The sequence below is a fragment of the Enterobacter sp. BWH52 genome (assembly GCF_001037565.1).
GTDB classification, from domain to species: Bacteria; Pseudomonadota; Gammaproteobacteria; order Enterobacterales; family Enterobacteriaceae; genus Enterobacter; species Enterobacter hormaechei_C.
This window is the reverse complement of record NZ_KQ089856.1, coordinates 57672-105032: the sequence shown is the minus strand read 5'-3', so window position 1 is coordinate 105032 and position 47361 is coordinate 57672. Positions and strand designations below refer to the sequence as shown.

General features: G+C 57.3%; 46 protein-coding genes and 1 rRNA gene (1 of these 47 cut by a window edge). 32 read left to right on the top strand and 15 right to left on the bottom strand.

All coding sequences use genetic code 11. The features are described 5' to 3' along the window. Positions 1–454: ribosomal RNA gene (locus SK47_RS21825) — 16S ribosomal RNA — on the bottom strand; the annotation flags it as partial. Between the two features lie 485 nt (positions 455–939). Between SK47_RS21825 and SK47_RS21820 the strand changes: the two genes are divergently transcribed. Then, positions 940–1893 (top strand): nickel/cobalt transporter, encoded by a 954-nt coding sequence (locus SK47_RS21820; protein WP_032608267.1) that lies wholly within the window; start codon positions 940–942, stop codon positions 1891–1893. Between the two features lie 33 nt (positions 1894–1926). Here the strand turns inward: SK47_RS21820 and proP are convergent, their stop codons facing one another. Further along, complete coding sequence (proP, locus tag SK47_RS21815; protein ID WP_003860199.1) at positions 1927–3429, bottom strand: glycine betaine/L-proline transporter ProP; 1503 nt, start codon at positions 3427–3429, stop codon at positions 1927–1929. A 645-nt stretch (positions 3430–4074) separates the two neighbouring features. Here proP and kdgT point away from each other — a divergent pair. Continuing rightward, on the top strand, positions 4075–5067 hold the full coding sequence (gene kdgT, locus SK47_RS21810; RefSeq protein WP_003860201.1) for a 2-keto-3-deoxygluconate transporter: 993 nt from the start codon (positions 4075–4077) through the stop codon (positions 5065–5067). 36 nt (positions 5068–5103) lie between these two features. Here kdgT and SK47_RS21805 read toward each other — a convergent pair whose 3' ends face one another. Next, on the bottom strand, positions 5104–5982 hold the full coding sequence (locus SK47_RS21805) for a diguanylate cyclase regulator RdcB family protein (RefSeq protein ID WP_003860203.1): 879 nt from the start codon (positions 5980–5982) through the stop codon (positions 5104–5106). Next, the gene (gene crfC, locus SK47_RS21800; protein ID WP_023324027.1) at positions 5979–8333 is read right to left on the bottom strand and encodes a clamp-binding protein CrfC; all 2355 of its coding nucleotides are present in this window, start codon (positions 8331–8333) and stop codon (positions 5979–5981) included. The genes SK47_RS21805 and crfC overlap by 4 nt, the downstream gene beginning before the upstream one ends. Before the next feature lie 591 nt (positions 8334–8924). Between crfC and SK47_RS21795 the strand changes: the two genes are divergently transcribed. The 16 genes from SK47_RS21795 to phnP all read left to right on the top strand — a co-directional run bounded on the left by SK47_RS21795 (position 8925) and on the right by phnP (position 20606). Next, positions 8925–9260 (top strand): zinc ribbon domain-containing protein YjdM, encoded by a 336-nt coding sequence (locus SK47_RS21795; protein ID WP_003860206.1) that lies wholly within the window; start codon positions 8925–8927, stop codon positions 9258–9260. 80 nt (positions 9261–9340) lie between these two features. After that, positions 9341–9772 (top strand): VOC family metalloprotein YjdN, encoded by a 432-nt coding sequence (gene yjdN, locus SK47_RS21790; RefSeq protein WP_023315239.1) that lies wholly within the window; start codon positions 9341–9343, stop codon positions 9770–9772. A 173-nt stretch (positions 9773–9945) separates the two neighbouring features. Then, positions 9946–10734, top strand: coding sequence for a phosphonate ABC transporter ATP-binding protein (phnC, locus tag SK47_RS21785; RefSeq protein ID WP_003860210.1), 789 nt, complete (start codon positions 9946–9948; stop codon positions 10732–10734). Positions 10735–10756: 22 nt separating this feature from the next. Then, positions 10757–11773, top strand: a complete 1017-nt coding sequence (gene phnD, locus SK47_RS21780) for a phosphonate ABC transporter substrate-binding protein (protein WP_003860211.1) — start codon at positions 10757–10759, stop codon at positions 11771–11773. Positions 11774–11826: 53 nt separating this feature from the next. Further along, positions 11827–12606 carry a phosphonate ABC transporter, permease protein PhnE gene (gene phnE, locus SK47_RS21775; RefSeq protein WP_023302942.1) on the top strand — a complete coding sequence of 260 codons (780 nt, stop codon included), beginning with the start codon at positions 11827–11829 and terminating at the stop codon, positions 12604–12606. 20 nt (positions 12607–12626) lie between these two features. Further along, positions 12627–13352 (top strand): phosphonate metabolism transcriptional regulator PhnF, encoded by a 726-nt coding sequence (phnF, locus tag SK47_RS21770; RefSeq protein ID WP_003860215.1) that lies wholly within the window; start codon positions 12627–12629, stop codon positions 13350–13352. Continuing rightward, positions 13353–13805, top strand: a complete 453-nt coding sequence (gene phnG, locus SK47_RS21765) for a phosphonate C-P lyase system protein PhnG (RefSeq protein WP_048245142.1) — start codon at positions 13353–13355, stop codon at positions 13803–13805. It begins immediately after the preceding gene. Then, positions 13802–14386, top strand: a complete 585-nt coding sequence (gene phnH, locus SK47_RS21760) for a phosphonate C-P lyase system protein PhnH (protein WP_003860219.1) — start codon at positions 13802–13804, stop codon at positions 14384–14386. The genes phnG and phnH overlap by 4 nt, the downstream gene beginning before the upstream one ends. Further along, a complete protein-coding gene (locus tag SK47_RS21755; RefSeq protein WP_023315237.1) occupies positions 14386–15450 on the top strand; it encodes a carbon-phosphorus lyase complex subunit in 1065 nt (354 codons plus the stop codon). Before phnH ends, SK47_RS21755 begins: the two co-directional genes overlap by 1 nt. Next, positions 15443–16288, top strand: coding sequence for an alpha-D-ribose 1-methylphosphonate 5-phosphate C-P-lyase PhnJ (gene phnJ, locus SK47_RS21750; RefSeq protein WP_006810438.1), 846 nt, complete (start codon positions 15443–15445; stop codon positions 16286–16288). Before SK47_RS21755 ends, phnJ begins: the two co-directional genes overlap by 8 nt. Further along, positions 16285–17040, top strand: a complete 756-nt coding sequence (phnK, locus tag SK47_RS21745) for a phosphonate C-P lyase system protein PhnK (RefSeq protein WP_003860225.1) — start codon at positions 16285–16287, stop codon at positions 17038–17040. The genes phnJ and phnK overlap by 4 nt, the downstream gene beginning before the upstream one ends. Positions 17041–17049: 9 nt before the next feature. Next, entirely contained in the window at positions 17050–17730 is a 681-nt protein-coding gene (phnL, locus tag SK47_RS21740; protein WP_003860227.1) for a phosphonate C-P lyase system protein PhnL, read from the top strand. Beyond that, positions 17727–18863, top strand: coding sequence for an alpha-D-ribose 1-methylphosphonate 5-triphosphate diphosphatase (gene phnM / locus SK47_RS21735; RefSeq protein ID WP_003860229.1), 1137 nt, complete (start codon positions 17727–17729; stop codon positions 18861–18863). The genes phnL and phnM overlap by 4 nt, the downstream gene beginning before the upstream one ends. After that, complete coding sequence (gene phnN / locus SK47_RS21730) at positions 18860–19411, top strand: ribose 1,5-bisphosphokinase (RefSeq protein WP_086531977.1); 552 nt, start codon at positions 18860–18862, stop codon at positions 19409–19411. Before phnM ends, phnN begins: the two co-directional genes overlap by 4 nt. After that, a complete protein-coding gene (gene phnO / locus SK47_RS21725) occupies positions 19404–19838 on the top strand; it encodes an aminoalkylphosphonate N-acetyltransferase (protein WP_045331392.1) in 435 nt (144 codons plus the stop codon). Before phnN ends, phnO begins: the two co-directional genes overlap by 8 nt. A gap of 9 nt (positions 19839–19847) precedes the next feature. Continuing rightward, positions 19848–20606 (top strand): phosphonate metabolism protein PhnP, encoded by a 759-nt coding sequence (phnP, locus tag SK47_RS21720; RefSeq protein WP_045350753.1) that lies wholly within the window; start codon positions 19848–19850, stop codon positions 20604–20606. Positions 20607–20658: 52 nt separating this feature from the next. On the opposite strand, the gene yjdP is transcribed toward phnP, so the two are convergent. Together yjdP and SK47_RS21710 are read right to left on the bottom strand one after the other, a co-directional pair. Next, the gene (yjdP, locus tag SK47_RS21715) at positions 20659–20982 is read right to left on the bottom strand and encodes a DDRRRQL repeat protein YjdP (RefSeq protein WP_003860236.1); all 324 of its coding nucleotides are present in this window, start codon (positions 20980–20982) and stop codon (positions 20659–20661) included. A gap of 69 nt (positions 20983–21051) precedes the next feature. Continuing rightward, positions 21052–23331, bottom strand: a complete 2280-nt coding sequence (locus SK47_RS21710) for a hybrid sensor histidine kinase/response regulator (RefSeq protein WP_048245140.1) — start codon at positions 23329–23331, stop codon at positions 21052–21054. Between the two features lie 182 nt (positions 23332–23513). Here SK47_RS21710 and SK47_RS21705 point away from each other — a divergent pair, with 182 nt between their 5' ends. The 6 genes from SK47_RS21705 to SK47_RS21680 are packed head-to-tail and all read left to right on the top strand — an operon-like array spanning position 23514 to position 29622. Beyond that, entirely contained in the window at positions 23514–25028 is a 1515-nt protein-coding gene (locus tag SK47_RS21705; RefSeq protein ID WP_003860238.1) for a sugar ABC transporter ATP-binding protein, read from the top strand. A 2-nt stretch (positions 25029–25030) separates the two neighbouring features. Continuing rightward, the gene (locus tag SK47_RS21700; protein WP_003860239.1) at positions 25031–26026 is read left to right on the top strand and encodes an ABC transporter permease subunit; all 996 of its coding nucleotides are present in this window, start codon (positions 25031–25033) and stop codon (positions 26024–26026) included. Between the two features lie 28 nt (positions 26027–26054). Continuing rightward, on the top strand, positions 26055–26996 hold the full coding sequence (locus SK47_RS21695) for an ABC transporter substrate-binding protein (RefSeq protein WP_003860240.1): 942 nt from the start codon (positions 26055–26057) through the stop codon (positions 26994–26996). A 49-nt stretch (positions 26997–27045) separates the two neighbouring features. Then, positions 27046–27732, top strand: coding sequence for a D-lyxose/D-mannose isomerase (locus SK47_RS21690; protein WP_023315234.1), 687 nt, complete (start codon positions 27046–27048; stop codon positions 27730–27732). A 10-nt stretch (positions 27733–27742) separates the two neighbouring features. After that, entirely contained in the window at positions 27743–28603 is an 861-nt protein-coding gene (locus SK47_RS21685) for a ketose 1,6-bisphosphate aldolase (RefSeq protein WP_003860242.1), read from the top strand. Continuing rightward, the gene (locus SK47_RS21680) at positions 28603–29622 is read left to right on the top strand and encodes a carbohydrate kinase family protein (RefSeq protein ID WP_003860244.1); all 1020 of its coding nucleotides are present in this window, start codon (positions 28603–28605) and stop codon (positions 29620–29622) included. Before SK47_RS21685 ends, SK47_RS21680 begins: the two co-directional genes overlap by 1 nt. Here the strand turns inward: SK47_RS21680 and SK47_RS21675 are convergent. Continuing rightward, positions 29604–30335: a response regulator gene (locus tag SK47_RS21675; protein WP_048209962.1), complete on the bottom strand. Its 732-nt coding sequence runs from the start codon at positions 30333–30335 to the stop codon at positions 29604–29606. The two genes, SK47_RS21680 and SK47_RS21675, sit on opposite strands and share 19 nt — an antisense overlap. A 256-nt stretch (positions 30336–30591) precedes the next feature. Here SK47_RS21675 and fdhF point away from each other — a divergent pair, with 256 nt between their 5' ends. The 3 genes from fdhF to SK47_RS21655 all read left to right on the top strand — a co-directional run bounded on the left by fdhF (position 30592) and on the right by SK47_RS21655 (position 34009). Next, complete coding sequence (gene fdhF / locus SK47_RS21665) at positions 30592–32739, top strand: formate dehydrogenase subunit alpha (RefSeq protein ID WP_080472743.1); 2148 nt, start codon at positions 30592–30594, stop codon at positions 32737–32739. A gap of 321 nt (positions 32740–33060) precedes the next feature. Beyond that, positions 33061–33213 (top strand): Hok/Gef family protein, encoded by a 153-nt coding sequence (locus SK47_RS21660; RefSeq protein WP_003860252.1) that lies wholly within the window; start codon positions 33061–33063, stop codon positions 33211–33213. A gap of 121 nt (positions 33214–33334) precedes the next feature. Further along, positions 33335–34009 (top strand): tetratricopeptide repeat protein, encoded by a 675-nt coding sequence (locus SK47_RS21655; protein ID WP_003860254.1) that lies wholly within the window; start codon positions 33335–33337, stop codon positions 34007–34009. An 83-nt stretch (positions 34010–34092) separates the two neighbouring features. On the opposite strand, the gene gltP is transcribed toward SK47_RS21655, so the two are convergent. Then, positions 34093–35406, bottom strand: a complete 1314-nt coding sequence (gltP, locus tag SK47_RS21650) for a glutamate/aspartate:proton symporter GltP (protein WP_003860256.1) — start codon at positions 35404–35406, stop codon at positions 34093–34095. Between the two features lie 423 nt (positions 35407–35829). Here gltP and acs point away from each other — a divergent pair, with 423 nt between their 5' ends. The 3 genes from acs (at position 35830) to actP (ending at position 39844) form a co-directional block, all read left to right on the top strand. Further along, positions 35830–37788, top strand: coding sequence for an acetate--CoA ligase (gene acs / locus SK47_RS21645; protein ID WP_022650235.1), 1959 nt, complete (start codon positions 35830–35832; stop codon positions 37786–37788). 95 nt (positions 37789–37883) lie between these two features. Then, positions 37884–38198 carry a DUF485 domain-containing protein gene (locus SK47_RS21640; protein ID WP_032608251.1) on the top strand — a complete coding sequence of 105 codons (315 nt, stop codon included), beginning with the start codon at positions 37884–37886 and terminating at the stop codon, positions 38196–38198. Next, entirely contained in the window at positions 38195–39844 is a 1650-nt protein-coding gene (gene actP / locus SK47_RS21635) for a cation/acetate symporter ActP (RefSeq protein WP_023324016.1), read from the top strand. The genes SK47_RS21640 and actP overlap by 4 nt, the downstream gene beginning before the upstream one ends. 32 nt (positions 39845–39876) lie before the next feature. Here the strand turns inward: actP and SK47_RS21630 are convergent, their stop codons facing one another. Together SK47_RS21630 and SK47_RS21625 are read right to left on the bottom strand one after the other, a co-directional pair. After that, positions 39877–40566 (bottom strand): LrgB family protein, encoded by a 690-nt coding sequence (locus SK47_RS21630; RefSeq protein ID WP_022650232.1) that lies wholly within the window; start codon positions 40564–40566, stop codon positions 39877–39879. Beyond that, positions 40559–40969, bottom strand: coding sequence for a CidA/LrgA family protein (locus SK47_RS21625; protein ID WP_048245138.1), 411 nt, complete (start codon positions 40967–40969; stop codon positions 40559–40561). The genes SK47_RS21630 and SK47_RS21625 overlap by 8 nt, the downstream gene beginning before the upstream one ends. Before the next feature lie 102 nt (positions 40970–41071). Here SK47_RS21625 and SK47_RS21620 point away from each other — a divergent pair, with 102 nt between their 5' ends. Continuing rightward, positions 41072–41953 carry a LysR family transcriptional regulator gene (locus SK47_RS21620; protein WP_003860268.1) on the top strand — a complete coding sequence of 294 codons (882 nt, stop codon included), beginning with the start codon at positions 41072–41074 and terminating at the stop codon, positions 41951–41953. Between the two features lie 59 nt (positions 41954–42012). Here the strand turns inward: SK47_RS21620 and SK47_RS21615 are convergent, their stop codons facing one another. The 4 genes from SK47_RS21615 to soxR form a co-directional block, all read right to left on the bottom strand. Beyond that, a complete protein-coding gene (locus tag SK47_RS21615; protein WP_003860270.1) occupies positions 42013–43659 on the bottom strand; it encodes a Na+/H+ antiporter in 1647 nt (548 codons plus the stop codon). A gap of 152 nt (positions 43660–43811) precedes the next feature. Then, positions 43812–45161: a guanine/hypoxanthine transporter GhxP gene (ghxP, locus tag SK47_RS21610; RefSeq protein WP_003860271.1), complete on the bottom strand. Its 1350-nt coding sequence runs from the start codon at positions 45159–45161 to the stop codon at positions 43812–43814. Positions 45162–45455: 294 nt separating this feature from the next. Next, positions 45456–46127 carry a glutathione S-transferase family protein gene (locus SK47_RS21605; RefSeq protein WP_023324014.1) on the bottom strand — a complete coding sequence of 224 codons (672 nt, stop codon included), beginning with the start codon at positions 46125–46127 and terminating at the stop codon, positions 45456–45458. A gap of 310 nt (positions 46128–46437) precedes the next feature. Further along, complete coding sequence (gene soxR, locus SK47_RS21600) at positions 46438–46896, bottom strand: redox-sensitive transcriptional activator SoxR (protein WP_003860275.1); 459 nt, start codon at positions 46894–46896, stop codon at positions 46438–46440. A 98-nt stretch (positions 46897–46994) separates the two neighbouring features. Between soxR and soxS the strand changes: the two genes are divergently transcribed. Next, positions 46995–47321 carry a superoxide response transcriptional regulator SoxS gene (gene soxS, locus SK47_RS21595; protein ID WP_003860277.1) on the top strand — a complete coding sequence of 109 codons (327 nt, stop codon included), beginning with the start codon at positions 46995–46997 and terminating at the stop codon, positions 47319–47321. Positions 47322–47327: 6 nt separating this feature from the next. On the opposite strand, the gene SK47_RS21590 is transcribed toward soxS, so the two are convergent. Further along, on the bottom strand, positions 47328–47361 hold the 3' end of the coding sequence (locus SK47_RS21590) for an EAL domain-containing protein (RefSeq protein WP_045337027.1). 1532 nt of this gene lie beyond the right edge of the window; the window shows 34 of its 1566 coding nt (coding positions 1533–1566); its start codon lies beyond the right edge, outside the window; the stop codon is at positions 47328–47330.

The following is a 47361-nucleotide window of genomic DNA, read 5'->3' as shown; positions in this document are numbered from 1 at the left end:
CCTTCCTCCCCGCTGAAAGTACTTTACAACCCGAAGGCCTTCTTCATACACGCGGCATGGCTGCATCAGGCTTGCGCCCATTGTGCAATATTCCCCACTGCTGCCTCCCGTAGGAGTCTGGACCGTGTCTCAGTTCCAGTGTGGCTGGTCATCCTCTCAGACCAGCTAGGGATCGTCGCCTAGGTGAGCCGTTACCCCACCTACTAGCTAATCCCATCTGGGCACATCCGATGGCAAGAGGCCCGAAGGTCCCCCTCTTTGGTCTTGCGACGTTATGCGGTATTAGCTACCGTTTCCAGTAGTTATCCCCCTCCATCAGGCAGTTTCCCAGACATTACTCACCCGTCCGCCACTCGTCAGCAAAGCAGCAAGCTGCTTCCTGTTACCGTTCGACTTGCATGTGTTAGGCCTGCCGCCAGCGTTCAATCTGAGCCATGATCAAACTCTTCAATTTAAAAGTTTGATGCTCAATGAATTAAACTTCGTAATGAATTACGTGTTCACTCGTTGAGACTTGGTATTCATTTTTCGTCCGAGGACGTTAAGAATCCATGTCACTTTGAGTGCCCACACAGATTGTCTGATAAATTGTTAAAGAGCAGTGCAACGCGGCTTTCGCTCACCGTTGCGAGGTGGCGTATATTACGCTTTCCTCTTTCAGAGTCAACCCGTTATTTCAGGATTTTTTCTCTTCAACCGACCGGGCTGTTTGTGAAGTGATTCACATCCGCCGTGTCGATGGAGGCGCATTATAGGGAGTTCCCGAGCGACCGCAACAGAAAAGTTGCAAAAAAATGACTGACTGCTGTATTCCCCAGCAAAACCCCGCCTTATACCTTTTTACGCACAGACTTATCCACAATCCATTGACGATCCCGGTGTGATTCAGCGATTTGAACACTATACTAGCGGCAAATATTTCTCTCGCGGGTCAACCTCATGACGACACAACGACTTCAACGTGACTGGCGTCTCCCAACTGCCGGGCTCGCCGTGCTGGTGTTACTTATGGCAGGTTTTGCGCTGCATGAGCACTGGAATGCTTTTATTCAGTGGTGCCTCGCCACCCAGATCACCCTGCACCGTTATCTGGTGATGTATTTGCTGCAACTTAATAATCATCAGTACAGCGGTGGGCTGTGGTTGTTAACCGGTGCGTTTCTTTATGGTGTACTCCATGCCGTTGGACCGGGACACGGCAAATTCATCGTCACCACGTATCTCACCACCAATAAAGAGAGCCAGCTCGCGGCGCGCGTCGTACCGTTTATCGGTAGCCTGATGCAGGGCGTCAGCGCAATCGCCTTTGTCTTTATCCTGGCGGTTGGATTGAACCTCGCGTCAGGGGATATCAGCACCAGCCGTTGGTACGTCGAGAAAATCAGCGCCCTACTGATTGCCGCCTTCGGTGCATTTATCATTTATCAGGCGCTCAGCAGCCTGCGTCCGCGCAAAATGGCGATTAGCGCCATCAAGCCGCTTCACCAGCATAATGAACATTGTGGCTGCGGCCATCACGGCGTAGGGGTGGATCTGGCTAAAAGCGACTGGAAAACCCGTCTGGGCGTGGTGCTGGCCATAGGCGCACGCCCGTGCAGCGGGGCAATTATGATCCTGATGTTCTCGAATGCGCTCGGCATTATTAGCTGGGGGATTGCTGCTGTGATGACAATGTCGCTGGGCACGGCGCTGTCGATTATGGGGCTGTCGCTGGCAGTACGTTACGCACGTGAACGCACAGTAGCCTGGTTTGGTGGCGGCACGTCCCTGAACTGGATAATGCCGATGGTCAAAATTGCCGGAGGGGTTGTTCTGATACTGTTCGCGACGGTCCTGTTCCTGACGGTGATCCCCGTCAGCGCTGGCGGCGACTACATCGCCGCAGGATGCTAATAAAAGAAAACCCGCCAGCGGCGGGTTTTTTTATCACTCGTTAATTCTCGGATGCTGGTCAACCAGGCGAGAACGTTTTTTCTGGAGCGCCTCGATCTCTGCGTCAATATCTTCAATCTTCTGCTCTACATTATCGTAGTGCTCACGCAGGATCTCTTTCGCTTCCTGAATATCAGACGCCGCAGGCGTTGCCCCTTTCAGGGGACGATTCGCCGTCTCCTTCATGGTAATACCGGTAATCAGGCCGACCACCGCAATGACCATCAGATAGTAAGCAGGCATCATCAGGTTCTGCGTGCTCTCCACCAGTGAAGCAGCAAGTGTCGGCGTCAGGCCCGCAATCAGAACGGAGATATTAAAGGCTGCCGCCAGCGCACTGTAGCGAATATGCGTCGGGAACATTGCCGGCAGCGTAGAAGCCATCACCCCGATGAAGCAGTTAAGGATCACTGCCAGCATCAGCAGACCGGCGAAAATCAGCCCCAGCACATTGCTGTTAATCAGAATAAAGGCCGGAATTGCCAGTGCGAACAAGGCGACGCTGCCGAGAATAATGAATGGCTTACGGCCAAAGCGGTCGCTCAACAGACCCATAATCGGCTGCACAAACAGCATACCTACCATGATGGCGATAATAATCAGCACACCGTGGTCTTCCGAGTAGTGCAGGTTATGCGACAGGTAGCTCGGCATGTAGGTCAGCAGCATGTAATAGGTGACGTTGGTGGAAATCACCAGACCAATACAGGTCAGCAGGCTGCGCCAGTGTTTGGTCGCAATCTCCTTGAACGACACTTTCGGGCCATCCTGTAACCCTTCACGGTCACCCTGCTCCAGCTTTTCAACGTGCTGCTGGAACGCAGGCGTCTCTTCCAGGGCGTGACGCAGGTAAAGCCCAATGATGCCCAGCGGCAGCGCCAGGAAGAACGGAATACGCCAGCCCCAGTCAAGGAAGTTCTCTTCACCCACTACGGTTGAGATCAGAACGACAACCCCCGCGCCCATGACGAATCCGGCAATCGAACCAAAGTCCAGCCAGCTGCCCATAAAGCCGCGTTTACGGTCCGGAGAATATTCGGCGACAAAAATCGATGCACCGGTATATTCGCCGCCAACGGAGAAGCCCTGCGCCATCTTACAGATCAACAGCAGAATCGGCGCCCATATACCAATAGTCGCATACGACGGAATAAGGCCGATACAGAATGTACTTATCGACATGATGACAATGGTAATAGCCAGGATTTTCTGGCGACCATATTTATCACCCAGCATGCCGAAGAAAAGACCACCAAGAGGGCGAATCAGGAAGGGAACGGAGAACGTACCCAGCGCGGCAATCATCTGCAAGCTGGGATCGGCACCGGGGAAGAACACTTTACCAAGTGCATAGGCCACAAAGCCGTAAACACCAAAATCGAACCACTCCATCGCATTACCGAGCGAGGCCGCTGTAATCGCTTTGCGCAGTTTCGCGTCATCAATAATGGTGACATCGCGCAGCGTGATGGGTTTTACTTTTTTCCTTCTAAGCATAGCTTTCCTCGTAGACTCAGCCCCGTCCGTTTCACAGCGCATTTTGCAAGCTGTGAACCAGAGATCCGCTCCATGCGAATCTCCTTATTCAAGCGTAGCAGGTTTACTTACATTGACGTTTTACCTCAATACAACCGAACCTGTTGACGCCTGTCTGGGCAGTTAAAGACCTTTTTACCCTACCAGCGTTTATATATGTGATCAACTTCACATATATTTTTCCTGTTCGTAAGATGCCTTCAGCTTTTGTCAATTCACGATAAGTAAGGTCATTCTCAACCCCCTTATCAAACAGATCTTAACGCCCGTTATTATTCATTCCCAAACAAAATACAATCACATTTCTTCACAGCGAATTTACACAAAATTTAATTATTAATCGTGGGCAATCCTGTTTCCATTCAATATGTGACGGAGATAACTAAAACAGTGTTTCGTTTTGATTGAATCGCAATTCCAAAGATCGCATGATAAATCCGAACACGATATCTCAGCGGCTTTCAAATGAAGGAATACTGAACGCCTTAATTTCACTTTACAGCATAAGTAACGAATCGATTGGCTTCCAAAAAGGCAATCATTTGAATTTGTTGATCTATTTTTGAGATTTCCGCCAGCCACGCGGGCGAGATGTGAGGGTTAATGATGAAGATTAAAGCAACTATAGAACGCATCCCGGGCGGGATGATGCTGGTCCCGCTGGTACTTGGCGCGATATTAAATACGCTGGCCCCGAATACCGGTGCTTATTTTGGCGGTTTTACAAAAGGTATGATCACCGGAACGGTACCGATTCTGGCAGTCTGGTTCTTTTGCATCGGCGCATCTATTAACTTGCGTGCAACAGGTACGGTATTACGTAAATCAGGGACGTTGGTCATTACTAAAATTGCGGTCGCCTGGGTTGTTGCCATGATCTGTGCGATGTTCATTCCGGAGAATGGAATTCAGACTGGCTTCTTCGCCGGATTATCCGTTCTGGCCATTGTCTCAGCAATGGATATGACCAACGGCGGTCTCTATGCCAGCCTGATGAATCAATATGGCACCAAAGAAGAATCGGGCGCGTTCGTGCTGATGTCCCTGGAGTCGGGTCCACTGATGACGATGTTGATTCTGGGTTCTGCTGGCCTTGCCTCCTTTGAACTACACCATTTTGTCGGGGCGATCCTGCCGTTCCTGATTGGTTTTGCGCTGGGTAACCTCGATCACGATCTGCGCGATTTCTTCAGCAAAGCCACCCCGGTACTGATCCCGTTCTTCGGCTTCGCGTTGGGCAATACCATCAACCTGAACGTAATTCTGGAAACCGGCCTGCTGGGTATTGTGCTGGGTGTTGCCGTCATCGTCATCACGGGTATTCCGCTGATTATTGCAGACCGCGTCATCGGGGGCGGCAACGGAACCGCGGGTGTGGCCGCCTCTTCGGCCGCAGGCGCTGCGGTAGCCAACCCGGTGATTATCGCCCAGATTAACCCGGCCTTTGAACCCGTAGCCGCTTCCGCCACGGCTCTGGTTGCCGCCAGCGTGATTGTGACGGCAATTCTGGTCCCTATCATCACGGCACTGTACGCCAGACGCTTTGGGCATGTGCCTGAGTCCCGGACAGAACATGAAGCGGTAGAAATGCACCACTAACCCTTTCGCCCCCCTCTTTAAAAAGAGGGGGGGCAATCACGTACCAAATATCTCTTCCACCATGCCATCCACAAGCCGTTTTGCCGAACAGAGTCTTGGCATCCCCAGCGCGACCGTTTGCCAGCTCTGCGTCACTGACCAGCTCACCGGATGTTTTTCCGCCTGACACCAGTCCCCCAGCCAGCCCAGCATATCTTTATAATCAATCAGACCGGGAGAAGCGGGCGTCGTCAGCCACTGATGGTAAAAATGCCGGGTGGTGGGAGAAGCATTAATCTCCTGTGCCAGATAATTTGCGGCCATGCTGCGCAGGTTATCTTTCAGCATGGCCGCCACATCACTATTCGCCAGACGACAGGCATCGCCAAACGCCCCCCAGCGCAACTCTTCCAGCACGATAAAGCAGCGGCCAGCCAGCGACCAGCCGTCATACTGCCCGGCTCGCCAGCGGGTAAAAATTTGCTCGCTGTGCTCACCCGCCTGAACCGTAAGACCGCGCTGCGCGAGCGCTTTCTCTTTATAGGCGGCACGCTGGTTGAAATGTGCGGAGAGCTCCTCGTACTGTTGCAACAATCCGGGAGGTTGAGGGAGGCGTGGATTCACCTGCTGGCGCAGGGCTACCAGCCTGTCGGACATACGGGTCAGCGCAAGGTGTCCGGGGTCGAGCATACCGGCAAGTTTCTCCGCCAGACCCAGCCGCAGTGCTGCATTTTCGTTGAGCATTCCCGCCATTGCCCACGGCCGCAGCCGGGTCTGCGTAATGATCTCCTGCGTCAAACGCTCACGAAATTGTAGTTGCTGTGGCCCCAGGAGGGCGTGACGTGCAGCATCCGCCCCCTGGACCAAATCGACCATAAATTTTGGATGAATACACTCCAGCGTCCGCCCGGGACCGTCCAGTAGCTGTGTTGTCATGGTTGCTCTGCCGCGAATAAGGTTTGAATATCATCGCGTAACAGTCGGGTATCTTCCTGAATCCACGCCGCAGTGGTCATACTTTGCTTCAACAACTGGCTAAGCGCCCGGGTTGAATGCTCATTCTGCTGCCGAACGGCAAGGCTATCACGCAAGCTTTCCTGTAACCCGGTCAGGCACAACGAAAACTCTGCAAAGAACGTTGCCATACCTGCCGTAACAGAGACATCGACCTGCGCGGCCAAAGCTTTACGAATTTGATCGCAAAACTGATCGGTATGTTGCGTAAATTTGCCATGAAGCTGAGCGATGTCGATGACATAGCGTGTGCGCGTCACGACATACTCCTCCCAGCCCCAGCCGGGATTATTGAGCCAGCGCGAGACGGTATTACGTACGCTGCCTGCCCCTGCTGGCTGACTGGCGGGAGGGGTGTCCTGCACAATGGCATCATTAAATAACCCGCGCGTATTGAAATTAAGCTGGTTTGCCTGAAACGCCGGGAAGCTAATCCGCGCCCGAAATCCGGCATGACTGAGCTGTTCCTTAATTCGCGTCTCGATGGGTCGCATCGCCTCATTCAACGATCGGGCGAGCGTAGACTCCAGCTGATCGAAGCGTAACGCCAGCTCCCGGCCAATTCTGCTCTGCGCATTCAGCATAATCTGCTCGCATGACGATCGGATCTTGCTCAGGACAATCTGCGCCTGCCCTTCATCGTCAAGCACCAGCTGCTGGATCGCATCCGCGTCGTCTTCACGCAAACTGGATGGCTCGCGGCCTGCTAAGTCAAGAATAGACGGGCGGCTAAAAATGTCGCCCAGCGCCTGGTGAAGTTCATCTTTCTGGCGAAGCAGAAAAGCATCCGTTGCGTTGAGCGCCTCTTCAACTTCATGCTGGACCTCATCGCTCACCACGCTCTGCCGCTGACGCAGCATCGTCATATCCTCTTCCAGGCGCGCAATATTCAGCTCCAGCTCATCAAAAGCGACCGTCAGTCCCTGATGGCGAAAGTCCAGGTATTCTCTGGCATTTTGCGCATAGTTCAGCAGCTTATGCGATGCCGACCGTAAAGCGAACAGTGAGGCGTTGGCGTAAGCCGCGTAAATCAGTTTGCGGATGGGCTGTTCGAACAGCGAATCCTCCCACAGCAGATCCGCCGCATGGCGAATATGGCCAATATCGTCCAGGTCGGCCGTTCGCCAGCGGCGGCCCAGCGCGGCCTCGGCAAAATCCTGTACCCAACGCTGATCCTGATGATCGGGAAGGCGCCCATGGACGTTCATCTCATAGCGGGCGCGGTTTGCCAGATAGGCCCACATGGAAGAGACCGGATAAATTTGCCCCGGAGAAATATTCCCTTTCATCAGCGTGCCGGAAATCATCGCCCGCACCTGCTCTTCATCGTCGCTATTACGATCTTTCTGATCGAATTTGTTGACCAGGGCGTAAAGCGGCACGGATTTCCCGGCAGCCGAAATTGCCTGACGAACCTCAGCATCAGAAATGGATTTAAGCTGGGTGTAGTCCATCACCGCCAGAACGGCGGAGGCGCGCGCCAACTGCTCATTGAGCATTTTTTGCAGGTGCGGCTGACCGGCCTCGTTCGGCCCCGGCGTGTCGAGCAGCGTCAGTTGCCCCAGGTGCGCATCCAGACCGGCGAGATGCACAAACTCCACCTCAATCACCGGAATATGTTCAATCGCGGCATACTCAGAGAACGGAAACTCCACGCCCAGCGCCTGAGAAAGCCGCACCAGATCGTTCAGGCTTTTCAGACAATGAAAGATGGGCTCCGCGCCCAGGTGATGTTTTTCAAACGCCTCACCTCTTTCTATGCGCTCCAGCAGCGTATTCATGTCCTTGTCGATTTCCAGACGCCGCGCCAGCTTGCCGCGATCTTTATCGCACAGTTTTTTCTGCAACTGGGTAATCAGGGTATCGATGGGCGAAACGTGCAAAAAATGCAGCACCGGCTCCTTCTGGCCCGGCGTATGGCGGATCAGCGTGGGAAGCGCCGTCATCGGACGATTGCGGTTCGGCAGCACTTCCGTGCCCACAATCGCATTAATGGTGGTCGATTTTCCCGCTTTCATGGTACCCACAATCGCCAGTACCATTTCGAGGCGGGTTATTTTGCGTAATTCATTATTCAGCATCGCCTGCTGAGCGTCGACACCTCGTGCGCTAAAATGCAATGGCAAAACGTTGTTATTAACGCCGCTCATGGCAGCGGTTGTGCTATCCAGCTTTGCAATCGGCATAGATTTTAATGAATCAAGATTGTTCAGAGCGAGCTGTAACAAACGTTCAGCTTCCTGGCTTAATTCAAATATGGTCTGTGTGTGCATGATAAAAGCCTTCCCTTAACGCAAATTTATTACTTTTATTAAGCCACGATGTTTTAATTATACTTTTCAGGCTTATATGATCACGTATGGAAAACATGTTCATTTAATACAACTAACTGAAGATAATGAGAATTTAAAACCCACCCTCGTAATACGTGTAAAACATCCCCTGGCCAGAAAGCCAAAAGTGAATAGACAAAACGCATTTTCAGGAAACATCAGGATATATCATCGTTATTTACCCACCAAAAAAGAGAGGTATTCCCTGACGCCAAAAGATGTATGTCGTCAGAGGAGGGTAGATAAATAACGGCTTGTTCCTTCACCTTATCCGAAATGGCACAGCGTAGCAATTTGCTGTAATAAAATATTCGATACATTTAGTATGATTACGATCTCTGCCGTTCAGGGCATACGCTTCCCTTAATTCACTGACAGTTCGTGTCATCGCTTGCGCATTTATGCGCTATTTTTATAAAACAATATCACCGACAAAAGTGGGGATTTGCGTTATACTCGCTGCCTTTTTCGGCACACTGCCGTCATTTAGCTGGCGTTTTCCAGCGTGTTAACACTTTTGAGGATACCCACATGCAACTTCCACACTGCCCGAAATGCAATTCTGAATACACCTATGAAGACAATGGCATGTTCGTTTGCCCGGAATGCGCCCATGAATGGAACGATGCGGAGCCTGCGCAGGACAGCGATGCGCTGATCGTGAAAGACGCGAATGGCAACCTGCTGGCAGACGGCGACAGCGTTACCGTTGTGAAAGATCTTAAGGTAAAAGGCAGCTCCTCCATGCTGAAGATCGGCACTAAAGTTAAAAATATCCGTCTGGTTGAAGGCGATCATAATATCGACTGCAAAATTGACGGCTTCGGTCCGATGAAACTGAAATCTGAGTTCGTGAAAAAGAACTGATTGTCCCGCCCGGTGACGCTTCGCTTACCGGGCGTTCGGGAACTACACTTAACGGGCTTTTCTTACGTGAGGTAAAGATTATGCCGTTAAGTCCCTACATCTCTTTCGCCGGCAACTGTGCGGAGGCGGCCGCCTTCTATCAGCAGGCCGTCGGCGCAGAACTCCTCTACAAAATCACCTTCGGCGAAATGCCCAAAGACGAAAACAGCGAAGAAGGCTGTCCGTCAGGCATGAACTTCCCGGATACCGCCATCGCCCACTCTAATGTCCGCATTGCCGGAAGCGATATCATGATGAGCGATGGTCTGCCACCCGGTAGCAGCACGCAGTACGCCGGATTTACGCTGGTGCTCGACACGCAGGACGTGGATGAAGGCAAACGCTGGTTCGACAACCTCTCTGATGGCGGCAATGTCGAAATGGCCTGGCAGGAGACTTTCTGGGCGCACGGATTCGGGAAAGTCACCGATAAATACGGCGTGCCGTGGATGATTAACGTCGTTAAATCGTAGGCCGCATAAGCGCAGCGCATCCGGCAACAGCGCCCGGTGGCGCTGCGCTGGCCGGGCCTAGGGTGATTGTCATCAAACTCCCCTCAACTCTTCAAACTCCCGCAACCAACACTTAACCTGAATGTCATATTGATGCGCCAGCATGAGGCCACATTTATCGTGAGGCCGGGCACATGCAAACTGTCATTCGCGTCGAGAAACTGAGCAAAACCTTCCATCACAACAAGGCGCTGCATGCCGTTGATCTGACCGTCCAGCAGGGCGAAATGGTGGCGCTGTTGGGGCCGTCTGGTTCAGGTAAATCCACCCTTCTTCGTCACTTGAGCGGCCTGATTACCTGTGACAAAACGCCGGAAAGCCGCGTCGAACTGCTGGGGAACACCGTGCAACATGCGGGGCGTCTGGCGAGCGATATTCGCAAAAGCCGCGCTCAGACGGGCTATATCTTTCAGCAGTTCAACCTGGTGAACCGCCTGACCGTGCTCGAGAACGTGCTGATTGGCGCGCTCGGCAGCACCCCGTTCTGGCGCACCTGCCTGCGCTGGTTCTCCCCATCCCAGAAGCAAGAAGCCTTACAGGCGCTGACCCGCGTCGGCATGGCGCATTTCGCCCACCAGCGCGTCTCCACGCTCTCCGGCGGACAGCAGCAGCGCGTCGCCATTGCCCGCGCCCTGATGCAGAAAGCCAAAATTATCCTGGCCGATGAACCTATCGCCTCGCTGGATCCGGAGTCCGCCCGCATCGTGATGGAAACCCTGCGCGACATCAATCAGAACGACGGCATCACCGTGGTGGTGACGCTGCATCAGGTGGATTACGCCCTGCGCTACTGCGAGCGCATCGTCGCCCTGCGTCAGGGACATGTGTTCTTTGATGGCGCAAGCCACCAGTTTGATAACGAACGTTTTGACCATCTCTACCGCAGCGTAAACCGCGTCGAAGAGCGCGCGCAGGCTGCATAACGACCCATAACGAGGAATGGAAATGAGCTATAAAACGGTTGCCGCGCTGGCCTTCACCAGCATGTTCAGCATCAGCACCCTGTTAAGCCCGGCCCACGCCGAGGAGCAGGAAAAAGCACTGAACTTTGGCATCATTTCGACAGAATCACAGCAGAACCTGAAACCCCAGTGGGAACCGTTCCTGAAAGATATGGAAACCAAACTGGGGATCAAAGTGAACGCGTTCTTCGCCCCGGATTACGCGGGCATCATTCAAGGAATGCGCTTCAACAAAGTCGACATCGCCTGGTATGGCAACCTCTCTGCTATGGAAGCGGTAGATCGCGCGAACGGCCAGGTGTTCGCCCAGACCGTTGCGGCAGACGGCTCTCCGGGCTACTGGAGCGTGCTGATCGTTAACAAAGACAGCCCGATCAACAACCTCAACGACATGCTCGCCAAACGCAAAGAGCTGACCTTTGGTAACGGCGACCCGAACTCTACCTCCGGCTTCCTCGTCCCTGGCTACTACGTCTTCGCGAAAAACAACGTCTCCGCCAGCGACTTTAAGCGCACGGTTAACGCCAGCCACGAAACCAATGCCCTGGCCGTGGCGAATAAGCAGGTTGACGTTGCTACCAACAACACTGAAAACCTCGACAAGCTGAAGACCTCCGCGCCGGACAAGCTGAAGGAAATCAAGGTTATCTGGAAATCACCGCTGATCCCGGGCGACCCGATCGTGTGGCGCAAAAACCTCTCCGAGAACACCAAGGACAAGGTCTACGACTTCTTTATGAACTACGGCAAAACGCCGGAAGAGAAAGCGGTTCTGGCACGTCTGGGCTGGGCACCGTTCCGCGCGTCCAGCGATTTGCAGCTGGTGCCGATTCGCCAGCTGGCGCTGTTCAAGCAGATGCAGGGCGTGAAGGACAACAAAGGCCTGAAGGACGAAGAGAAGACCAGCAAAGTGTCGGAAATTCAGGCGCAGCTGGACGATCTTGACCGCCTGACCGCCGCGCTCGGCGCCATGACCAGCGTGAATAAAGCGGTGCAGTAACGCCTTTCTCCCTCTCCCTCAAGGGAGAGGGGACTAAACCCAAAGGAGCCAACATGCAAACCATCACCCTCCCGCCGCCAAAACGCAGCTGGTTCTCGCTCATAAGCTGGGCTGTTCTGCTGGCGGTGCTCGTTATCTCCTGGAAGGGCGCGGAGATGGATCCGCTGCTGCTCTTCAGGGACTCAGGCAACATGGCGACCTTCGCCGCCGACTTCTTCCCACCGGACTTCAGCCAGTGGCAGGACTACCTCGGTGAAATGGCGATCACCCTGCAAATTGCCGTCTGGGGCACCGCCCTCGCCGTGATCCTCTCCATTCCGTTTGGCCTGATGAGCGCCGAAAACATCGTGCCATGGTGGGTTTACCAGCCGATGCGCCGCCTGATGGACGCCTGTCGCGCCATCAACGAAATGGTCTTTGCGATGCTATTCGTGGTCGCCGTCGGCCTGGGTCCGTTCGCGGGCGTGATGGCGCTGTTCATCCACACCACCGGCGTGCTCTCCAAGCTGCTCTCCGAAGCGGTTGAAGCCATCGAGCCCGGCCCGGTGGAAGGCATCCGGGCAACCGGAGCGAACAAAATCGAAGAGATCCTGTACGGCGTCCTGCCGCAGGTGATGCCGTTGCTCATCTCCTATTCCCTGTACCGCTTCGAGTCCAACGTTCGCTCCGCCACCGTGGTCGGCATGGTGGGCGCAGGCGGCATTGGCGTCACCCTGTGGGAAGCGATTCGTGGTTTCCAGTTCCAGCAAACCTGCGCCCTGATGGTGCTCATCATCGTCACCGTCAGCCTGCTGGATTTCCTCTCTCAACGTTTGCGTAAGCACTTCATCTGAGAAGCGAGGCTTTGATTGGTATGCACTTATCCAGACATCCGACCAGTTACCCCACCCGCTGGCAAGAGATTGCGGCAAAGCTCGAAGTGGAGCTGCGCACGCACTATCGCTGCGGAGACTACCTGCCTGCCGAGCAGCAGCTTGCCGACCGCTACGAAGTGAATCGTCACACCCTGCGTCGTGCCATCGATCAACTGGTGGAGCGCGGCTGGGTCCAGCGTCGTCAGGGCGTCGGCGTGCTGGTGCTGATGCGTCCGTTTGACTACCCGCTCAATGCCCAGGCGCGTTTTAGCCAGAACCTTCTCGATCAGGGCAGCCACCCCACCAGCGAAAAGCTGCTGTCTGTCCTGCGCCCGGCCTCCCGCCACGTGGCGGACGCGCTGGGGATTCAGGAGGGCGACAACGTCGTTCACCTGCGCACGTTGCGCCGGGTGAACGGCGTGGCGGTCTGTCAGATCGACCACTACTTCGCGGACCTCACCCTCTGGCCCGTTCTGCAACATTTCGCCAGCGGTTCCCTGCATGATTTTCTTCAGGACGCGACGGGTATCGTGCTCAAACGCACCCAGACGCGCATCAGCGCCCGCCGCGCGCAGGCGAAAGAGAGCAAGGTGCTGGAGATCCCCAACATGGCCCCGCTGCTCTGCGTGCGCACCCTCAACCACCGTGACGGCGACGTCAACGCAACGGAATACTCCGTCAGCCTGACCCGCGCCGACATGATTGAATTTACCATGGAGCACTGAATGCACTTCGACACCTCCACTCGTCAGCGCTGGATGCGCGTGCTGGCCCACAGCCAGCCTGCTGCGCTGGCTGCCCGCATGAACGCGCTCGGCCTGACGCCGGATTACGACACGATCCGCGCGCCGGAGATCGGCCTGGTGCAGATCCAGGCACGCATGGGCGGCACCGGCGAGCGCTTCTTCGCCGGCGATGCCACCCTCACCCGCGCGGTGATCCGCCTGAAAAGCGGCACGCTGGGCTACGGCTACGTACTTGGCCGCGACAAAACGCACGCCGAGCGCTGCGCAGCGATCGACGCGCTTTTACAGGAAAAGCCGCATTTTCAGACGTTAATGGAAACCCTTATTGCCCCGCTGGAAGCTGACCGCGCCGCACGCCTTGCCGCGCGTCAGGCCGAAGTAAATACCAGCCGGGTCGACTTCTTTACGCTCGTTCGCGGAGACAACGCATGACGCTTCAACCTGCTTTTACCCTGGCCGTCCAGGATGCCCAACAGAGTTTCCGTCGCCTGCTGAAAGCCATGAGCGAGCCGGGCGTCATTGTCTCGCTGCACCAGCTCTCCCAGGGCTGGCTGCCGCTGAACCTCGCCTCTACCAGCGTGCTGCTGACGCTGGCGGACAACGACACCCCGGTATGGCTGTCAGGGGCATTGCTGAACGATATCGCCAGCCAGAACCTGCGCTTTCACACCAACGCGCCGCTGGTCGAGCAGCCCCAGCAGGCGGTCTTCGCCGTGGCCGACGAGCAAATCAGCCATGAACAACTTAATGCCCTGAGCGAAGGCAGCGCCGTCGCACCGGAAACCAGCGCTACGCTGATTTTGCAGGTCTCCAGCCTGAGCGGTGGCCGCATGCTACGCCTGACGGGGGCAGGGATCGCCGACGAGCGGATGGTCGCCCCCCAGCTGCCGGAGTGCATCATTCATGAGCTGACCGAGCGCCCGCATCCGTTCCCGCTCGGTATCGACCTGATCCTGACCTGCGGCGAGCGCCTGCTGGCGATCCCGAGAACCACTCACGTGGAGGTGTGCTGATGTACGTTGCCGTCAAAGGGGGCGAGAAGGCGATCGCCGCCGCCCATGCCTTGCAGGCGCACAGACGCCGGGGGGATGACGCCTTACCCGAGCTGAGCGTCGCCCAGATTGAACAGCAGTTAAACCTGGCCGTCGACCGCGTGATGACCGAAGGCGGCATCGCAGACCGCGAGCTGGCGGCGCTGGCGCTGAAACAGGCCAGCGGCGATAACGTGGAAGCCATTTTCCTGCTGCGCGCTTACCGCACTACGCTTGCGAAGCTGGCGGTAAGCGAGCCGGTGAAAACGGCGGAAATGCGTTTAGAGCGACGTATTTCTGCGGTGTACAAAGATATTCCTGGCGGCCAGCTGCTTGGTCCGACCTACGACTACACCCATCGCCTGCTGGACTTCAGTCTACTGGCGAACGGTGAAACACCGCAGCTCAGCGTCTCTGACGCTGAACAAGACGCCTCCCCGCACGTCTTTAGCCTGCTGGCAAACCAGGGGCTGGCGAAGGCGGAAGAAGACACCGGCAGCACACCGGATGACATCACTCGCACGCCGCCGGTCTATCCCTGTTCGCGCTCGTCCCGCCTGCAACAGCTGATGCGCGGCGATGAAGGGTATCTGCTGGCGCTGGCCTACTCCACGCAGCGCGGCTACGGGCGCAACCACCCGTTCGCGGCAGAGATCCGCAGCGGTTATCTCGATGTCGAAATTGTGCCGGAAGAGCTGGGTTTTGCGGTGAACATCGGCGAACTGCTGATGACCGAGTGCGAAATGGTCAACGGTTTTGTCGCGCCAGAGAATGAAGATCCGCATTTTACCCGCGGCTACGGGCTGGTGTATGGCCTGAGCGAGCGCAAGGCGATGGCGATGGCGCTGGTTGACCGTGCGCTCCAGGCGCCGGACTACGGCGAGCATATTGCCGGCCCGGCACAGGACGAAGAGTTCGTGCTGGCCCACGCGGATAACGTTGAGGCCGCCGGCTTTGTCTCGCACCTCAAGCTGCCGCACTACGTCGATTTCCAGGCCGAACTGGAACTGCTGAAACGCCTGCAACGGGAGCGCGCCAATGGCTAACTTAAGCGGCTACAACTTTGCCTATCTGGACGAGCAAACTAAACGCATGATCCGCCGCGCCATCCTTAAGGCTGTGGCGATCCCCGGCTACCAGGTGCCGTTCGGCGGCCGCGAAATGCCGATGCCCTACGGCTGGGGCACCGGCGGTATTCAGATCACCGCCAGCGTGATCGGCGAAGCGGACGTGCTGAAGGTCATCGACCAGGGGGCAGACGACACCACCAACGCCGTGTCGATCCGCAACTTCTTTAAGCGCGTAACGGGCGTCAACACCACTGAAAAAACCGAAGACGCGACGCTGATCCAGACCCGTCACCGCATTCCGGAGACCCCGCTGACTGAAGATCAGATTTTGATTTTCCAGGTGCCGATCCCGGAGCCACTGCGTTTTATCGAGCCGCGGGAAACCGAAACCCGCACCATGCACGCCCTGGAAGAGTACGGGATCATGCAGGTCAAACTGTATGAGGACATCGCCCGCTTCGGCCATATCGCCACCACCTACGCCTATCCGGTGAAGGTGAACGGCCGCTACGTGATGGACCCGTCGCCGATCCCGAAATTCGATAACCCGAAGATGGACATGATGCCCGCCCTGCAACTTTTTGGTGCCGGACGGGAAAAACGCATCTACGCCGTACCGCCGTACACCCGTGTGGAGAGCCTGGATTTTGACGATCACCCGTTTACGGTGCAGGAGTGGGACGAGCCGTGCGCCATCTGCGGCTCGAAGCATAGCTATCTGGATGAAGTGGTGCTGGACGACACGGGCAAACGGATGTTTGTCTGCTCCGACACCGATTACTGCCGCCAACAGAGCGAGGCGAACAGCCAATGAAACCGCTGCTTTCGGTTAATAACCTGACTCACCTTTATGCACCGGGCAAAGGCTTTAGCGACGTGTCGTTTGAGCTGTGGCCGGGCGAAGTGCTGGGCATTGTCGGCGAGTCCGGCTCCGGTAAAACCACCCTGCTGAAGTCCATCTCCGCGCGCCTGACGCCGCAGAATGGCGACATTTTGTATGAGGGCGTGTCGCTGTATGGCATGAGCGAAGCCGAGCGCCGCCGCCTGCTGCGCACCGAGTGGGGCGTGGTGCACCAGCACCCGATGGATGGCCTGCGCCGCCAGGTCTCGGCGGGGGGCAACATCGGCGAACGGCTGATGGCCACCGGCGCGCGCCACTACGGCAACATCCGCGCCACGGCGCAGCACTGGCTGGAAGAGGTTGAAATCCCCGCCTCGCGCATCGACGACCTGCCGACAACCTTCTCCGGCGGCATGCAGCAGCGTTTACAGATTGCCCGCAATCTCGTCACCCATCCGAAGCTGGTGTTTATGGATGAACCGACCGGTGGGCTGGACGTCTCCGTGCAGGCGCGCCTGCTGGATCTGCTGCGCGGCCTGGTGGTGGAGCTGAACCTGGCGGTAGTGATTGTCACCCACGATTTAGGCGTTGCGCGCCTGCTGGCGGACCGCTTGCTGGTGATGAAGCAGGGTCAGGTGGTGGAAAGTGGGCTGACCGATCGGGTGCTCGACGATCCCCATCATCCGTACACCCAACTGCTGGTGTCCTCGGTATTACAGAATTAAGAGGCCAACATGATCCACGTTGAAAATGTCAGTAAAACCTTTGTGCTCCACCAGCAAAACGGTGTCCGCCTGCCGGTACTGCAAAATGCCTCATTAGAGGTCAGCAACGGCGAATGCGTGGTGCTGCATGGCCATTCCGGCAGCGGAAAATCCACCCTGCTGCGCTCCCTGTACGCCAATTATCTGCCGGACGAAGGCCATATCCATATCCGCCATAACAATGAATGGGTTGATCTGGTCCAGGCTCCCGCGCGCAAAGTGCTGGAAGTACGCCGCTCGACGATCGGCTGGGTCAGCCAGTTCCTGCGGGTGATCCCGCGGATCTCCGCCCTGGACGTGGTCATGCAGCCTCTGCTGGATCTCGGCGTGCCGCGCGAAACCTGCGCCGCTAAAGCCGCCAGCCTGCTGACGCGTCTCAACGTACCGGAGCGTCTGTGGCACCTCGCCCCGTCGACCTTTTCCGGCGGCGAGCAGCAGCGCGTCAACATCGCCCGTGGCTTTATCGTCGATTACCCGATTTTACTCCTGGATGAACCCACCGCCTCGCTCGACAGTAAAAACAGCGCAGCGGTGATAGAACTGATCGAACAGGCCAAAGCGCGCGGCGCGGCGATCGTCGGGATCTTCCACGACGACGCCGTACGCCATCGCGTGGCGGACAGACTGCACCCGATGGGGACAAACGTATGATTATCAATAATGTCAGGCTGGTGCTGGAAAATGAGGTCGTGAACGGCTCGGTTGAGGTGCGGGACGGTGTCATCCGCGCCTTTGCCGAAACCCAGAGCCGCTCACCGGACGCGATGGACGGCGAAGGCGGCTGGCTGCTACCGGGGCTGATTGAGCTGCATACCGATAATCTCGATAAATTCTTCACCCCGCGCCCGAAGGTGGACTGGCCTGCGCATTCAGCGATGAGCAGCCACGACGCGCTGATGGTCGCCAGCGGCATCACCACGGTGCTGGACGCGGTGGCGATCGGCGACGTGCGCGACGGCGGCGATCGCCTGGAGAACCTGGAGAAGATGATCAACGCCGTGGAGGAGACGCAAAAGCGCGGCCTCAACCGCGCCGAGCACCGCCTGCACCTGCGCTGCGAGCTGCCGCACCACACCACCCTGCCGCTGTTTGAGAAGCTGGTGGGCCGCGAGCCGGTCTCGCTGGTTTCCCTGATGGATCACTCGCCGGGACAGCGCCAGTTCGCCAACATTGAAAAGTATCGCGAATACTATCAGGGCAAATATTCTCTCAGCGACGCGGAGATGGCGCGCTACGAAGAAGAGCAGCTGGCGCTGGCGGCCCAGTGGTCGCAGCCGAATCGCCTCTCCATTGCCGCTATGTGCCGGGACCGTAATATTGCCCTGGCCAGCCATGATGACGCCACGCACGATCACGTGCGCGAATCCCACCAGCTTGGGAGCGTGATCGCCGAATTTCCCACCACGTTCGAGGCGGCAGAAGCATCGCGTAAGCATGGCATGAACGTCCTGATGGGCGCGCCGAACATCGTACGCGGCGGGTCGCACTCCGGCAACGTGGCGGCAAGCAAGCTCGCCTCGCTCGGCCTGCTGGATATCCTCTCCTCTGACTATTACCCCGCCAGCCTGCTGGACGCGGCGTTCCGGGTGGCGGACGACGAGGGCAACAGCTTCACGCTGCCACAGGCGATTCGCCTGGTGACAAAAAACCCGGCCAGCGCGCTCAACCTTCACGATCGCGGTGAGATTGCCGAAGGCAAACGGGCAGACCTGGTGCTGGCGCACCGCAAGGGCGAGCACGTTCATATCGACCACGTCTGGCGTCAGGGAAAAAGGGTGTTCTGATGGGAAGACTCATCTGGTTAATGGGCCCGTCCGGCTCCGGGAAGGACAGCCTGCTGTCGGCGTTACGGCAGCGGGAACATTCACAGCTGCTGGTGGCGCACCGCTACATTACCCGCGCGGCAAACGCCGGGAGTGAAAACCATATCGCCCTGAGCGAGCAGGAGTTTTTTACCCGCGCCGGGCAAAACCTGCTGGCGCTGAGCTGGCATGCCAACGGTTACTACTATGGCGTCGGCATCGAGATCGACCTCTGGCTGCACGCGGGCTTTGACGTGCTGGTCAACGGCTCGCGGGCGCATCTCCCGCAGGCTCGCGCCCGGTACGAAGCGGCGCTGCTCCCGGTCTGTTTGCAGGTTTCCCCGGACGTTCTGCGTAGCCGGCTGCAAAAGCGGGGGCGCGAAAACGCGCGCGAGATCGACCAGCGGCTGGAACGGGCGGCGCGTTACACCCCGTCGGGTTGCCATCTCCTCAATAACGACGGAAGTTTGCTACAGTCAGTCGAGACCTTTCTATCGCTTATTCGCCAGAAGGAGAAACAACATGCCTGACTGCCAGCTTCGCCCCGCCACCGCCGACGATGCGCCGATCGTTTACGCGCTGATCTGCGAACTTAAGCAGGCCGAGTTCGATCATCAGGCGTTTCACGCCGGGTATCTGGCCAACTTGCGGGATCACAATATGCGCTACCAGCTGGCCGAGCTGGACGGGCAGATCATCGGGATGATCGGCCTGCATATGCAGTTTCACCTGCACCACGCCCGCTGGATCGGCGAGATCCAGGAACTGGTGGTGATGCCGCAGGCGCGCGGATTAAAAGTGGGCAGCCAGCTGCTGGCCTGGGCAGAGGACGTCGCACGGCAGGCAGGCGCCGAGCTGACCGAGCTTTCCACCAGCGTGAAGCGCGTGGACGCGCACCGTTTTTATGTTCGTGAAGGGTATACGCAAAGCCATTTCCGCTTCACCAAACCGCTGTAGAGGGGCGTTATGAGTCTGACGATCACGCTGACAGGAACCGGAGGGGCGCAGCTGGTGCCGGTGTTTGGCTGCGACTGCGCGGCGTGCCGACGGGCGCGTTTACAGGAAAATTATCGCCGTCGCCCCTGTAGCGCGGCGGTGAAATTCAACGATGCGGTCACCTTGCTGGACGCGGGTATTCCACACCTGATGGACGACTGGCCTGCGGGCAGCTTCCAGCAGTTTTTGCTTACCCATTATCATATGGATCACGTTCAGGGGCTTTTCCCTCTGCGCTGGGGCGTAGGCGCCACCATTCCCGTCTACGGTCCGCCAGACGAGGCAGGCTGTGACGATCTGTTCAAACATCCGGGCATCCTGGATTTCAGCCACACGGTGGAGCCATTTGTGACGTTTGAACTTCAGGGCTTGCGGGTCACGCCGCTGCCGCTCAACCATTCAAAACTCACGTTTGGCTATCTGCTGGAGTCCGCCCACAGCCGCGTGGCGTGGCTTTCTGATACCGCCGGACTGCCGGATAAAACGGTGACGTTTCTGCTAAACAATCAGCCGCAGGCGATGATTATCGACTGTAGCCATGAACCGCGCCCGGAGACGCCGCGCAACCATTGTGATTTGAATACGGTGATTGCGCTGAACGAGGTGATTGGCTGTCCGCAGGTGATCCTGACGCATATCAGCCATCAGTTTGACGTGTGGATGATGGATAACCCGCTGCCGTCCGGCATTGAAGCGGGGTATGACGGGATGGTGATGGTGCTGGATTAGGTTTTCTCCCTCTCCCGTGGGAGAGGGTTGGGGTGAGGGCAACAGGCCGCACTTAGCCGCGATCGTAATCGTCTTCCAACCTGCGCTCGTCCTCTTCTAACCGACGCCTGTCGTCGTCCAACTGACGCTGACGCTCGTCTAAACGGCGGCGTCTGTCTTCGAGCTGCCGACGACGATCGTCGTACTGTCGGCTGTCGATTTGACGGCTGCGGTCGTAACGATCGTCGTCATCGTCATTACGGCTGCTGCTGGGGTTGTAGGCATCGTTGATCGCCTGCTGAATGTTGCCAATGGCGTCATCAATCACATCGGCATGCGCCAGTTGGCTGGTTAAAGTCAGCAGACCCAATAACAGAGCGGTAGAGTAACGTTTCATAAGGCCAGACTCGCAGGTGAACTGGCCTTAAAGTAATGACTGGCTGTTAACGGGAGTAGCGGAGGAATCTCAAATTACCATCACCTTCCGCAGTGCCTGCGCCAGCTGCTGGCGGGTAAACGGCTTACGCAGTAACGGAACGTCCGGCAGCTGTGGGTTATGCGCCGGGCGCAAATCCTGCCCGCTGATCAGCAGCACCGGCAACTGCGGATAGTGGCTGCGTACATGGCCGATCACCTCCGCACCGCTCAGGCCGCCCGGCAGCATCAGGTCGCTGATAAACATGCCGATATCCGGTGATGCGTCCAGCATGTTCAGCGCCTGCTCGCCGTTTTCGGCTTCGAGCGTCAGGTAGCCAAGCTGGTGCAGTTGCTCACACAGGGTATGCCGCACGCCCGCCTCATCTTCCAGGACCAGCACAAGCAGCTCACTTTCTGTCGGGGCCGTGGTCGCCAGCGCGGCATCATTGGAGAACGCGGGCAGCGTCGAGCGCGGCAGCTGGAGCCGCACGGTGGTTCCCTGCCCCGGCGCGCTTTCGATCTCAACGCGCCCCCCGGACTGACGCACAAAGCCGTACACCATCGACAGCCCTAATCCGCTGCCGCTGCCGGTCTGTTTGGTGGTGAAGAACGGTTCAAAGACCTGCGATTTCACCTCCTGCGACATCCCACAGCCGTGGTCAATCACCTCCAGCGCGACCATATCCTGCCTGCGCCCGTCGCTGCGGGTCACACGCTGGTTCCAGGTGCGGATTTTAATCACACCGTTTTGCCCCTCCATTGCATCACGGGCGTTCATCACCAGGTTGATAATGGCGTTTTCCAGCTGGCTGACGTCAATCCATGCGGGCCAGGCCGGGGTTTGCGCTTCAATATCCAGCGTCAGCGTGGCGGGAAGGGAGTGCCGCATCAGCTCGCTCAGGTTCTCCAGCAGCGGCTTCATCTCTACCGCATGGGGTTGCAGGGATTGCTTGCGCGAGAAGGCCAGCAGACGCTGGGTGAGCATGGCCCCGCGTTCCGCGGCTTTGAGCGCACGAGTGATGCGCGGCGCGTCCGGTGACGCTGAATCGGTCAGCTCCAGACTGCCGATAATCACCGCCAGCAGGTTATTAAAATCATGCGCCAGACCGCCCGTCAGTTGCCCGACCGCCTTCATTTTCTGGCTGTGCAGCAGCGCCTCCTCCAGCCCCTGACGTTCGATGCGGTCGACCTCCATCTGCGAGGTCTTCTCCTTAAGCAGCCGCGTGGTGTGCTCCAGCGAAGCGGTATTGCGTGCAAAAACGTTAAACGCGCGCGCCAGTTCCCCCAGCTCATCACGCCGCTGTAGTGCGGGCACCGACACATTCTGCTCTCCGTGAGCGAGACGCGACATTGCCCTTGAGATAGCCGTCAGGTTGGAGCCCAGATTGCGATAAATATACCAGCAGGCGCAGCCGGTGATGATCAGCGCCAGCACCGCGAAAACGCTGATAAACACGCTGATGGAGCGCAGCTCCTGGTGACTTTGGGCGGTACGCAGCCGGGAGGCCTGCGCCACCTGTTCAACGTACTGATTGATGTCGCGGTTTAATATCGCTACCAGCGCCTTGATGTGGAACATGTACCAGCTGATGGACAGATCGCTCTCTTCCAGCTGCTTCGACAGTGGCGCGAGCTTGCGCAGCTCATCATTAAAATCCGGGAGCACCAGGTTGACCACCGGTTGCAGGGCGCTCGCGGGTAACATCGCGGTTACTGCATCCAGCTGCTGCACCGTGGCGCGCGGTGAAGGGGTATCAATGGCGGCAACGATCAGCCTGTCCATCTCTGCAAGCTGCCGGGCGTCTGGCACATTGCTCGCGTAACGACGGTTGATATCCTGCAAATGACGCAGGTAGCTTTGGCTTTGATACAGCGCGCTGAGCAGCGCGTTACGCTCCAGATGCCGTTTTTGCCCGCGCTCCAGCATTCCCGTCACGCTCTGCTGTAACTCATTGCTCCTGCGAATAATACGCGTCACCAGCGCCGGCTCCTGCTGCGCCAGCGGCGCATCGGCAAGCTGCTCCAGCGAGTGGCGCAGCGCCATTTGCGTCTGTTTAAGCCGCTCAGCTTCGCCTTTGTACTCCAGCGCACCGACCACCTGCGACAGCCGCACCGCCGCCGTTGCCACATTGGCCATGTCGCGCGCGAGGTTCATGCTGCCGGTCATGTCATCCAGCGTTTGCTGCTGCACCTGCTCCTGGATCTGGCTGGCATGACGAAAGCCGAGCACCGCCACGCCGCTGACCATCAGCGTTACCGCCACCACCAGCAGGTTAAATATCAGCAGGCGACCGCGGGCGCTGGTGAAGAACGGGGGGCGTGATGGCATGGGTTTGGGCTCCTCTGCGGTTTGGTGCCCTCACCCTGGCCCTCTTCCCACAGGGAGAGGGAAAAGGAAAATGTGATGGCGATTAGCTATTCATAACTATGACAAATATGAACAGCTTCTGACATTTTGCATTTACGCGCCTGTGATGAAGTGCAGATATCGACATTCACAGGAGATCCGCCATGAGCAGAACCCCGGTTTTAGAGATGCGCCACATTGCCAAAACCTTTGGCAATTTCCACGCGCTCAAGGGCGTGGATTTGACGGTTTTCCCCGGTGAGATCCACGCGCTGATGGGGGAAAACGGCGCCGGAAAGAGCACGCTGATGAAGATCCTCGCAGGCGCCTATACCGCCAGCAGCGGCGACATCCTCATCGACGGTCAGCCGTTTCACATCAAAGGGCCGAAGGATGCGCTGGCCGCAGGCATTACCCTGATTTATCAGGAGATGCAGCTTGCTCCTAACCTGACCGTGGCGGAAAACATTTTTCTCGGTAGCGAGCTGTCGCGCGGCGGGCTGGTCCAGCGCAAAGAGATGGCTGCCCAGGCCCAGGCGGTCATTGACCGTCTGGGCGCGCAGTTCAGCGCCACCGACCTGGTCATGAAACTGACCATCGCCGAGCAACAGCAGGTGGAGATCGCCCGCGCGCTGCACCGCAACAGCCGCATTCTGGTGATGGACGAACCTACCGCCGCCCTCTCCTCACGCGAAACCCACCGTCTGTTCGAACTGATTTTGCGCCTGCGCGATGAAGGGATGGCGATTATCTACATCAGCCACCGCATGGCGGAAGTGTATGAGCTTTCCGATCGCGTCAGCGTGCTACGCGACGGGCAATACGTCGGCAGCCTGACGCGCGACAAGCTCAACGCCTCCGAGCTGGTGCGCATGATGGTGGGTCGTCCGTTAAGCGACCTGTTTAACAAAGAGCGCGATATTCCGCTCGGCAGCCCGCGTCTGAACGTGCATCACCTCACGGATGGCAAAAAAGTGCAGCCGTGCAGTTTGCAGGTGCGCTCCGGTGAAATCGTCGGGCTGGCAGGGCTGGTCGGCGCCGGGCGTTCTGAGCTGGCGCAGCTGATCTTCGGCGTGCGCAAAGCCACCGGCGGCATGATTGAAGTGGACGGCGAACCGGTGGTGATCCACTCCCCGCGCGCGGCCATTGAGAACGGCATCGGTTTTCTCACCGAGAACCGCAAGGAGCAGGGGCTATTTCTGGAGCTGGCGGCGCAGGAGAACATCACCATGGCGACGCTGGAGCGCGACGCCACCTTCGGCTGGCTGAACCGCAAAAAAGCGCAGTCGATTTCCGATGACGCCATCGCCCTGCTCAATATCCGCGTGCCGCATTCTCAGGTGCGCGCAGGCGGGCTCTCCGGCGGCAACCAGCAAAAACTGCTGATCTCCCGCTGGGTGGCGATAGGCCCGCGCATTCTGATTCTGGACGAACCCACGCGCGGCGTGGACGTCGGGGCAAAAAGCGAGATCTACCGCATCATGAACCAGATGGCGCGCAAAGGGGTGGCGATCCTGATGATCTCCAGCGAGCTGCCGGAAGTAGTAGGAATGAGCGACCGGGTGTACGTGATGCGGGAAGGCAGCATTGCGGGTGAACTGCACGGGCGCGACATCTCTCAGGAAAACATCATGACGCTGGCAACCGGCGTGAACGACACACATCATCAGGCGGTGTAATTATGACAACTCCAACCCATCCGCAGCAGGTGGCGAAATCCGCCTCTGCCAAAAAAATGCTGATGAGCGATCTGATGCAAACGATCGGCATTTTGCCGATTTTAATCCTGATTGTGGCTGTATTTGGCTTTATCGCTCCGAACTTTTTCACAGAAAGTAACCTGCTCAATATTACCCGGCAGGCGTCGATCAACATTGTTCTGGCGGCCGGGATGACCTTCATCATCCTGACCGGCGGGATTGACCTCTCCGTGGGCTCGATTCTGGGCACCACGGCGGTGGCGGCGATGGTGGTCTCGCTTATCCCTGAATTTGCGATGCTCTCCATTCCGGCGGCGCTAATGCTCGGTATGGTACTGGGGCTGTTCAACGGCGCGCTGGTGGCCTTCGCCGGACTTCCGCCATTTATCGTCACGCTCGGCACCTACACGGCGCTGCGCGGCGCGGCCTACCTGCTGGCGGACGGCACGACGGTCATTAACTCCAACATCAACTTCGAGTGGATCGGCAATAACTACCTCGGCCCGATCCCCTGGCTGGTTGTGATCGCCCTGGCGGTGATTGTGGTGTGCTGGTTTATTCTGCGTCGCACAACCCTCGGCGTTCACATCTATGCGGTCGGCGGCAATATGCAGGCGGCGCGCTTAACGGGCATTAAGGTCTGGCTGGTGCTGCTGTTTGTCTACGGCATGAGCGGCCTGCTCTCCGGTCTCGGCGGCGTCATGAGCGCTTCACGTCTCTACAGCGCCAATGGCAACCTCGGCACGGGGTATGAGCTGGATGCAATTGCGGCGGTGATCCTCGGCGGCACCAGCTTCGTCGGCGGGATCGGCACGATCACCGGCACGCTGGTCGGTGCCTTGATCATCGCCACCCTCAACAACGGCATGACGCTGATGGGCGTCTCCTACTTCTGGCAGCTGGTGATCAAAGGGGCGGTGATCATCATTGCGGTGCTGATCGACAAATACCGTACCCGACACCATCAAAGTGCATAACAACAATACCCTACGTGAGGAATACAGCATGAGATTGAAGCCCTTAGTGACCGCGCTCTGTGCTGGCGCGCTGCTGGCCGCAACCCCGTTTGCGCAGGCAAAAGATCTGAAATCCATCGGCGTGACGGTGGGCGACCTGGCTAACCCGTTCTTCGTGCAGATCACCAAAGGTGCCGAGCTGGAAGCGCGCAAGCTGGCGGGGGACAACGTCAAGGTGACGCTGGTCTCCAGCGGGTACGATCTGGGCCAGCAGGTGTCGCAGATTGATAACTTCATTGCGGCGAAAGTGGACATGATCATCCTCAACGCCGCGGATTCCAAAGGGATCGGCCCGGCGGTAAAACGCGCCAAAGAGGCGGGGATCGTGGTCGTGGCGGTTGACGTGGCGGCGGAAGGGGCCGATGCGACCATCACCTCCGATAACACCCAGGCGGGTGAGATGGCCTGTAAGTACATTACCGACCGCCTGAAAGGTAAAGGCAACGTGGTGATCATCAACGGGCCGCCGGTTTCTGCGGTACAAAACCGCGTGGAGGGCTGCCAGACCGAGTTCAGGCGCCACCCGGATATCAAAGTGCTCTCGGATAACCAGAACGCCAAAGGCAGCCGTGAAGGCGGGCTGGAGGTCATGACCTCCCTGCTGGCGGCTAATCCGAAGATAGACGGCGTATTCGCGATTAACGATCCTACCGCGATCGGCGCCGATCTGGCCGCGAAGCAGGCGCAGCGCAACGAGTTCTTTATCGTTGGTGTGGATGGCAGCCCGGACGGTGAAGAAGCCCTGAAGCGCGAAAACTCCCTGTTTGTGGCGACGCCAGCGCAGGATCCGCAGGTGATGGCGGCGAAGGCGGTGGAGATCGGCTATGACATTCTTCAGGGCAAACCTGCGCCGAAAGAGCCTGTGCTGATCCCGGTGACGATGATCGATAAAAAGAACGTCGGCACGTATAAAGGGTGGACGGTTAAATGATCCTTTTCCCTCTCCCACCGGGAGAGGGAACTGTTTTCAAGGAGTCCCCATGAAACGCTCCGACATCAATGAAATCCTCGGCCATACGCGGCAGTTCTTCTCCATGCACGACGTGCATCTCCCGCCTTTTGCCAGCTTTCCGCCGACAAAATGGCAGCAGCTTGACCAGGCCGCATGGCAGGAGGTGTTTGACCTCAGGCTCGGCTGGGACGTGACGGCATTTGGTGGCAACAACTTCGCTGCACAGGGCTTAACGCTGTTCACCCTGCGCAACGGCTCCCCCAACGGCGTGCCCTATGAAAAGTGCTATGCCGAAAAAATCATGCACGTCCGCGACGGCCAGGTGACGCCGATGCATTTTCACTGGCGCAAGCGGGAGGACATCATTAACCGCGGCGGCGGGAATCTGATTATTGAGTTATGGAATGCGGGCGCGCATGAAGAGACCGAAAACACCGACGTGACCGTTACCGTCGACGGCTGTCGGCAGACGCACACGCCCGGCAGCCAGCTGCGCCTCACACCAGGGGAGAGCATCTGCCTGACGCCCGGCCTGTACCACAGTTTCTGGGGTGAACGCGGCTTTGGCGACGTGCTGGTGGGCGAAGTGTCGTCGGTCAATGACGATGAACACGACAACCACTTTTTACAGCCCATCGATCGCTACAACACCATTGAAGAAGACGAACCGGCGGTGCTGGTGCTGTGCAACGAGTACAACCTGTTTCGGATATAAGGAGTGAATGATGCCATTGATTTCTCTTGCCGATGGTCTGGCCCACGCCAGGGAACACCGCTACGCCCTGGGCGCGTTCAACGTGCTCGACTCCCACTTCCTGCGCGCGCTGTTTGCCGCCGCGAAGCAGGAACGCTCGCCGTTTATCATCAACATCGCCGAAGTGCATTTTAAGTACGTGTCTCTGGAGTCGCTTGTCGAAGCAGTGAAGTTCGAAGCCGCCCGTCACGATATTCCCGTGGTGCTTAACCTCGACCACGGGCTGCATTTTGAGGCCGTCGTGCGCGCCCTGCGCTTAGGGTTCAGCTCGGTGATGTTCGACGGCTCGACGCTGAGCTATGAGGAAAATATCCGCCAGACGCGGGAAGTGGTGAAGATGTGCCATGCGGTGGGCGTCTCGGTAGAGGCGGAGCTGGGCGCGGTCGGGGGTGATGAAGGGGGTGCGCTTTACGGGCATGCGGATGAAGCCTTCTTCACCGATCCGCAGCTGGCGCGCGAGTTTGTCGATTTAACCGGTATCGACGCGCTGGCGGTCGCCATTGGCAACGCGCACGGCAAATACAAGGGCGAGCCGAAGCTTGATTTCCCGCGTCTGGACGCCATTCGACAGCAGACGGGCCTGCCGCTGGTTTTACACGGCGGCTCTGGCATAAGCGATACTGATTTCCGCCGCGCCATCGAGCTGGGCATTCATAAAATCAACTTTTATACCGGCATGTCGCAGGCCGCGCTCGCCGCCGTTGAGCAGCGCATGGCAAACCGCCAGCCGCTGTACGATGAGTTTGCCGAACTGCTGCTGGGCATTGAAGAGGCCATTACCGATACGGTTGCGGAACAGATGCGCATCTTCGGCAGCGCGGGGCAGGCATAATGGAACGCAAAGGGATTATCGCCGCAGGCAACATGCTGGTGGATCACGTCCACCAGATCGTACAGTGGCCGGAGCGCGGCTGGCTGGCGGAAATCACCCATAGTGAACGCTCAACCGGCGGTGCGCCGCTCAACGTTCTGCTGACGCTGGCGAAAATGCACGTCGGCCTGCCGTTACAGGCGGTGGGGCTGATTGGGGAAGACAGCGACGGAGACTATATTCTGGCGATGCTCGACCAGTATCACGTCAATCGCCAGCGCGTGCAGCGTACAACGTTCGCCCCAACGTCGATGTCGCAGGTGATGACCGACCCCAGCGGACAGCGCACTTTTTTCCACTCGCCGGGCGCCAACCGCCTGCTGGATCTTCCCGCCTTCGATCGTTTAGACGGATCGCTGAAGATCTTCCATCTCGGCTACCTGCTGCTGCTCGACAGCCTGGACATGCCGGACGAGGAATTTGGCACCCGCAGCGCGCGGTTACTGGCACAGATGCGCGATCAGGGGTATGAAACCTCGCTCGATTTGGTGTCCCGCAAGGGCGATCCGCGCTATCAGCCGCTGGTGCTCCCTGCCCTGCGCCATCTTGATTATCTGGTGATTAACGAGCTGGAAGCCGGTGAGTTTAGCGGGCTTGAGATCCGTGACGGCCATGATGCGCTGAACATGGCCCATATCGCCGACGCTGCCACACAACTGCTGGCGGCAGGCGTGCGGCAGCGGGTGGTGATCCACTGTCCGGAAGGGGCATGGGGTGAAGCGCCGGGTGAAAAAGGGCAATGGGTTCCGTCGTGGAAGCTGACGCAGGACGAGATTATCGGCAGCGTCGGCGCGGGCGACGCGTTTTGCGCGGGCTTTTTATACGGCTGCCATGAATCCCTGCCGCTGACGGAGAGTATTTATCTGGCGCACGCCTGCGCGCGGGCCAGCCTGCTGGCGGCTAATGCAATTGACGGCGCGAAAACGCTGGCCGAGCTTCAGGCGTTTATTCAGGAGAACGGTCAGGCGGCTTTCTCATGATGGGAAACGTCCGTGGCAAAAACATAGCCCAGACCGCGAATGGTTTTGATCAGCAGAGGCTGGTGCGGATTGACCTCAATTTTTCGCCGTAGCCGCATGATCAACACGTCGATAGTGCGGTCAAAGACCTCGGCGCTTTCGCTGTGGGTCAGCTTCAGCAGCTGTTCACGACTCAGTACCCGGCGGGCGTTTTGCGTTAATGCCAGCAGCAGGCCATATTCGCCTTGTGTTAACGGCACGGTATTACGCTGCGGATCGCTCAGCTCGCAGCGGGTGGTGTCCAGCGTCCAGCCGTTAAAGGCAATACCTTCAACGCGCGGCGCGGCAGGCTCCGCGTCCAGCGCGCCGGTACGACGCAGCACCGCCTTAACGCGGGCGACCACCACGCGCGGATTGAACGGTTTTCCGATGTAATCATCAGCGCCCATTTCCAGCCCGACGACCACATCTGATTCACTTCCCAGCCCCGTCAGCATTACCACCGGTAGCGATGGTCGCTGCTTTTGCAGTTGCAGTAAAACCTGTAATCCGTTGATATCCGGCAGTATCATGTCCAGCAGAACCAGCGCAATGCCGGAGTCCTGCTGGACACGGTTCACCGCGTCCTGCCCAGAGTGACACGTCAGTACGGTAAAGACGTGCTCGCTGAGCACATCCTGTAGCAGTTCGCAGACTGCGACATCATCGTCAACCACCAGAATCGCCGGTTTCATCGCATGCTTCCGTCAGGGAATTATGTTAAGTCTGAACCATTCTGCCGCCGGCTCCAGCCGAATTGTTTTTTACGTGACGGAAATTCAATCCATGTCACATCCCCTGCCCTTTCGACACGTCAATTTTGACGATTGGCTGTTTTTCGTCAGGGTTTTGCCCCGCAAAGGGTCGTAAAGTCAGGAAATACCCATAATAAAAACATGGCATAGAAGCTGCATATTGGGCAGGTAAGAACTGTTTAACTGGAGCAAAGTGATGAAAAAAGTCGTCACGGTTTGCCCTTATTGTGCCTCAGGTTGCAAGATCCACCTGGTGGTCGATAACGGCAAAATCGTCCGGGCGGAAGCGGCGCAGGGTAAAACCAATCAGGGCACGCTGTGCCTGAAAGGGTATTACGGCTGGGATTTTATTAACGATACCCAAATCCTCACCCCGCGCCTGAAAACCCCTATGATCCGCCGCGAGCGCGGCGGCAAGCTGGAAGCCGTCTCCTGGAATGAAGCGCTGGATTACGTCGCCACGCGCCTTAGCGCCATCAAGGCCAAGTATGGCCCGGATGCGATTCAGACCACCGGCTCCTCACGCGGAACCGGGAATGAAACCAACTATGTGATGCAAAAATTCGCGCGCGCCGTTATTGGTACCAATAACGTCGACTGCTGCGCTCGCGTCTGACACGGCCCATCGGTTGCAGGTCTGCACCAGTCGGTCGGTAACGGCGCAATGAGTAATGCCATCAATGAGATAGATAACACCGATCTGGTGTTCATCTTCGGCTATAACCCGGCGGATTCTCACCCTATCGTCGCGAATCACGTTATTCGCGCCAAACAGAACGGGGCGAAAATCATCGTCTGCGATCCGCGTAAAATTGAAACCGCGCGCATTGCGGATATGCATATCGCACTGAAAAACGGCTCGAACATCGCGCTGTTGAATGCGATGGGGCACGTCATTATTGAGGAGAATCTCTACGACCAGGCGTTTGTCGCGACCCGTACAGAAGGCTTTGAAGAGTATAAGAAAATAGTCGAGGGCTATACGCCTGAATCCGTCGAAGCGATAACCGGCGTCAGCGCGCAGGAGATTCGTCAAGCGGCCAGAATGTATGCCGGGGCAAAAACCGCCGCCATTCTCTGGGGCATGGGCGTGACCCAGTTCTACCAGGGCGTGGAAACCGTGCGCTCGCTCACCAGCCTCGCGATGCTGACCGGCAATCTGGGTAAAGCGCATGTGGGCGTGAACCCGGTGCGTGGTCAGAATAACGTGCAGGGTGCGTGTGATATGGGCGCGCTGCCGGACACCTATCCGGGCTATCAGTACGTCAAATTCCCGGAAAACCGCGAGAAGTTTGCGAAGGCCTGGGGCGTGGAGAGCCTGCCGGCACACACCGGGTATCGCATCAGCGAGCTGCCGCACCGCGCGGCGCACGGTGAAGTGCGTGCGGCCTACATCATGGGTGAAGATCCGCTCCAGACCGACGCCGAACTGTCCGCAGTGCGCAAAGGCTTTGAGGATCTGGAGCTGGTGATTGTTCAGGATATCTTTATGACCAAAACCGCGGCAGCGGCGGATGTGATTTTGCCGTCGACCTCCTGGGGCGAGCATGAAGGTGTCTATACGGCGGCAGACCGCGGCTTCCAGCGCTTCTTCAAGGCCGTCGAGCCGAAATGGGATCTGAAAACGGACTGGCAGATCATCAGCGAAATCGCCACCCGCATGGGCTACCCGATGCACTACAACAACACCCAGGAGATCTGGGACGAGTTGCGGCATCTGTGCCCGGACTTTTATGGGGCAACCTATGAAAAAATGGGTGAGCTGGGCTACATCCAGTGGCCGTGCCGGGATGAGTCAGAATCCGATCAGGGGACGTCATACCTCTTTAAAGAGAAGTTCGACACCCCGAACGGGCTGGCGCAGTTCTTCACCTGCGACTGGGTCGCGCCGATCGATAAGCTCACCGACGAGTATCCGATGGTGCTCTCCACCGTGCGTGAAGTGGGCCACTACTCCTGCCGTTCCATGACCGGCAACTGCGCCGCGCTGGCGGCGCTGGCGGATGAACCGGGTTACGCGCAGATCAACACCGCCGATGCCGAACGGCTCGGTATTGAAGATGAAGCGCTGGTGTGGGTGAATTCGCGTAAAGGCCGCATCATTACCCGCGCGCAGGTCAGCGACCGTCCGAACAAAGGGGCAGTCTATATGACCTACCAGTGGTGGATTGGCGCCTGCAACGAGCTGGTGACCGAGAACTTAAGCCCGATAACCAAAACGCCGGAGTATAAATACTGCGCCGTAAACGTGGAGTCCATTGCGGATCAACACGCTGCGGAACAGTATGTGATCGACGAATATAACAAGCTGAAAGCCCGACTGCGCGAAAGCGCAATGGGTTGAAGCCGTTAATTTATCGTTGAATAAAGGGAGTGATATATTCACTCCCTTTTTATTTCCGATTAATTCATAAGAAATAGAAATTATTATTCTGGAAAGCGGCTCGCAGAAATAATGTAATTTACGCAGAATAGAATTACATCTTTGCATTTTAATTCAGAGGGATAAGATGTGCGGCGGGTGCTTAAGACTTTCTGTCTTGAGCATTGTTGAGGGACAGAAAGTAGAAAGCCCCGGGAAATTTTCGTTTACCCGAGGCTACTCCCTCAACTCCAACAAGTTGAGAGTAGCCTCTTATTCTTTTTTTGACAAGGAGTAAAAGGCATGACGCCTTTAAAAACTGCGTTAGGCATCGTCTTTATTGTTTGCCTGACGATAGTGATCTTTACCTTTATTACTCGCGGCAGGCTCTGCGAGTTTTCAATAAAGAGTGAACATCAGGAGGTGGCGGCGAAATTAGCCTGTAACGCAGGCTAACCTCTTCGGGCGGAACGCGTGTTCCGCCCGGCTTGTGGGATGCTGAGGTCTTAACGCACCCGTTTTTTTCTTCTGTCGCCGCGATTATACTGCGCGGCGTGTACCCAGATGATAAGAATCCATGAAAATCCTTTTTCTGATGTTGTTATTTTTAACCGCGTTTGCCCATGCCGATGAGATAGGCAGCCAGTATAAAAAGCAGGCTGAAGCGGGCGATGCGCGCGCGCAGTATTATCTCGCCGATACCTGGTTCAGTTCCGGCGACAGCGCGCAGGCGGCGCTGTGGGCGGAAAAAGCGGCAAAAGGCGGTGATGTCGACGCCATGGCGCTGCTGTCGCAAATCCACTTTTCGCAGGGTGACTATGCGCAGGCTAAAGCCCTGGCCCAACAGGCAAACATTGCGGGCAGCAAACGCGGCGCGATCATGCTGGCGCGTGTGCTGGTGAACACGCAGGCGGGCAAAACCGACTACCCGCAGGCCATCGCACTGCTGCAATCGGCGACCGAAGACATCGATAGCGACTCGGCGGTAGACGCGCAACAGCTGCTGGGGCTGATCTATGCCAACGGCGTTGAAGTTCCTCAGGATGACGTGCAGGCCGCATCGTGGTTCAAGCGGAGTTCGGCTCTGTCCCGGACGGGCTATGCGGAGTACTGGGCAGGAATGCTGTTCAGGCAGGGTGAGAAAGGCTTTATCACACCGAATAAGCAGAAAGCGCTTTACTGGTTAAACCTGAGCTGTACCGAAGGGTTTGATACCGGGTGTGAAGAGTTTGATGCATTGAGCGGGGAGTAAATTGTTGCCCGGTGGCGCTGCGCTTACCGGGCCTACGGCTTATGCAGGCCGGGTAAGGCGAAGCCGCCACCCGGCTTTTTACATCACTGGTCAGCCGTTTTATCAAAACGACCCAGTACCTCGCGTTCATACGCCAGCGCTTTTTTACGGTCGAACTTGTGTTCCCACTTAGCGATTACCAGTACCGCCAGGGCATTACCCACCACGTTCAGCGCGGTACGCGCCATGTCGAGGATACGGTCCACACCGGCAATAAACGCCAGGCCTTCCAGCGGAATACCGACGCTGCCCAGCGTCGCCAGCAGCACCACGAAGGAGACGCCCGGCACGCCTGCGATCCCTTTTGAAGTCACCATCAGCGTCAGAACCAGTACGATTTCCTGCCACAGCGACAAGTCAATGCCGTACAGCTGCGCGATAAAGATCGCTGCAATACTCTGATACAGCGTTGAACCATCCAGATTGAAGGAGTAACCGGTCGGTACAACGAAGCTGGTAATGGACGCCGGCGCACCGTAGGCCTCCATCTTCTCAATGATACGCGGCAGTACGCTCTCGGAGCTTGCCGTGGAGTACGCCAGAATCAGCTCATCCTTCAGGATGCGGATCAGGATCCAGATGCTGAGCCCGCACAGGCGCGCCACAATGCCCAGCACCACCAGCGCGAAGAACAGAATCGCGAAGTGCACCAGAATCACCAGCTTCGCCAGCGGCCACAGGGAGGCAAAGCCGAAGTTCGCTACGGTCACCGCAATCAGCGCGAATACCCCGACTGGCGCATAACGCATCACCATGTGGGTGACTTTGAACATGGTTTCGGAGATAGAGCGGAACACGGTCACCAGCGGTTCACGGTGCGTCGCGGGCAGGGAAGAAAGCCCCAGGCCAAAGAGTACCGAGAAGAAGATGATCGGCAGCATCTCGCCCTTCGCCATGGACGCGATAATGTTGGTCGGTACCAGCGAGAGAATAGTCCCCATCAACCCATGCGAATGGCTCTGCACATCGGCGGTTGTGCTTTGGTATTTCGAAATATCCACCGTCGCCAGCTGCGACATATCGATCCCGGCACCAGGCTGGAACACGTTCGCCAGGGTGATGCCAAGAACGATGGCAACCGTGGTGATCACTTCGAAATAGAGAATGGTTTTAACGCCGATGCGGCCTAACTGTTTCGCATCACCAACACCCGCGATACCGACCACCAGCGTCGAGATCACAATCGGCACAACAATCATCTTGATCAGATGAATAAAGATATCGCCCGCAGGGGAGAGAAGGTTCGCAATCAGCCACTCGCGGCTGTCGCTATGATAATGGAGGTAACTGCCCAGCAAGATGCCCAGCACAAGGGCCAGCAGGATCTGCCAGGCCAGGCTGACTTTCAAATTTTTCATAGAAAATGACTTCCTCAATGAAATCTCCGCACCATCAAAACTGCATGAATATGGAGACATACTGAAAGGGTATGAATTGTGTTGCGTTGGTTTATGGGATTTTTTAACGCGCCGTATGAGTATCATTTGCACGGCATGCTGCGCAAGCCTTAAAGAACAAGGCATTTCACTGCAAAAAGTGTCATTGTCGGTAATTTATAGCAATTCGCATAAATAACCGTTTGTTATACAAAATATTTTCACTTCAAAAAAGTGAATAATTCTTCAGATGAATTATTTCCCTTCAAAGTTTCATTCGCTCAATTTTCATACTCTTCAGACATTGCGTGATCTGTCGCCCAAATACTAAACAAAGCTTGTAAAGCCCCTACTATTAACGTTTTTGCGACATATTATTAACATCTTACAAGGAGAAAAAAAGCCATGAGCCAAATACACAAACACGACATTCCCGCAAACATTGCGGACCGTTGCCTGATAAGTCCGGAGCAGTACCAGGAGAAATACCAGCAGTCCGTTTCCAGCCCTGACGCGTTCTGGGGTGAGCAGGGTCACATCCTCGACTGGATCAAACCTTATCAGAAGGTAAAGAACACCTCTTTCGCGCCGGGCAACGTCTCCATTAAATGGTATGAAGACGGCACGCTGAACCTGGCGGCGAACTGCCTGGACCGCCATCTTGCCGAACGCGGCAACGAAACGGCCATCATCTGGGAAGGCGACGATGCCTCTCAGAGTAAACACATCTCGTATAAAGAACTGCATCGCGACGTGTGCCGCTTTGCCAACGTGCTGCTGGCCCAGGGCATTAAAAAAGGCGATGTAGTGGCGATCTATATGCCAATGGTGCCGGAAGCGGCGGTGGCTATGCTGGCCTGCGCGCGCATCGGCGCGATCCACTCCGTTATCTTCGGCGGCTTCTCGCCGGAGGCGGTTGCCGGGCGTATTGTCGACTCGAATTCGAAGCTGGTGATCACCGCTGACGAGGGCGTGCGCGCCGGGCGCGGTATTCCGCTGAAGAAAAACGTTGATGAAGCGCTGAAAAACCCGAACGTGAAATCCATCAGTAACGTCATTGTCTTCAAACGCACGGGCGGCAAAATCGACTGGCACGAGGGGCGTGACCTGTGGTGGAGCGATCTGATTGAAAAAGCGAGCGACCAGCATCAGCCGGAAGAGATGAACGCGGAAGATCCGCTGTTTATTCTTTATACCTCCGGCTCCACCGGTAAGCCGAAAGGCGTGCTGCATACCACCGGCGGCTATCTGGTTTACGCGGCCACCACCTTTAAATACGTTTTCGACTACCATCCGGGCGACATCTACTGGTGTACCGCCGACGTGGGCTGGGTCACCGGCCACAGCTACCTGCTGTACGGCCCGCTGGCCTGCGGCGCAACGACGCTGATGTTTGAAGGCGTACCGAACTGGCCAACGCCGGCGCGTATGTGCCAGGTGGTTGATAAGCATCAGGTCAACATTCTCTACACCGCGCCAACGGCGATCCGCGCATTAATGGCGGAAGGCGATAAAGCCATCGAAGGCACGGACCGCTCTTCCCTGCGCATCCTCGGCTCCGTGGGCGAGCCGATCAACCCGGAAGCCTGGGAGTGGTACTGGAAGAAGATCGGCAACGAGAAGTGCCCGGTGATGGACACCTGGTGGCAGACCGAAACCGGCGGCTTTATGATCACCCCGATGCCGGGCGCCACGCAGCTGAAAGCCGGTTCGGCCACCCGTCCGTTCTTCGGGGTACAGCCTGCACTAGTGGATAACGAAGGCAATCCGCAGGAAGGCGCCACCGAGGGCAATCTGGTGATCGTCGATTCCTGGCCTGGCCAGGCGCGTACCCTGTTCGGCGACCACGAGCGGTTCGAGCAGACCTACTTCTCGACCTTCAAAAACATGTACTTCAGCGGCGACGGCGCGCGCCGGGATGAAGACGGTTATTACTGGATCACCGGACGCGTGGACGACGTGCTGAACGTCTCTGGCCACCGTCTGGGCACGGCGGAGATTGAGTCTGCGCTGGTGTCGCATCCGAAGATTGCCGAAGCGGCGGTTGTCGGCATTCCGCACAACATCAAGGGCCAGGCGATCTACGCCTACGTCACCCTGAACCACGGCGAAGAGCCGTCGCCAGAGCTGTATACCGAGGTGCGCAACTGGGTGCGTAAAGAGATCGGCCCGCTTGCCACGCCGGACGTGCTGCACTGGACCGACTCGCTGCCGAAAACCCGTTCCGGCAAGATTATGCGCCGTATCCTGCGCAAAATCGCGGCAGGCGACACCAGTAACCTCGGTGATACCTCAACGCTCGCGGATCCTGGCGTGGTGGACAAACTGCTCGAAGAGAAGCAGGCCATCGCAATGCCTTCATAATTTTTTTCTCCCTCTCCCCTCACCCTAACCCTAACCCTCTCCCCATAGGGGAGAGGGGATAAAACAAACCAACCTTACTTCTGGAGATTTCTGTGATGAATAACGATATTTGTCAGCAGATAGAGAATAGTGCGCACTACAGGGAGCTGGTCGAAAAACGGCAACGGTTTGCCTTCTTGCTTTCCATCATCATGCTAATTATCTACGTCGGCTTTATTTTGCTGATCGCCTTTGCGCCGCACTGGCTGGGCACCCCGCTGCATGAGGGTACCAGCGTCACGCGCGGTATTCCGATTGGGATTGGCGTTATCATCATTTCGTTTGTGCTCACGGGTGTGTACGTCTGGCGTGCGAACGGTGAATTCGATCGTCTTAACAGAGAAGTTCTGCGCGAGGTAAAAGCATCATGAAGAGAATTCTGACGGCGCTCGCCGCCACACTTCCCTTTGCTGCCCATGCAGCAGATGCCATTACCGGCGAGGTCCAGCGCCAGCCAACCAACTGGCAGGCGATTATCATGTTCCTGATTTTCGTGGTGCTGACGCTGTATATCACCTACTGGGCGTCGAAACGCGTGCGCTCCCGTAACGATTACTACACCGCGGGCGGCAACATCACCGGCTTCCAGAACGGTCTGGCGATTGCGGGAGACTTTATGTCTGCCGCCTCGTTCCTTGGGATCTCCGCGCTGGTGTATACCTCAGGGTATGACGGCCTGATCTACTCCCTCGGCTTCCTTGTCGGCTGGCCGATCATTCTGTTCCTGATTGCCGAGCGCCTGCGTAACCTGGGGCGCTATACCTTTGCTGACGTCGCCTCCTATCGCCTGAAGCAGGGGCCGATTCGTACCCTCTCCGCCTGCGGTTCGCTGGTGGTGGTGGCGCTGTACCTGATTGCGCAGATGGTGGGTGCGGGTAAGCTGATCGAGCTGCTGTTCGGCCTGAACTACCACATCGCGGTGGTGCTGGTGGGCGTGCTGATGGTGATGTATGTCCTGTTCGGCGGCATGCTGGCCACCACCTGGGTACAGATCATCAAAGCGGTACTGCTGCTGTTCGGCGCCAGCTTTATGGCCTTTATGGTGATGAAGCACGTTGGGTTCAGCTTCAATAATCTGTTTACCGAAGCCATGTCAGTGCATCCGAAAGGGGAAGCGATCATGAGCCCGGGTGGGCTGGTGAAAGATCCGATATCCGCGCTCTCGCTCGGTCTCGGCCTGATGTTCGGTACCGCAGGTCTGCCGCATATCCTGATGCGCTTCTTCACGGTGTCAGATGCGCGTGAAGCGCGTAAGAGCGTGTTCTACGCCACCGGGTTTATGGGTTACTTCTATATCCTGACCTTTATTATCGGCTTTGGCGCGATCATGCTTGTGGGGGCGAACCCGGCGTTTAAAGACGCGGCGGGCGCGCTTATCGGCGGTAACAACATGGCGGCGGTGCATCTGGCCGACGCGGTGGGCGGCAACCTGTTCCTTGGCTTTATCTCTGCCGTGGCCTTCGCCACCATCCTCGCGGTGGTTGCAGGGCTGACGCTGGCCGGCGCGTCGGCGGTCTCGCATGACCTCTACGCCAACGTTTTCCGTAAAGGCGCGAGCGAGCGCGATGAGCTAAAAGTCTCCAAAATCACCGTGCTGGTGCTGGGCGTCGTCGCCATCCTGCTGGGGATTTTGTTCGAGAAGCAGAACATCGCCTTTATGGTCGGGCTGGCCTTCTCGATTGCGGCAAGCTGTAACTTCCCGATCATTCTGCTCTCAATGTACTGGTCAAAACTGACCACCCGTGGGGCGATGATTGGCGGCTGGCTGGGGCTGCTGACGGCGGTGATCCTGATGATTCTGGGCCCAACGATTTGGGTGCAGATCCTCGGTCACGAAAGCGCTATCTTCCCGTATGAATACCCGGCGCTGTTCTCCATTGCCGTGGCGTTTGTCGGTATCTGGGTCTTCTCGGCTACCGACAATTCGCCGGAAGGTAACCTGGAGCGCGAGAAATTCCGCGCCCAGTTTATTCGTTCACAAACCGGTCTTGGCGTTGAGCAGGGCCGCGCGCACTAAACCTTTCTCCCCGGCCATTCTGGCCGGGGAGCTTAAAACATCACCCACGCCACCAGCGGTGCGATCAGCACCATCGTGACGCCCGAAAGCATCATCACCAGGCTCGCGACAACGCCCTCCTGCTGTCCCAGCTCATAGGAACGTGCCGTGCCCGCACCGTGCGACGCCGCGCCAAATCCCGCGCCTTTGGCCATTCCTTCCCGAATAGAAAGCCGCAGAAACAGCATATCGCCCACCGCCATCCCAAAGACGCCCGTCACCACCACAAACAGCGCCACCAGATCCGGCTGGCCACCGAGCGGTTTGGCGGCTGCCAGCGCAAACGGCGTGGTCACCGAACGCACCGCCAGGCTGCGCTGGATTTCATCCGACAGGGTAAACAGGCGCGCCAGCCAGACCGAGCTGCACACCGCCACCACCGTCGCGGTGACGACGCCCGCGCTGAGCGACATCCAGTGGCGTCTGATAATAGCGAGGTTGTCATAAACGGGTACGGCGAAGGCGATGGTCGCCGGGCCGAGCAGCCACAGCAGCCAGTGGGATTCGCCAATGTAGTTCTGCCAGGAGATATGGCCGAAGACCAGCATCAGCACCAGCAGGATCGGCGTAAAGACCAACGGCATCAGCGGCAGCGCGCGAAAGCGGCGATACAGGCGCTTGTTGGCAAAGTAGATGACAACTGTCGCAATCAGGCACAGCAGGCTTATCTGAAAGTTAGTCATGCTTCTGCCTGCTGATTTCAAAGCGATACACCTTATCCACCACCCAGGCGGTGGCGCCCAGCATCATCAGCGTGCTCAGGGCGATAACCGCAAAGATGCGCCAGCCGTCGACCATCAGCAGTTGTGCATAATTCACCACCGCCACCACGGCCGGCACAAAGAACAATAGCATCTCCGCCAGCAGCCAGCGCGCCCCGGCGCGCACCCAGTTAAGGGGCAACGCGCGACAGAGGATCAGCGTCAGCATCAGCACCATCCCCACCAGGTTGGCGGGTAAAGGCAGATGCAGCCAGTCGACAAGATATTCCGCGAAAACAAACAGTCCCGCGTAGAGCAGTACCTGAACCGGTACCTGAAGTCGTTGCACAACGGCAGGCGTAACACGGCTTAACGCCACGGCCATGGGGGTTTTCCTCAGAAATGAGACGAGGCGCCAGTATAGTGAGCGTACGGTATCGACTGAAATGAATTAAAATCATCGAAGGTATAGTTTCGAGGAATAATCATGGACATAAGAACGCTGCGCTATTTTGTCGAGGTGGTTCGCCAGCAAAGTTTTACTCGCGCAGCGGAGAAGTTATTCGTAACCCAGCCGACCATCAGCAAGATGCTGAAAAACCTCGAAGATGAGCTGAACTGTACGCTGCTGATCCGCGACGGGCGCAAGCTACTGCTGACCGATACCGGTCGCGTAGTGTTCGAGCGCGGGCTGGCCATTCTGGCAGAGTTCCGCCAGCTGGAGGCCGAGCTTGGGGACATCAACCACCTGACAAAAGGGCTGCTGCGGCTCGGTATTCCGCCGATGGTCGGCATGATGATGGCCGGGCCGATAAGCTTGTTTCGCCAGCGCTACCCCGGCGTTGAGCTAAAAATTTCTGAATTTGGCGGCCTGACCGTGCAGCAGGCGGTGATGAACGGTGAACTGGACGTGGCCATGACGGCCCTTCCCGTAGAGGAGGAAAGCGGCCTGGCGACGCTGCCGCTGTTCAGCCACCCGCTGTGCGTGCTGGTGCCGCGCTCCGGCGACTGGCTGAAGATAGACTCAGTAAAACCCGAGCTGCTCGGCGAACACCCGCTGCTGATTTACAACGAAGATTTTGCCTTAAGCCGCCAGCTGATGGCGCTGTTTAACCAGCACAACGTAAAGCCGCGCATTGCGGTGCGCAGCGGCCAGTGGGATTTTCTGGCGGCGATGGTACAGGCGGGCGTGGGGATTGCCATTCTGCCGCAGCCGATCTGCGAGCGGCTGGATAAAAACACGCTGCGCTGGATCCCGCTGGAGAGCGACCTGCACTGGCAGCTGGGGATGATCTGGCGTGAAGGGGTCTATCTGTCGCACAGCGCGCAGGCGTGGTTGCAATGCTGTGAGGGGTTTTGGGTGCCCTGACCCCTCACCCCAACCCCTCTCCCCATAGGGCGAGGGCTAGGGTGAGGGGGCAAAGCGCGCTACTGATTCTCTATCAACAACGCTTCCAGCAGGTCCAGATCGTGCAGCAGCTTTTGCAGCGTCTCGTTACTGATCTGCCGCGTCGCGCGCAGGTGATACAGCTCGGCACGCTCGGAGCGCAGCGCCGCCAGGCGGAAACGGCGTTCGAGGTTCTCTTCCTGCAACGAACTTTCCACGTCGTTACGTCCGTCAGCACGGCGACGCAAATTACCAATCACGCGTGAACTGACTTCCTTCAGCAGCTGGTTATCAATGTTCTCTTCGGCATCGGCGGCCAGACGCTCCTCCATTTTCTCGATGGCGACAATCGCCACTTCCGCCGTCGCCGCACGGGCAATCCGCTCTTCTTTGTGCTGCTGCGAGGAGTCACCCGCGTCAATATGTTGCAGCAGAATCGGCAGCATAATCACGCCGACAAACAGCGAGAAGAGGATCACGCCTGCCGCCAGGAACACCAGCTCGTAGCGCGCCGGGAAGACGTCGCCCGTCGGCAGAAGCAGAGGAATGGAGAGCACACCAGCAAGGGTGATCGCCCCGCGAACGCCCGCGAAAGAGGCAATCAGCAGCTCGCGCGTGGTCCACGAGCCAAACTCCATCGGCTTTTTGGTCAGGAAGCGAACGCTGAATTTCTTCATCGTCCACAGCCAGCCGAAACGCACCAGCATCAGCGCAAGGTAGATGAGCACGATATCGGTAAACAGCATCCAGACTTCAACGTTTGGATCCGCTTCGGCCGCAATCAGCGAGGATTCCATAATGCCCGGCAGTTGCAGACCCAACAGCAGGAACACCATGCCGTTAAACACAAACTCGAGCATAGCCCAGGTACTGTTCGCGCGCAGGCGCATCGCCAGCGGCGCGCGCCGCATAACGCCGGAGCGGGTGATGGTCATCCCCGCGGCTACCGCCGCCAGAATGCCCGACACGCCAATGTGTTCGGCAATCAGGTAAGAGGCAAACGGCAGCAGGAACAGCAGGACGATCTGCGTCGCCGGTTCATCACCACCCCAGCGGCTAAGGAAGCGCAGCGAGCGTCCGTACAGCCAGCTCACTACGAAGCCCGCGAGGATACCGCCAATCGCCACCTTGAAGAATTCCAGGGTCGCGCCGCCTACGGTAAAGACCATCGTGCCCATGGCAACCGCCACGGCAAACTTCAGGGCGACCAGGCCAGAGGCGTCGTTCATCAGCGCCTCGCCCTGCAAAATGCCCATGATTTTCTTTGGAATGCGCCCTTCACCCACAATGCCGGACAGCGCCACGGCGTCGGTAGGCGACAGCACGGCAGCCAGCGCAAAGGCGGGGATGAGCGGGATCCCTGGTACGGCCCAGTAGATCAGGAAACCAATCCCGACCACGGTGACGACCACCAGCGCCAGCGCCAGGCCGAAGATCTCTCGCCCGTGCTCCAGAAATTCGCGCGTCGGCGTTTTCCAGCCATCGGCAAACAGCAGCGGCGGGATAAACAGCACGAGAAACAGTTCCGGATCGAACTCCACGTGCAGACCGAACGTCGGCCACGCCAGCAGCGCGCCGATAGCTATTTGCATTAAGGGCAGGGGGACCTGGAAGGGCAGTACGCGTGTAACCACCCCGGATAATGAGACCACAAGGGTCATGATGAGTATTGTGAAGAAAATTTCCATGCGTTCCCTGTTTGCTGTGTTTCTTATAAGCCAAACCTGAGGCGTCGTGCCTCTTATTCTATCCTCTCCAGAGTAACGTAAAAGGCAACAGGATGAGTCCTGAAAATAAAAACGGGCGGCCTTAGCCACCCGTTTTCGCATAAAAAGTCAATTCAGATGGCCCAGCCGCCCGCGTAGAACGCCACCAGCGCAACGGCGATGACCACGGTCCCAATGTTCAGCTTGCGCCACTCACCGGAGACCAGACGCCCAATCACCAGCGAGGCGAAGCCGATCATAATGCCGGTCACGATGTTACAGGTCAGCACGATGAATACCGCAGTGATCAGGCCGGACATGGCATCAACAAAATCCGCGAAGTCGATTTTCGCCACGTTGCTCAGCATCAGCAGGCCAACGTACATCAGCGCAGGTGCGGTCGCGTAAGCTGGCACCAGATAAGAGAGCGGAGAGAGGAACAGGATCAGCAGAAACAGTACGCCAACGGTGATGGCCGTCAGGCCGGTTTTACCGCCCGCCGCCGTACCCGCTGCGGACTCGATGTACACCGCCGCAGGTGCCGCACCCACCAGACCAGAGAAAACGCTGCTCAGGGAGTCGGTGGTCAGCGCTTTGCCGCCGTCAATAATCTGTCCGTCTTTATCCAGCAGGTTCGCCTGACCGGCCACCGCGCGGATGGTGCCGGTGGCGTCAAATACCGCGGTCATTACCAGCGCCAGCACGCTTGGCAGGATCACCGGGTTCAGCGCGCCCATAATATCCAGGCTGCCAATCAGGGAGTTGCCTTTGTCATCGCTCAGCGACGGCATGGCGAAAATCCCGGAGAAATGAACGGTCGGGTCGAAGATCAGGCCGACGATGGACACGCCGATAATGGTCAGCAGAATGCCGCCCGGCACTTTCAGTTTTTCCAGGCCAATGATCACCGCCAGACCCACCAGCGACATGATCACCGGGAAGCTCGCGAAGTTACCCAACGCAACCGGCAGGCCGTCCAGCGGGTTCTTGATGACCAGGCCGACGCCGTTGGCAGCGATCAGCAGCAGGAACAGACCAATACCGATGCCGGTGCCGTGCGCCACGCCCTGCGGCAGGTTGCGCAAAATCCAGCTACGAATGCCGGTTGCTGAAATTACGGTGAACAGCACGCCCATCAGGAACACGGCGCCGAGCGCTACCGGGACGCTGATCTGCTGGCCCAGCACCAGGCTGAAGGCGGTAAATGCGGTCAGGGAGATGGCGCACCCGATCGCCAGAGGCAGGTTCGCCCACAGGCCCATCACAATCGAACCCACACCCGCAACCAGGCAGGTGGCAACGAAGACCGCCGCTGGCGGGAAGCCCGCTTTGCCGAGCATGCCCGGCACCACGATGACGGAGTACACCATCGCCAGAAACGTGGTCAGACCGGCAACAACTTCCTGGCGCACGGTGCTGCCGCGAGCAGAAATTTTAAACATGGCGTCAAGTGAACCGCCGGTACGCGCAGATGGCGTAGACATAGAAAACATCCCCTGAGAGTTTTTTAGGAAGTCCGTAAGCGAGGTGGAGACGCCACTGCCAGCTAAACGTCAAATCCTTGTGTTGCGTTTGCGACGAAAGGGCGTCACAGAAAAAGCAAACGTTTAGCTCCGCGCTTACAAACGGGTGGTCAAATTAAGGCAAACGATTATCTAGCCTAATACCCGCCCTTTTCAACTGAACTTTCTCGTTTTTCGCTAAAATTGCCTCATGACGATGAAGAATTAAGCAGAGGATGCGCAAACGTTATCGTCCATGCGCAATTTCGTTAAATTTCATCCCTCGCCGGGGATCGTCAGCGGGCCGCCTTTCGCAAGCGTTGTCTGCCAGCCCGGACGTGCCTCCACTCTCTGTTTCCACGCCGCTATGTGGTCGAGATTGTCGATGCCGCCTCTCGCCAGCAGGGCGAAGAGGGGAAAACTCATCTGGATATCAGCCATGGTCAGCGTGTCGCCGGCAAACCAACTGTTTTCGGCAAGATGATCGTTAATAAAGCGCGCATGCGTTTCCAGCTGGCGGTTGAGATACGCTTTTTGCACCCCCTGCCCCAGCGCCTTACCCAGCGTGCGCAGGCCAAACGGGACGGGTGGTTTGCCGAGGCTGTTAAACACCAGCTTCATTAACAGTAGCGGCATCAAAGACCCTTCGGCGTAATGCAGCCAGAAGCGATACTGCACTTTATGGGCGGGATCTAACGGTTTGAATCGTGACGCCGAATCATACGTTTCCTGAAGATATTCCAGAATCGCACCTGATTCGGCCAGAACCAGTCCGTTATCTTCGAGTACCGGGGATTTTCCCAGCGGATGCACTTTTTTGAGCGAGTCTGGCGCGAGCATGGTTTTTTCGCGCTGGTAGCGCACGATGTCGTACGTCAGATCCAGCTCTTCCAGCGCCCAGAGGACACGATGTGAACGAGACTGATTAAGGTGGTGGACCGTTAGCATGATGTTCTCCGATGATTCATACTTTTTAACTATAGAAAACTGAACAACTTCACGAAAAAAATTCGGCTAAAATCTCACCGTCTCCGGTGGCAAAAACGGCGGCCGGGCATAAAATTAAAGTGTCAGTACAAACCGGAACCTCCTTCACAAGCTCGACACGAGGTGTACTGATGTCGGGGGAAACCCTCCCGTGAGCCAGCGGGATAGAGAGAAAGACAAAGACCGGAAAAAACTAAAGCGCCCTTAGTGGCGCTTTAGTTCTTTATGTTTGTTGCCGGGTGGCGACTGCGCCTTACCCGGCAAACACCTCTCAATCCTCCTCCAGCAACCGTGCCCCTGTTCCCTGCTCGCCCAGCCTGTCACCCGGGTTACGCAGCGGGCAATCGCTACGTGATAAACACCCGCAACCAATGCAGCCATCCAGTTCATCGCGCAGAGCCACCAGCGTGTGAATACGACGATCCAGTTCTTCTCGCCACTGGGACGACAGCTGCTTCCACTCTTTCGCGCTCAGTGAGTGCCCTTCCGGCAATACGCCGAACGCGTCACCAATGGTGGCCAGAGGAATGCCGATACGTTGCGCAATTTTGATAATCGCCACGTAGCGGAGCACATCGCGCGTGTAGCGCCGCTGGTTTCCGGCGTTACGGATACTTTTTATTAACCCTTTGCTTTCATAGAAGTGGAGCGCCGACACCGCCACACCGCTTCGCTTAGCCACTTCACCGGGGGTTAACAGTGCTTTGATGCGCGGTAATCTCTTTTCCATAAAACCTCTTTACCTCAAGTTAACTTGAGGAATTATACTCCCCCGCAGAGAAAATGACGAATCAACCAGGACAGATGTCTCCACAGAGGGGTAACCTTATGTCGCATCAGCAAATTATTCAGACGCTTATTGAATGGATTGATGAACATATCGACCAGCCGTTGAACATTGATGTGGTCGCTAAGAAGTCGGGCTATTCGAAATGGTATTTACAGAGAATGTTCCGCACCGTAATGCATCAAACGCTGGGTGATTACATTCGCCAGCGCAGGCTCCTGCTGGCGGCGCAGGCGTTACGCTCAACGCAGCGGCCCATTTTTGATATCGCAATGGATCTGGGCTATGTGTCGCAGCAGACCTTTTCCCGCGTCTTCCGCCGCGAGTTTGACCGTACGCCGAGCGACTACCGCCATCAGCTCAATTAATGCGTGTTAACGCAAGGGTTGCTGCTGCCAGGCCATAAAT

What these genes read in the sequence shown, in the direction of transcription:
- phnF (WP_003860215.1), top strand. Translation starts at nt 12,627, where the DNA reads ATGCACTTATCCAGACATCCGACCAGTTACCCCACCCGCTGGCAAGAG.
- phnE (WP_023302942.1), top strand. Translation starts at nt 11,827, where the DNA reads ATGCAAACCATCACCCTCCCGCCGCCAAAACGCAGCTGGTTCTCGCTC.
- proP (WP_003860199.1), bottom strand. Translation starts at nt 3,429, where the DNA reads ATGCTTAGAAGGAAAAAAGTAAAACCCATCACGCTGCGCGATGTCACC.
- gltP (WP_003860256.1), bottom strand. Translation starts at nt 35,406, where the DNA reads ATGAAAAATTTGAAAGTCAGCCTGGCCTGGCAGATCCTGCTGGCCCTT.
- phnJ (WP_006810438.1), top strand. Translation starts at nt 15,443, where the DNA reads ATGGCTAACTTAAGCGGCTACAACTTTGCCTATCTGGACGAGCAAACT.
- SK47_RS21680 (WP_003860244.1), top strand. Translation starts at nt 28,603, where the DNA reads ATGGAACGCAAAGGGATTATCGCCGCAGGCAACATGCTGGTGGATCAC.
- phnM (WP_003860229.1), top strand. Translation starts at nt 17,727, where the DNA reads ATGATTATCAATAATGTCAGGCTGGTGCTGGAAAATGAGGTCGTGAAC.
- SK47_RS21640 (WP_032608251.1), top strand. Translation starts at nt 37,884, where the DNA reads ATGAATAACGATATTTGTCAGCAGATAGAGAATAGTGCGCACTACAGG.
- phnL (WP_003860227.1), top strand. Translation starts at nt 17,050, where the DNA reads ATGATCCACGTTGAAAATGTCAGTAAAACCTTTGTGCTCCACCAGCAA.
- soxS (WP_003860277.1), top strand. Translation starts at nt 46,995, where the DNA reads ATGTCGCATCAGCAAATTATTCAGACGCTTATTGAATGGATTGATGAA.
- SK47_RS21805 (WP_003860203.1), bottom strand. Translation starts at nt 5,982, where the DNA reads ATGACAACACAGCTACTGGACGGTCCCGGGCGGACGCTGGAGTGTATT.
- SK47_RS21705 (WP_003860238.1), top strand. Translation starts at nt 23,514, where the DNA reads ATGAGCAGAACCCCGGTTTTAGAGATGCGCCACATTGCCAAAACCTTT.
- SK47_RS21820 (WP_032608267.1), top strand. Translation starts at nt 940, where the DNA reads ATGACGACACAACGACTTCAACGTGACTGGCGTCTCCCAACTGCCGGG.
- yjdP (WP_003860236.1), bottom strand. Translation starts at nt 20,982, where the DNA reads ATGAAACGTTACTCTACCGCTCTGTTATTGGGTCTGCTGACTTTAACC.
- SK47_RS21700 (WP_003860239.1), top strand. Translation starts at nt 25,031, where the DNA reads ATGACAACTCCAACCCATCCGCAGCAGGTGGCGAAATCCGCCTCTGCC.
- SK47_RS21675 (WP_048209962.1), bottom strand. Translation starts at nt 30,335, where the DNA reads ATGAAACCGGCGATTCTGGTGGTTGACGATGATGTCGCAGTCTGCGAA.
- yjdN (WP_023315239.1), top strand. Translation starts at nt 9,341, where the DNA reads ATGCCGTTAAGTCCCTACATCTCTTTCGCCGGCAACTGTGCGGAGGCG.
- SK47_RS21605 (WP_023324014.1), bottom strand. Translation starts at nt 46,127, where the DNA reads ATGCTAACGGTCCACCACCTTAATCAGTCTCGTTCACATCGTGTCCTC.
- SK47_RS21630 (WP_022650232.1), bottom strand. Translation starts at nt 40,566, where the DNA reads ATGACTAACTTTCAGATAAGCCTGCTGTGCCTGATTGCGACAGTTGTC.
- soxR (WP_003860275.1), bottom strand. Translation starts at nt 46,896, where the DNA reads ATGGAAAAGAGATTACCGCGCATCAAAGCACTGTTAACCCCCGGTGAA.
- kdgT (WP_003860201.1), top strand. Translation starts at nt 4,075, where the DNA reads ATGAAGATTAAAGCAACTATAGAACGCATCCCGGGCGGGATGATGCTG.
- SK47_RS21795 (WP_003860206.1), top strand. Translation starts at nt 8,925, where the DNA reads ATGCAACTTCCACACTGCCCGAAATGCAATTCTGAATACACCTATGAA.
- phnG (WP_048245142.1), top strand. Translation starts at nt 13,353, where the DNA reads ATGCACTTCGACACCTCCACTCGTCAGCGCTGGATGCGCGTGCTGGCC.
- SK47_RS21615 (WP_003860270.1), bottom strand. Translation starts at nt 43,659, where the DNA reads ATGGAAATTTTCTTCACAATACTCATCATGACCCTTGTGGTCTCATTA.
- phnD (WP_003860211.1), top strand. Translation starts at nt 10,757, where the DNA reads ATGAGCTATAAAACGGTTGCCGCGCTGGCCTTCACCAGCATGTTCAGC.
- phnC (WP_003860210.1), top strand. Translation starts at nt 9,946, where the DNA reads ATGCAAACTGTCATTCGCGTCGAGAAACTGAGCAAAACCTTCCATCAC.
- SK47_RS21755 (WP_023315237.1), top strand. Translation starts at nt 14,386, where the DNA reads ATGTACGTTGCCGTCAAAGGGGGCGAGAAGGCGATCGCCGCCGCCCAT.
- phnO (WP_045331392.1), top strand. Translation starts at nt 19,404, where the DNA reads ATGCCTGACTGCCAGCTTCGCCCCGCCACCGCCGACGATGCGCCGATC.
- ghxP (WP_003860271.1), bottom strand. Translation starts at nt 45,161, where the DNA reads ATGTCTACGCCATCTGCGCGTACCGGCGGTTCACTTGACGCCATGTTT.
- SK47_RS21655 (WP_003860254.1), top strand. Translation starts at nt 33,335, where the DNA reads ATGAAAATCCTTTTTCTGATGTTGTTATTTTTAACCGCGTTTGCCCAT.
- SK47_RS21625 (WP_048245138.1), bottom strand. Translation starts at nt 40,969, where the DNA reads ATGGCCGTGGCGTTAAGCCGTGTTACGCCTGCCGTTGTGCAACGACTT.
- phnK (WP_003860225.1), top strand. Translation starts at nt 16,285, where the DNA reads ATGAAACCGCTGCTTTCGGTTAATAACCTGACTCACCTTTATGCACCG.
- phnH (WP_003860219.1), top strand. Translation starts at nt 13,802, where the DNA reads ATGACGCTTCAACCTGCTTTTACCCTGGCCGTCCAGGATGCCCAACAG.
- SK47_RS21620 (WP_003860268.1), top strand. Translation starts at nt 41,072, where the DNA reads ATGGACATAAGAACGCTGCGCTATTTTGTCGAGGTGGTTCGCCAGCAA.
- acs (WP_022650235.1), top strand. Translation starts at nt 35,830, where the DNA reads ATGAGCCAAATACACAAACACGACATTCCCGCAAACATTGCGGACCGT.
- actP (WP_023324016.1), top strand. Translation starts at nt 38,195, where the DNA reads ATGAAGAGAATTCTGACGGCGCTCGCCGCCACACTTCCCTTTGCTGCC.
- SK47_RS21685 (WP_003860242.1), top strand. Translation starts at nt 27,743, where the DNA reads ATGCCATTGATTTCTCTTGCCGATGGTCTGGCCCACGCCAGGGAACAC.
- phnP (WP_045350753.1), top strand. Translation starts at nt 19,848, where the DNA reads ATGAGTCTGACGATCACGCTGACAGGAACCGGAGGGGCGCAGCTGGTG.
- SK47_RS21660 (WP_003860252.1), top strand. Translation starts at nt 33,061, where the DNA reads ATGACGCCTTTAAAAACTGCGTTAGGCATCGTCTTTATTGTTTGCCTG.
- crfC (WP_023324027.1), bottom strand. Translation starts at nt 8,333, where the DNA reads ATGCACACACAGACCATATTTGAATTAAGCCAGGAAGCTGAACGTTTG.
- SK47_RS21710 (WP_048245140.1), bottom strand. Translation starts at nt 23,331, where the DNA reads ATGCCATCACGCCCCCCGTTCTTCACCAGCGCCCGCGGTCGCCTGCTG.
- SK47_RS21690 (WP_023315234.1), top strand. Translation starts at nt 27,046, where the DNA reads ATGAAACGCTCCGACATCAATGAAATCCTCGGCCATACGCGGCAGTTC.
- SK47_RS21695 (WP_003860240.1), top strand. Translation starts at nt 26,055, where the DNA reads ATGAGATTGAAGCCCTTAGTGACCGCGCTCTGTGCTGGCGCGCTGCTG.